A 56,287-nucleotide genomic window follows, 5' to 3' on the forward strand; every position below is an offset into this window, starting at 1 on the left:
CTCCGAAGAAGTGCGCCGCGGCATGTCCGAAGTGCAGCAGGTCGGCGAGCAACTGTCGCAGATCATCCACCAGGTTCAGGCGCTGGCGCCGCGGGTGTTGATGGTCAACGAAGGCATGCAGGCGCAAGCCACCGGCGCCGAACAGATCAACCACGCGCTGGTGCAGTTGGGCGATGCCAGCAGCCAGACCGTCGAGTCCCTGCGCCAAGCCAGTTTTGCCATTGACGAGCTGAGCCAGGTGGCCGTAGGGCTGCGGGGCGGCGTCTCGCGATTCAAAGTCTGATGAGCGAACTTGTGGTCAAACGCGGCGCGGTGGTGCCGGCAAAACACGCGTTGTTTCTGCTGTTTCGCATCGGCAACGAACGTTATGCCTTGCAGGCGCGCGAAGTGGCCGAGGTGCTGCCGCGCCTGCCGTTGAAGCCGATTGCCAAGGCACCGGCCTGGGTTGCCGGGGTGTTCGCCTATCGCGGCACGGTGGTGCCGGTGATCGACCTCAGCGCGCTGACGTTTGGCGAGCCGGCGCAAGCCCGCAACAGCACGCGGTTGGTGCTGGTGCACTATTGGCCGGATGAGGAAACCCCTGCACAGTTGCTCGGACTGATTCTGGAGCAGGCCACCGACACCTTGCGCTGCAACCCGGCGGACTTTAAACCCTATGGCCTGGACAATCGCCAGGCGCCTTACCTGGGGCCGGTCCGAGAAGATGCCCAGGGTTTGCTTCAATGGGTGCGGGTGGCCGATCTGCTCGATGATCAGGTGCGCGCACTGCTGTTTCCTTCGCCACCGCTGGACCCGGCGCTGCTTGAGGAGCGGCCATGAGCAGCGATCAGCGTTTTTTCGACTTCCTCAAGGAACGCATCGGCCTCGACGTGACGTCGGTGGGCCCGGCGATCATCGAACGCGCGGTGCGCCAGCGCAGCACCGCTTCCAGGGCGCTGACGGCCGATGAGTATTGGCACACGCTGCAAGGTTCGCGAGACGAACAGCAGGCGTTGATCGAAGCAGTGATCGTTCCCGAGACCTGGTTTTTCCGCTACCCGGAATCCTTCGCGACTTTGGCGAAACTGGCGATCCAGCGCTTGGCCGAGATCAACAACATGCGCGCGTTACGGATTCTCAGCCTGCCGTGCTCCACGGGCGAGGAGCCGTACTCCATCGCCATGGCCTTGCTCGATGCCGGACTCAAGCCGCATCAGTTCAAGGTCGAAGGCATGGACGTCAGCCCGCTGTCGGTGGAAAAAGCCAAGCGCGCGCTGTACGGCAAGAATTCGTTTCGTGGCCAGGACATCGAGTTTCGCGAGCGGCATTTCAGTGCCGAAGAAGAGGGCTACCGCCTCGACGAGCGTGTGCTGGAACAGGTGCGTTTGCAGGTCGGCAATCTGCTCGATCCGGCATTGTTGGCCAGCGAGCCGCCTTACGATTTTGTGTTCTGCCGCAACCTGCTGATCTATTTCGATCTGCCCACCCAGCAGCAAGTCTTCGAAGTGCTCAAACGCCTGACGCATGTCGACGGTGTGCTGTTTATCGGCCCGGCCGAAGGCAATTTGCTCGGCCGTTTCGGCATGCGCTCGATTGGCATCCCGCAGTCTTTTGCGTTCAGCCGCCAGAGCGCGCCGGCGCCCCAGCCTGTGCCGGTCTTTGTACCGGCGCCGCTGCCCGTGCGCCAACCGGTGCGCAGCGTGACACCGCCGCCCGTGCGTAATCGTCCGTTCACCACCGTCGCGCCGCTGGCCAACACGCCGAAAACGGCTATCGCGGACGCTGCCGCGCTGCTGGCGAACATTGCCGCACTCGCCAACGAAGGCAAAAGTGCCGACGCCCGCGCGGCCTGCGAAACGTATTTGCGCAGTCACGAACCGGTGGCCCAGGTGTTTTACTGGCTGGGACTGCTCAGTGATGTCGGCGGCAGAGTCCTCGAAGCCCAGGGTTTTTATCGCAAGGCGTTGTACCTCGAACCGCAACACCCCGACGCGTTGATGCACCTGGCTGCCTTGCTGCAATCCCAGGGCGACTCGGCGGGTGCCAAAAGATTGCAGGACCGCGCCGCCCGCAGCGAGCGCGCCGCCGACAGTGAGCGTAAACGATGAACGCCTCCGACACCTTGAGCGTCACCCATGAAGATGCCCAGGCCATCGATGACTGCTGGAACCGCATAGGGATCCACGGCGACAAATCCTGCCCGCTGCTGATCGAACACATTCACTGCCGCAACTGCGCGGTGTATTCAGCCGCTGCCACGCGCTTGCTCGACCGCTACGCCTTGCAACAGGTCGATCGCGAGCAGGTCTCGGTGGCGGTCGAAATCGACGTGAAAACCCGCTCGCTGCTGATGTTTCGTCTCGGCGAAGAATGGCTGGGCCTGGCCACCCGCAGCCTGGTGGAAGTCGCGCCGCTGCAAGCGATTCACTCGTTGCCGCATCAGCGCTCCCGGGCGTTGCTCGGCGTGGCGAACGTGCGCGGTGCGTTGGTGGCGTGCCTGTCGCTGGTGGAGCTGCTCGGTCTGGATGGCTCCGGCAGCGTGGCCTCTGGCGCGCGGGTGATGCCGAGGATGCTGATCATTGCCGCTCACGGCGGGCCAGTAGTGGTGCCGGTGGACGAAGTGGACGGGATTCACGCCATCGACGAGCGCATCCTTGAGGCCGCTTCGCAGTCCGGCACCCAGGCCAGCGCCAGATACACCCGGGGTGTGTTGCAATTCAAGGGTCGCAGCCTGCGTTGGCTGGATGAAGAACAGCTGTTGTCCGCCGTGACCCGGAGCCTCACATGACCCCCGAGCAAATGCGCGACGCCTCGTTGCTGGAGCTGTTCAGCCTCGAAGCCGAAGCCCAGACCCAGGTGCTGAGCGCGGGTCTTTTGGCGCTCGAACGCGATCCGACCCAGGCCGATCACCTTGAATCGTGCATGCGCGCGGCTCACTCGCTCAAAGGTGCGGCGCGGATTGTCGGCGTCGATGCCGGCGTCAGCGTCGCGCATGTGATGGAAGATTGCCTGGTCAGCGCGCAGGAAGGGCGCTTGTACCTGCGGCCCGAGCACATCGACGCCTTGTTGCAAGGCACCGATTTGCTGATGCGCATTGCGACGCCGAATAACAACCCGGGGCCGACGGATATCGAAGCCTATGTGGCGTTGATGGCGCGGCTGCTGGATCCGCTGGCGTTGGCCGCACCGATCAGCACGCCGATCGCACCGTTCATCACCGAGTCCGAACCTGAAGCGCTCGCGCCAACGGTCGAAGTCCTGATTCCGGTCGCCGAGCCGCCACCCGCAGATCCACCGAAAAGGACCCGGCGCACCACCGATACTGGCGAACGGGTGTTGCGCGTCACGGCCGAACGCTTGAACAGCCTGCTCGACCTGTCGAGCAAATCCCTGGTGGAAACCCAGCGACTCAAGCCGCACCTGGCCACGATGCAGCGCCTCAAGCGCATGCAGAACAATGGCCTGCGGGCGCTGGAAAACCTCAATGTGCACCTCAAGGAACACGCCTTGAGCCTCGAAGCCCAGGAAGCCTTGCGCGATGCCCGACGGCTGCTGGCCGAGGCGCAGCAAGTGCTGGTGGAAAAAAACGCCGAGCTGGATGAGTTTGCCTGGCAGGCCAGTCAACGGGCGCAGGTTTTGTACGACACCGCGCTGGCCTGTCGCATGCGGCCGTTTGCCGACGTGTTGGGCGGGCAAGTGCGCATGGTTCGCGACCTCGGACGCAGTCTTGGTAAACAGGTGCGGCTGGAGATCGAGGGTGAGAAAACCCAGGTGGATCGTGACGTCCTGGAAAAACTCGAAGCGCCGCTGACGCACTTGCTGCGCAACGCCGTCGATCACGGCATCGAGTCCCCCGAGCAACGTTTGCTTGCGGGTAAACCTGAAGAAGGTCTGATTCGTCTGCGCGCCTCCCATCAAGCTGGCTTGTTGGTGCTGGAACTCAGCGATGACGGCAACGGCGTCGATCTGGAAAAGGTCCGCCGCAGCATCATCGCGCGGCAGTTATCCCCCGCTGAAACGGCTGCCCAGTTGAGCGAAGAAGAGCTGCTGACGTTCCTGTTCCTGCCGGGTTTCAGCCTGCGCGACACGGTCACCGAAGTGTCCGGGCGCGGCGTCGGCCTCGATGCGGTTCAGCACATGGTCCGCCAGTTGCGTGGCGCAGTGGTGCTGGAGCAAACGGCGGGCGAGGGCAGCCGTTTTCACCTCGAAGTGCCGCTGACGCTGTCGGTGGTGCGCAGTCTGGTGGTGGAGGTCGGTGACGAGGCGTACGCGTTTCCGCTGGCGCACATCGAGCGCATGTGCGACCTGGAGCCGGCGGACATTGTTCAGGTCGAAGGGCGTCAGCACTTCTGGTACGAAGGCCGGCACGTCGGGCTGGTTGCCGCCAGTCAGCTGTTGCAGCGCCCGGCGAGCGCGAGCAGCCAGCAAACCCTGAAAGTCGTGGTGATCCGCGAGCGCGAGGCGATTTACGGCGTGGCGGTCGAGCGCTTTATCGGCGAGCGGACACTGGTGGTATTGCCGCTGGACGAACGTCTGGGCAAGGTGCAGGACATTTCCGCCGGGGCTTTGCTCGACGACGGGTCGGTGGTGCTGATCGTCGACGTCGAAGACATGCTGCGCTCTGTGGACAAACTGCTCAACACTGGGCGTCTTGAGCGAATTGCCCGTCAAGGCAGCCAAGTCGTCGAGGCGGCTCGCAAACGGATCCTGGTGGTCGACGATTCGTTGACCGTTCGCGAGTTGCAGCGCAAGTTGCTGCTCAATCGCGGTTACGACGTGGCCGTGGCGGTCGACGGTATGGATGGCTGGAACGCGCTGCGTTCGGAGGATTTCGATCTGCTGATCACCGACATTGATATGCCGCGCATGGACGGCATCGAACTGGTGTCTTTGTTGCGCCAGGACAATCGCCTGCAATCGCTGCCGGTTATGGTGGTGTCCTATAAGGATCGCGAAGAAGACCGTCGTCGTGGACTGGACGCCGGAGCCGACTATTATCTAGCCAAAGCCAGTTTTCATGACGACGCCCTGCTTGACGCAGTGGTTGAGCTCATCGGAGGAGCGCGGGCATGAAAATAGCGATCGTCAACGACATGCCCATGGCCGTGGAGGCCCTGCGCCGCGCCCTGGCATTCGAACCGGCGCATGAAGTGGTCTGGGTCGCCGGCAATGGCGCCGAGGCGGTGCAGCGTTGCGCCGAATATACCCCGGACCTGATCCTGATGGACCTGATCATGCCGGTAATGGACGGCGTGGAGGCTACCCGGCGGATCATGGCCGACACGCCTTGTGCCATCGTCATTGTTACGGTCGACCGTCAGCAGAACGTGCACCGGGTGTTCGAGGCCATGGGGCACGGCGCGCTGGACGTGGTCGACACCCCGGCTCTCGGTGCCGGCAATGCCCAAGAGGCCGCGGCGCCGTTGTTGCGCAAGATCATGAACATTGGCTGGCTGATTGGTGACAAGGGCAATCGCGAACGACCGGCCCCCAGCCCGCTGCGCAGTTCGGCCTCGCGCCAGCGCCTGATCGCGATCGGCTCGTCCGCCGGCGGTCCGGCGGCGCTGGAAGTCTTGCTCAAGGGCCTGCCACAGGACTTTTCGACCGCGATCGTGTTGGTGCAACATGTGGACCAAGTATTCGCCGCTGGCATGGCCGAATGGCTCAGCAGCGCCAGCGGCTTGAACGTACGACTGGCCCAGGAAGGCGAGCCGCCGCAGGCCGGCACGGTGTTGCTGGCGGGCACCAACCATCATATTCGCTTGCTGAAAAACGGCACGCTGGCCTACACCGCCGAACCGGTCAACGAGATCTATCGGCCCTCGATCGATGTGTTTTTCGAGAGCGTGGCCAGTTACTGGAACGGCGATGCCGTGGGCGTTTTGCTCACCGGCATGGGGCGCGACGGCGCGCAGGGGCTTAAACTCATGCGCCAACAGGGCTACCTGACCATCGCGCAGGACCAACAAAGCAGTGCGGTTTACGGAATGCCGAAAGCGGCAGCGGCCATCGATGCCGCCGTGGAAGTTCGCCCACTGGACAAGATAGCGCCACGATTGCTGGAGATTTTCCCCAAATGAAGACTTTCGCAGCAATCCTGGCCCAAGCAGTATTCAGGTGACCGCACATGACTGACTTACAGCTCGACGACTTCAAGACCGACGAAAACGCCGCCATGGTGTTATTGGTGGACGATCAGGCGATGATCGGCGAAGCGGTGCGCCGCGGGTTGTCGAACGAAGACAATATCGACTTCCACTTCTGCGCCGACCCGCACCAGGCCATTGCGCAGGCGATCCGTATCAAACCGACGGTGATCCTGCAGGATCTGGTGATGCCCGGCCTGGACGGCCTGAGCCTGGTGCGTGAATACCGCAACCATCCGGCGACCAAGAACATCCCGATCATTGTTCTCTCGACCAAGGAAGACCCGCTGATCAAGAGCGCGGCGTTTGCGGCCGGGGCCAATGATTACCTGGTCAAGCTGCCGGACAACATCGAACTGGTGGCGCGCATTCGCTATCACTCGCGTTCCTACATGACGCTGTTGCAGCGCGATGCGGCCTACCGCGCGTTGCGGGTCAGCCAGCAGCAATTGCTCGACACCAACCTGGTGTTGCAGCGGCTGATGAATTCCGACGGCTTGACCGGGCTGTCGAACCGCCGGCACTTCGACGAATACCTGGAACTGGAATGGCGCCGTTCGCTGCGCGATCAGAGCCAGTTGTCGCTGTTGATGATCGATGTCGACTACTTCAAGTCCTACAATGACAGTTTTGGCCACCTCGAAGGCGATGAAGCTCTGCGTAAGGTTGCCACCGCGATTCGCGACGCCAGCGCCCGGCCGTCGGACCTGCCGGCCCGTTACGGGGGGGAGGAGTTTGTGCTGGTGCTGCCCAATACCACGCCGGGTGGTGCCCGACTGGTGGCGGAAAAACTTCGCATGACTGTGGAAGCGCTGAAGATTCCGCACATTGTCCCCAGCGAAGGCTCAAGCCTGACCATCAGCATCGGCCTGTCGACCATGATCCCGCAGCCGGGCAGCGATTGCCGGCAACTGATCTCGGCGGCGGACAAGGGGCTGTACCTGGCGAAGAACAATGGGCGCAATCAGGTTGGCATCGAATAGCGGGCGACAGTGTTTGTAAATATAGAATCTCTTGGCTAGCAAAAAACCTGTGGCGAGGGGATTTATCCCCGTTGGGTCGCGAGGCGGCCCCAGCGTCCTGCCAAACAGACTGATTTGTCCGGATTTGCGACTGCTTCGCAGCCGAACGGGGATAAATCCCCTCGCCACAAGATTACTCGGTGTTCGCTTTAATCATTCGCCCCTAAAGCCGCCAGGCGGGCTGCCGTGACAGCTTGATTACGTTATACTCGCCGGCTTTCAAAAGTTCGCCAACGAGTGCTGCCCGCCATGGAAATCAACCCGATCCTTAACAGTATCAAGGACCTGTCCGAGCGCTCCGAAACTATTCGGGGGTATCTTTGACTACGATCAAAAGCATGAGCGTCTGACTGAAGTCAATCGCGAGCTTGAAGATCCGGCTGTCTGGAACAACCCGTCGTACGCTCAGGAACTGGGCCGCGAGCGGTCGCTGCTGGCTCAGATCGTCGAAACCCTCGACGAAATGCACAGCGGTCTGGCCGATGCCAAAGATTTGCTGCTGATGTCCGCCGAAGAAGAAGACCAGGCCGCCGTCGATGACGTCGTTGCCGAAGTCGAGCGCCTGCGCGAGTCGCTGGAAAAACTCGAATTCCGTCGCATGTTCAGCGGTGAGATGGACGCCAACAACGCCTACCTGGACATCCAGGCCGGCTCCGGCGGTACCGAAGCCCAGGACTGGGCCAACATCCTGCTGCGCATGTACCTGCGCTGGGCTGACAAACGCGGTTTCGACGCGACCATCATGGAGCTGTCGGCCGGTGAAGTCGCCGGGATCAAGGGCGCCACGGTCCACATCAAGGGCGAATACGCCTTTGGCTGGCTGCGCACCGAGATCGGCGTGCACCGTCTGGTGCGCAAGAGTCCGTTCGACTCCGGCAACCGTCGCCACACCTCGTTCTCGGCCGTATTCGTGTCGCCGGAAATCGATGACAACATCGAAATCGACATCAACCCGTCGGACCTGCGCATCGACACCTACCGCTCCTCGGGTGCCGGTGGTCAGCACGTAAACACCACCGACTCGGCCGTACGGATTACTCACGTACCGACCAACACCGTGGTCAGCTGCCAGAACGAACGCTCCCAGCACGCCAACAAAGACACCGCGATGAAAATGTTGCGGGCGCGCTTGTACGAGCAGGAAGTGCAGAAACGCAACGCCGCCTCCCAGGCCCTGGAAGACACCAAGTCGGACATCGGCTGGGGTCACCAGATTCGCTCTTACGTGCTCGATGCGTCGCGAATCAAGGATTTGCGCACTAACATCGAACGCAGTGACTGCGACAAGGTACTCGACGGCGATATCGACGAATACCTGGTGGCGAGCCTGAAACAAGGGCTGTAAACCGTCAGTCAAGACCTTAAGTCCCCTGCCCTCGGTGGGGGCAACGAACCTGTGATGGAATTTTTAAAGACATGAGCGACCTACAACTCGACCCGCAAGCCCTGCAACAGGAAGAAAACTCCCTGATCGCCCTGCGCAAGGAAAAGCTTGCTGCCGAGCGCGCCAAGGGCAATGCCTTCCCCAACGACTTCCGCCGCGACAACTACTGCGAAGACTTGCAGAAACAGTACGCGGACAAGACCAAGGAAGAGCTGGCAGAGGCTGCGATCCCGGTCAAGGTTGCCGGTCGCATCATGCTCAACCGTGGCTCGTTCATGGTGATCCAGGACATGACCGGGCGCATCCAGGTCTACGTCAACCGCAAGACCCTGTCCGAAGACACCCTGGCCGCGGTGAAAACCTGGGACATGGGCGACATCATTGCAGCCGTTGGCACCCTGGCCCGTTCCGGCAAGGGCGACCTGTACGTTGAAATGACCGAAGTGCGCCTGCTGACCAAGTCGCTGCGCCCGCTGCCGGACAAGCACCACGGCCTGACCGACACCGAACAGCGCTACCGTCAGCGCTACGTTGACCTGATCGTCAACGAAGAGGTGCGCCAGACCTTCCGCGTGCGTTCGCAAGTGATTGCGCACATCCGCAGCTTCCTGATGAAGCGCGACTTCCTCGAAGTCGAAACGCCGATGCTGCAAACCATCCCGGGCGGCGCTGCGGCCAAGCCGTTCGAGACTCACCACAACGCGCTGGACATGGAAATGTTCCTGCGTATCGCGCCTGAGCTGTACTTGAAGCGCCTGGTTGTCGGCGGCTTCGAGAAAGTGTTCGAGATCAACCGCAACTTCCGTAACGAAGGCGTTTCGACCCGTCACAATCCTGAATTCACCATGCTGGAGTTCTACCAGGCGTACGCCGACTACGAAGACAACATGGACCTGACCGAAGAGCTGTTCCGCGAACTGGCGCAACTGGTTCTGGGCAGCACCGACGTGCCATATGGCGACAAAGTGTTCCACTTCGGCGAACCGTTCGTGCGTCTGTCGGTGTTCGACTCGATCCTCAAGTACAACCCCGAGCTGACCGCTGACGACCTGAACGACATCGAGAAGGCTCGCGCCATCGCCAAGAAGGCCGGCGCCAAGGTGCTGGGCTTCGAAGGTCTGGGCAAGTTGCAGGTAATGATTTTCGAAGAACTGGTCGAGCACAAGCTGGAGCAGCCGCACTTCATCACCCAGTACCCGTTCGAAGTGTCGCCGCTGGCCCGTCGCAACGACGAGAACCCAAGCGTTACCGACCGTTTTGAACTGTTCATCGGTGGCCGCGAAATCGCCAACGCCTATTCCGAGTTGAATGACGCGGAAGACCAGGCCGAGCGCTTCATGGCTCAGGTGGCCGACAAGGACGCGGGCGACGACGAAGCCATGCACTACGACGCCGACTTCGTTCGCGCGCTGGAGTACGGCATGCCGCCAACGGCGGGTGAAGGGATCGGCATCGACCGCCTGGTGATGTTGCTGACCAACTCACCGTCGATCCGCGACGTGATCCTGTTCCCGCACATGCGGCCGCAAGCGTAAGTGTTTCGATAAAAAAGCCGCCTGAAATGGGCGGCTTTTTATTGCCTGTCTGGTACAAACGTATCAAATGGTTACTTTTGAAGTAAGAGAGGAATACCTGTCGTGAACCGTGCAATGGCTCAAGAGGGTGCAGCGGATGTCGCCACTGCAGTCGCTGAAAGTGTTCAGTACCAAGGCCGAAAGGCCAGCCGACAGGGCAGCGAGCAGCGTCGACAGGAGATTCTCGATGCGGCGATGCGCATTGTCGTGCGTGATGGCGTGCGGGCCGTGCGTCACCGTGCGGTTGCCGCAGAGGCCGGTGTGCCGCTGTCGGCCACCACTTATTACTTCAAGGATATCGATGACTTGCTCACCGATACCTTCGCCCAATACGTCGAACGCAGCGCCGCGTTCATGGCCAAGCTGTGGGTGAACAACGAGGGCCTGCTGCGCGAGATGGTGGTCAGCGGCGACGGCAGCCCCGAGTCGCGCTCGCAACTGGCGGACGACATTGCGCGGTTGATGGCGGACTATGTGCACCGGCAACTGATCAACCGCCGCGAACACTTGATGGCCGAACAGGCGTTCCGCCAGGAAGCGCTGCTGAACCCGCGCCTGGCGCTGTTGGTGCGTTCACATCAGCAAATTCTGCTACAGGGCACGTGCCAGCTTTTCCAGGTATTGGGTTCGCGCGAACCGCAACAGGATGCCAAGGTGTTGACGGCGATTATCGGACGGATGGAATATCAGGGCCTGCTCAACGACGCCGAGCCTGTCGCCGAGGCTGAAATGCTCGGTATCCTGACTCGCTACATGCACCTGGTATTGGCCTCGGTGTAATTCCGGGGTGCACCGCGACCCTGTAGGAGCGAGGCTTGCCCGCGAAGGCGGCTTAACATTCAACATCTATGTTGACTGACATATCGCCTTCGCGGGCAAGCCTCGCTCCTACAGGTTCGATGACCATCCGGGATCGCGTGTGTTCATAGGGAGTGTTAAATGAAAGCCTGGCGTGTGGTTGTGATCGCCTTGTCGTTCCTGCTGCTCAGTGGCTGTCTGGTGACCTTCAAGGACCCACTGCCCGCCAGCGACCCCGCGCCCAAAGGTTTGCTGGGTAAATGGACCAGCACCAACGCCTGGGGCGAGCCTATGAATCTGGAACTGACGCGCCTGGGCGACAATCGCTATCAGGCGGTCGGCTACTTCAAGGCCACACCCAAGGAGCGCGAAGCCTACCCGTTTACGGTGTCGCGTCATGGCAGCCGCTGGTACTTGTCGGCGAAGGTGCCGGCACAGTTCGGCGGGCATTTCATCATCGCCGGGTTTGAACTCACCGATAAACACGAATTGGTGATCTACAACCTCGACCTCGAGCAAATCAATCAAGCCCTCGGACAAGAAGCCCTGAGCGGTGAAGGCTTCCAGACCGATGATGGCGACGGCGTCTTGATCAACAACAGCATGGATCAGGTCTTCGCTTACCTCGATGATCCGGCCAATTCCGATGTCTTCGTTGAGGCGGTGCGTTATCAGCGCCTGGCCAAAGCCAAATAGATCCAGCACGTAACGGTTTTTCTACAGGAGTTTCGGGTGGACGATTACCAGCAGACGATACGCATTTTGTCCGATCGCATTGTGCTGGCGCAGACGCCGATTCGCGTCCTCGATGCGGTCAAGTGGGACGACAGCATCCGCAAGGGTTTCCTCAAGGCCAAGGGCAAGGAAATGCCGGCGGTGGACCGCGACTATTACCTCAATCGGCCACTGTCTTTCGATTCCAGCAAAGTGAAGCTGGAATTCCAGAACATCGAGCGTGACATCACCCGTCAGCTCGGCCAGTTCAACCCGGTCGGCCAGATCATGCGGCGCATGTGCAAGGAATACCGGATGGTGGTGCGCATGCTCGAAGCGCGCGGCACCGAGGATTTCGGGCTGATTTCCCAGGAGTTGTACGGCGCCGCGTCCGACGCGTTCCACGCCGGCGACCCGACGCTGTCCGACCTCGGCCTGATGCTCTCCGATTACCTGAACAACATCGATGGTCGGGGTGACCTGAAGGACGAGCCGAAAACCCTCACCGCCAAGGATGCCGTGCATCTGCTGCAAACCCGGCTGAGCAAAGTGTTTGGCGAAGCCGAGGAAACCATTCGGGTGTTCGAGTCCGACGGCATCGTGGCCGATGCGGCGGCCGGTGCCGACTACATCAAGATTCGCACCGACGCGATGTTCAACGAACGTGACGTGCGCGCCCTGGAGGTGCATGAGGGGCTGGTCCACGTCGGCACCACGCTCAACGGGCTAAACCAGCCGATCTGCACTTTCCTCTCCAAAGGTCCGCCGTCGTCGACAGTGACCCAGGAAGGCCTGGCGATCCTGATGGAAATCATCACCTTCGCTTCCTACCCGAGCCGCCTGCGCAAACTGACCAACCGCACCCGAGCCATTCACATGGTGGAGGAGGGCGCGGACTTCTTGCAGGTCTTCGAGTTCTTCCGCGAGCAAGGTTTTGAAATGGCTGAAAGCTACGGCAACGCCAGTCGGGTGTTCCGTGGTTCGATACCGACCGGCCTGCCCTTTACCAAAGACTTGTCCTACCTCAAGGGCTTTATCATGGTTTACAACTACATTCAGTTGGCCGTGCGTAAAGGCAAGCTTGAGCAGATTCCGCTGCTGTTTTGCGGCAAGACCACGCTGGAAGACATGCGCACCCTGCGTCAGTTGGTGGACGAAGGACTGGTGGTGCCACCCAAGTATTTGCCGGATCAGTTCCGCGACCTGAACGCACTGTCGGCGTGGATGTGCTTCTCCAACTTCCTCAACCACCTGAGCCTGGACCGGATCGAAGCGGATTACTCCAATATTTTGTGATCACCACAAGACCTGTAGGAGCGAGGCTTGCCCGCGAAGTCGATATGTCAGTCAACATAGATGTTGAATGTTAAACCGCCTTCGCGGGCAAGCCTCGCTCCTACAGGGTCGCGGTGCTTTCCCACTCCATCTCTGCGAGGTTTCAACGGATGAGAATCCTCGGCATCGTCTGCCTTCTCCTGACCCTGAACGGTTGCAGCTCCCTGCTGTTCTACCCTGAACCCGGCCAGATATTCACCCCGGAAAAGGCCAAGCTCGAATACCGCGAAGTGACCCTCACCACCGCCGATGGCCTCAGGCTGAACGCTTGGTGGCTGCCGGCGAAAAAAGGTGTCGAGGTCAAGGGCACGGTGCTGCATCTGCACGGCAACGGCGGCAATCTGCCGATGCATCTGGGCGGCAGTTGGTGGTTGCCGGAGGAAGGCTATCAAGTGCTGCTGATCGACTATCGCGGATACGGTTTGTCTGAAGGCGAACCGAGTTTGCCGGCGATCTATCAGGACATCGACGCTGCCTTCAAGTGGCTCGACCAGGCGCCGGAAGTCAAAGGCAAACCGCTGATCCTGCTCGGCCAGAGCCTCGGCGGTTCGATGGCCGTGCATTACCTGGTTCAACACCCCGAACGTCAGAAACAACTCAAGGCCTTCGTTCTTGATGGCGTGCCCGCCAGCTACCGCAGCATCGGCCGCTTTGCCCTGAGCAATTCCTGGCTGACCTGGGCGTTCCAGGTGCCGCTGTCGTGGCTGGTGCCGGACGGCGACAGCGCGATCAATTCCATGGCGCAGCTCAACGGCGTGCCGAAACTGATCTATCACAGCATCGACGATCCGATCGTGCCCCTTTCCAACGGCATCCGTCTGTATCAAGCTGCGCCGCCGCCGCGCGTGCTGCAATTGACCCGTGGCGGTCATGTGCAGACCTTTGCCGACCCGGTCTGGCGAAAAGTCATGCTGCGTTATCTCGACGACCCGCAGCACTTCAACGGCCTGCGCCGCCTGGGTGAAATCCCCAATTACCCGGCACCCCCGAATTCAGAAGATGAACCCTCAGAGAGTCCGCAATGAGTGAAGAACGTAACGCCATCCCGATGATCATCACCGGTATCTGCAGCATCCTCGGCACTGTTGGCGCCTTGTGGTACTACGGCTACCTGCACTTCGCCAAACCCGAAGATGCGCTGCTGCTCAGCGACTTCACCATGATCAAGACCGTGCCGGGGGAGGACTACAAAGTCTCCCTGGAGCCCGCGGCGCAAGTGGCCCAATGCATCGATGGCGTACTGGTGATGTTCGACACCGAACAGAAAGGCCTGACCGGTGTACTGGTCAACAGCAAGAAAAAGGCTGTGCGCTGCATGGGCGAGGAAACCCCGCAGAAGCTGGAGCAGTAACCAGTCCGGAGCTCACTAAAGATCCTCTGTGGGAGCGAGCCTCTGTGGCGAGGGGATTTATCCCCGTTCGGCTGCGAAGCAGTCGTAAAAACGTTGCATGCGGTGTATCTGATCCAACGTAGTTGTTGGTCTCGGGGCTGCTTCGCAGCCCAACGGGGATAAATCCCCTCGCCACAGAGGCTCGCTCCCACAGGAGGTTGTGTGATCTGCAGACATAAAAAGCCCCGCCTGATCGACTCAGGCGGGGCTTTTGTGTTTCAGCAGGCGAAGCTTAGTTCGAGCTGATGGCCGAACGCGGGATCACGGGCTGGTTGTCGTTGGAAATGGTCACTTCCACACGACGGTTCATTGCACGACCCGAGGTGCTGGTGTTTTCAGCAACCGGGTATTCCTTGCCATAACCCTGCGCAACGACGCGCGCTGGATCAACGCCCATCTTCACCAGCGCCATGCGCACGGAACCGGCGCGACGCTCGGACAGCGACTGGTTGTGGCTCGCGGTGCCGGTGCTGTCGGTGTAACCCTCGACGATCACTTTGCGATCAGGGTTTTCCTGAAGGAACTGCGCCAGTTTGTTGATGTTCACCAGACCGCTGGATTTCAGGTCAGCACGGTCGGTCGCAAACAGCACGTCACCGAAGGTCACCAGCGTACCGCGATCGGTCTGCTTGGCGTTGAGGCTGTCCTGCAATTGCTTGATCTGCTGATCGCGAGCATCGAGACGTGCCTGGGCACGTTGCGCAGAAGCGTTTTTCAGGTTGGCTTCAGCGGTGCGCAGGGCGATGGTCTGCTTCGCCACTTCAACGCGCTGATTGGTCAGATACGCCAGTTGATCGACCTCGTTCTGATCTTTCTTGTCCAGGTAAGCCTTGTCGGCCTTGTCCAGGTAATCGCTGGCGTCTTTGGTTTCCAGTGCCGCCACTTTGCTGGCTTGCGGGTTGGCTTGCAGGCCGCTGTAGTTGGTGCGGGCCTGTTCCAGGTTCGCGTTAGGCGGGGTGGAGCAGGCAGCCAGTGCAACGCTTGCGGCCAGGAGAGCGGGGATCATCAATTGTTTACGCATAATAATTCGTCCTTTCTATCGATAAGAGCTTCAGAGGTCTGGATGCGCGCTTACTGCACGGTGCGCTGGCTTTCCTGACGCAGTTCCTGAACCCCTTTCTGAGAGTCCTTCACAGCTTGTTCGGCTTTCATCGCCTGAGCTTTGCGTTCAGCTACGCGAGCGTCCCACTCAGCCTGCTCGGCCAACACTTTGGCTTCGGCATACTTTTTGTCATGCATGGCGATTTCGGCTTGTTTGAGCTTGTCTTGCGCGGACTTCATTTCCACGGCAGCAAATTCGGTACCGCCGGCGCTGACGGCGCCATTCACTGCGGATTGGGTCACGGCGAATTGCTCGGTCGGCGGGTTGCCGGCACAACCGGCCAGTACGAAGCTGCTGCCGATTGCAAGGGCCGCCAGTTTCAAACCGCGCAGTTGATTGAACGAGGTCTTGGCAGTGCTGATCTTCATGGTCTTCAACTCCATTGGTATAACTCCTGAAAAACTTAAAAATCCATGCTGGGCAAGGAGCCGTAACCGTCAATTTCCGGGGGTGTTTTGAAACGGCCGTCCCAGGCGTGGTTACTGGCTGTGACCCGAGGGTTTTTTCAAAAGTTCAGAGAAGATGGCCTATCGCCCGAAAATACTTTGACCGAACGGAAAAGGCTCTAGATCGGGAACTTTGGCAATGTGCAGCGGTATGCCCGACCTGTTGAAGGCTTGGGGTACGCAATTTTTGAAGGGGGTACGCAGGTCAATGTGGGAGCGAGCCTGCTCGCGATTGCGGTTGAACATTCAACATTTCTGTTGGCTGACACACCGCTATCGCGAGCAGGCTCGCTCCCACAGGTATTGGGGGAAATCAGTGTTTTTGCTTGTCGTCAACGGATGACAAATCATGCAAGTGACGACGGGACAACGCGAGGAAGCGCGGGGTAGGGCCGACGTCTTCGTACAGCGGATCACCTTCTTCATCGGTGGCCACCACAGTCGATCCTTTCACGTACGGAAAGCTCTTTTCGAGCTCTTCCAGCGCGGCACCGATCAGCTCGCCAAGCAGTTCCTCGGGTTGGCGTTTGGGGTACATCTCGATAATCGCCGCCAGCCGTGCGGCCGCTTCCATGTCCAGATGAATCCTGTAACCGGTGTCGGTCAGGCGACCTTTTGCGTTTTCTTCCCAGTGCTGGGCAAGTTCGCGGATTTTCATAAAAACCTCAATTCGCTCCTGCTCGTGGCAGGCGGTGTGAGAGCCCGCCAATGGTCGGCGGCAAGCCGTTGTACGGCTTACTCTTCAGACTAGCTCGAACCCGCAAGGTTTAATGTCCCTTCGTCGTCTGCTTGTAAGAAGCGCTTTAGAGCGGCACTCTCTGTGATCAGAGCATGGCATTCAAAGACACCCGGATTTTCGCTGGAGAACTGCTGATGACCGATATTGATGCACGCTTGCGCGAGGACGTTCACCTGTTGGGTGAGCTGTTGGGCAACACCATTCGTGAACAGTACGGGGACGGCTTTCTCGACAAGATCGAGCAGATCCGCAAGGGCGCCAAGGCCGACCGTCGCGGTTCGATGGACGCTGAACTGAGCGCCAGCCTCAACCAATTGAGCGAAGCAGAGTTGCTGCCGGTGGCGCGGGCGTTCAACCAGTTTCTCAACCTGGCCAATATCGCCGAGCAATATCAGCTGATTCACCGCCGCGAAGAGTCGCAGCCAGCCCCGTTTGAAGCGCGAGTGCTGCCGGAACTGCTCGCGCGCCTGCGCGCCGAAGGCCATAGCGCCGAATCCCTGGCCCGGCAACTGGGGCGACTGGAGATCGAACTGGTCCTCACCGCGCACCCGACCGAAGTCGCGCGCCGCACGCTGATCCAGAAATACGACGCCATCGCCGCGCAACTGGCCGCCCAGGATCATCGCGACCTGACCACCGCCGAGCGCGAGCAGATTCAGGCAAAGTTGCAGCGCCTGATCGCCGAAGCCTGGCACACTGAAGAAATCCGCCGCACCCGCCCGACGCCGGTCGACGAAGCCAAATGGGGTTTCGCGGTGATCGAGCATTCGCTGTGGCAAGCGATCCCCAACTACATGCGCAAGGCCGATAAAGCCCTGCACGCCGCCACCGGCCTGCATTTGCCATTGGAAGGCGCGCCGATCCGCTTCGCCTCGTGGATGGGCGGCGATCGCGACGGCAACCCGAATGTGACGGCTGCCGTGACCCGCGAAGTGTTGCTGCTGGCACGCTGGATGGCCGCTGATTTGTACCTGCGCGATATCGATCACCTCGCCGCTGAACTGTCGATGCAACAGGCCAGCGATGCGCTGAAAGCCAAGGCCGGGGACAGCGCCGAACCTTATCGCGCGGTGCTTAAACAGTTGCGTGAACGTCTGCGCGCGACGCGTAACTGGGCGCATGCCTCGTTGACGGCCACCACCCCGGCAACCGCCGATGTGCTGCACAACAACCGCGACCTGCTGGATCCGCTGGAGCTGTGCTACCAGTCTTTGCACGAGTGCGGCATGGGCGTGATCGCGGATGGTCCGTTGCTCGACTGCTTGCGTCGGGCGGTGACCTTCGGCCTGTTCCTCGTGCGGCTCGATGTGCGTCAGGACTCGTCCCGTCACACGGCGGCGATGACCGAAATCACCGACTACCTCGGCCTCGGTCGCTACGAAGACTGGAGCGAGGAGGAGCGCATCGCCTTCCTGGTGCGTGAACAGAACAACCGTCGGCCGTTGCTGCCGGCGTATTTCAAACCCTCGGCCGACACCGCCGAAGTGCTGGCGACATGCCGGGAAATTGCCGCCGCCCCGGGGGCGTCGCTCGGCTCTTATGTGATCTCCATGGCCGGCGCCGCTTCCGACGTGCTCGCCGTGCAATTGTTGCTCAAGGAATCCGGCGTGTTGCGGCCAATGCGCGTGGTGCCGCTGTTCGAAACCCTTGCCGACCTCGACAACGCCGGTCCGGTGATTGAAAAGCTGTTGCTGCTGCCGGGCTATCGCTCGCGCCTGCAAGGGCCGCAGGAAGTGATGATCGGTTATTCCGATTCGGCCAAGGACGCCGGCACAACAGCAGCGGCCTGGGCGCAATATCGGGCACAGGAACGTTTGGTCGATATCTGCCGCGAGCAGCAAGTCGAGCTGTTGTTGTTCCACGGTCGCGGCGGCACCGTGGGGCGCGGCGGTGGTCCGGCGCACGCGGCGATTCTGTCGCAGCCACCCGGTTCGGTAGCGGGACGTTTCCGCACCACCGAGCAGGGCGAAATGATTCGTTTCAAATTCGGCCTGCCGGACATCGCCGAGCAGAACCTCAATCTGTACCTGGCGGCGGTGCTGGAAGCGACCTTGCTGCCGCCCCCGGCACCGGAACCGGCCTGGCGCCATCTGATGGACGAATTGGCCGCCGACGGGGTCAAGGCTTACCGCGCCGTGGTGCGGGAAAATCCGCAGTTCGTCGAGTATTTCCGTCAGTCCACCCCGGAACAGGAACTGGGCCGTTTGCCGTTGGGTAGCCGCCCGGCCAAGCGCCGTGCTGGCGGGATCGAAAGCCTGCGCGCCATTCCATGGATCTTCGGCTGGACCCAGACGCGACTGATGCTGCCGGCCTGGCTCGGCTGGGAAGCAGCGCTGAGCAAGGCGCTGGAACGCGGCGAAGGTGAACTGCTGGGGCAGATGCGTGAACAGTGGCCGTTCTTCCGTACGCGCATCGACATGCTGGAAATGGTCTTGGCCAAAGCCGATGCCGACATCGCCCGATCCTACGATGAGCGTCTGGTCGAGCCGGATTTGCTACCTTTGGGGGCGCATTTACGCGACCTATTGTCGCAGGCGTGCGCCGTGGTCCTCGGGCTGACCGGTCAGTCTCAGCTACTGGCACATAGCCCAGCCACCCTCGAATTCATCCGCCTGCGCAACACCTACCTCGACCCGCTTCATCTATTGCAGGCCGAACTGTTGGCCCGTTCGCGGCAACAGGAAGTGGCGCAGGGCAGCCCGGTAGAACAGGCGCTGCTGGTGTCTGTGGCGGGGATTGCTGCCGGATTGCGAAATACCGGCTAAGGTTTTCGTCGTGGGGGAAGGCGCCCGACGCGAGGTTCGGGTGCCGGCGGGCGAGGGGCGGAAAAGGTCTGCCAGGCGACAGTTAATGATGGGGTTGCGACTTGGGGTACCCCGTCGCAAGGTCACGCAAGGCGCGGGTTTCTCCGACTTTCGGCGGCTTGTGTGGTCCGGGCCTGCTGTGTATCTTGATCAGCCTTTGACCGTTTGGGCGGTCACGACCCTGTTTTTGAGATTGGCCCCACGAGGCGAATCCGTTGTTATCTATATAAAAAATTGAGGAGCACATCGATGCGCGTCATTCTGCTGGGAGCTCCCGGGGCCGGTAAAGGTACTCAGGCAAAGTTCATCACCGAAAAGTTCGGCATCCCGCAAATCTCCACCGGCGACATGCTGCGTGCAGCGGTCAAGGCTGGCACCGAGCTGGGCCTGATCGCCAAGAGCGTCATGGACAGCGGTGGCCTGGTTTCCGATGACCTGATCATCAATCTGGTCAAGGAACGCATCAGCCAGGCCGATTGCGCCAACGGTTTCCTGTTCGACGGTTTCCCGCGCACCATTCCCCAGGCTGAAGCCCTGGTGAAAGCCGGCGTCGAGCTGGATCACGTATTGGAAATCGACGTTAAAGACGAAGACATCGTCCAGCGTATCGCTGGCCGTCGTGTTCACGAGGCCAGCGGCCGCGTGTACCACATCGTCTACAACCCGCCGAAAATTGCCGGTAAAGACGACATCACCGGTGAAGAGCTGGTACAGCGCAAAGACGACACCGAAGAAACCGTGCGTCATCGCCTGTCGGTCTACCACGCCCAGACCGAGCCTCTGGTGAAGTTTTACCAGGAGCTGTCCGTCGCTCAAGGCAAACCGAAGTACAGCCACGTCGAAGGTATTGGCTCGGTTGAAGCGATCACCGGCAAGGTGCTTGAAGCGCTGAACTGAAAAGACTGATCCGCTTCATCTTCTACGGCCCGCTTGCGGGCCGTAGTTGTTTATACTGGCGCACTTTTTCTGACCTCTCTTACGGAAACATCGATGAGCACCTTGCTGGCCCTGGACACCGCGACTGAAGCTTGCTCCGTTGCCTTGCTGCATGACGGCAAGGTCACGAGCCATTACGAGGTGATCCCGCGCCTGCATGCGCAGAAACTGTTGCCGATGATCCAGCAGTTGCTCGCCGATGCCGGGACCACCCTGCAAGCGGTCGATGCCATCGCATTCGGTCGCGGGCCGGGCGCATTCACCGGCGTGCGGATCGCCATTGGCGTGGTGCAAGGCCTGGCGTTTGCACTGGATCGCCCGGTGCTGCCGGTGTCCAACCTGGCGGTGCTGGCGCAGCGGGCGTATCGCGAACACGGCGTGAGCCAGGTTGCGGCCGCCATCGATGCGCGCATGGATGAAGTGTATTGGGGTTGCTACCGCGAAACGGCGGGCGAGATGCGCTTGGTGGGTAATGAGGCGGTGCTGCCTCCGGAAGTGGCCGCATTGCCGGCCGATGCCAGTGGTGAATGGTTCGGCGCCGGCACGGGTTGGGGATATGCCGAGCGCATCGCCGTCAACCTGAGCGGGCAGGACGCGGGCATGTTGCCCCATGCTGAAGACCTGCTGACGCTGGCGCGGTTTGCCTGGGAACGCGGTGAGGCGATTGTGGCGGATGAGGCTCAGCCGGTTTATCTGCGCGATAAAGTGGCGACGCCGAAAGCGCGTTGATCCGAGACCGAGTTGAACCCTTCGCGGGCAAGCCTCGCTCCTACAGGTTTGAGCCGATCGCAAAATGCGTGAACGACACAAACCCTGTAGGAGCGAGGCTTGCCCGCGAAAGCGATCTAACAGAAGTAGCCAATCGTCGATTTATCCCGCCGCTTTTAAACCTTTTCGTATTTCTGTGTTCTAGTTATCACTCGGCGGTTTGCGAAGTGGGTTATGTGCCACTAGACTGCCACTACTGATACCGGACATGTACTCCATGCGTATAGACGGCGTTTCCTCCCAGTCCTACCCCATCAAGCGCAAGCCCCGCAAAGGCTCGGTGGCGGATGACGACTACGTCGATATCGACGGCGAGCTGGAAATCCCGACCGAAGAGCAAATGGCCGCCCGTGCCGCCAAAGCCTCCGCGCAACGCCTGAGCAACCTTCCGGCCCGTCAGCAAGACATGATCTACCACCGCGCCATGAGCAAAAGCGTCGCCACGGCACTCGCCAGCTACCTGAGCACTGCCGGTTTTGTCGATTGGGATACCGATGTAATGGGCCTCGACCTGTACATCTGATGTTGCTGCCTTACTACCTCGGCTGCCCGTCCTGGAGTGAAAACGCCTGGCGCGATTATCTGTATCCGCCGGACGCCAAATCCGCCGACTTTCTGAATCTCTATTCCCAAGTATTCAACGCCGTAGAAGGCAATACGACCTTCTACGCGAGCCCGGCTGCCAGCACGGTGCAGCGCTGGGCCGAGACCATGCCCGAACACTTTCGCTTCACCGCCAAGTTTCCCGGCGACATCAGCCACGGCGGTGACCTGCGCGAACAACTGACCGCCGCCGACACCTTCCTGCAGTTGCTCAGCCCACTCGGTGAGCGGGTTTCGCCGCTGTGGCTGCAACTGTCCAAAAGCTTCACCCCGCACCGATTGCCCGAACTGGCCGGCTTCATCGATGCACTTGAGCGACCGCTGGCGGTTGAAGTGCGGCATGACGAGTTCTTCGCCAAAGGTGATAGCGAGCGAGTGCTCAATCGTCTGCTGCTGGACCGTGGCGTCGAGCGCATTTGCCTTGATCCACGAGCGCTGTTCAGCTGCACGTCGACCGATCCTTCGGTGCTTCACGCCCAATCGAAAAAGCCCAGGGTGCCGACGCGTCCGGCAGCGTTTACCCAATTCCCGCAGGTGCGTTTCATCGGCCATCCACAGCTTGAGGCGAACGATCCGTTCCTGGAGCCCTGGGTCGAGAAAATCGCCGTGTGGATCGAAGAGGGCCGTACACCCTACATCTTCCTGCACACCGCCGATAACCTGCTGGCCGCCAGACTGGCGCAACGTTTCCACGCAAAACTGATGCTGCGTTTGCCTGGCTTGCCGCCGTTGCCTGAGCTATACAGAGAGCCCGCCGCCGAGCAACTTGGCCTGCTCTGAGGCGGACTCGTCCCCCATTCAGGAGCCTGCCAATGGATGCGCAAACCCTTCGAGCCCAAGCGTTCAAAGCACTGCACGAACGCGAGGGCGCTTTTGTCATTCCCAATCCGTGGGACGCCGGCTCGGCGAAGATGCTCGCCAGCCTGGGGTTCGAGGCGCTGGCGACCACCAGTGCCGGTTATGCCTTTTCCAACGCGCGGCCCGATGGCGGGTTGACGCTGGACGATACGCTGGCGAACGTCCGGGCGATTGTCGCGGCAACCGACTTGCCGGTGGCAGTGGACCTGGAAAACGGTTTTGCGGACGACCCGGCCGAATGCGCGCAAAGCATTTTGCAGGCTGCGGCGGCGGGCGCTGTTGGTGGCTCGATCGAAGATGCCACGGGCCGTGAAGACGCGCCAATCTACTGCTTCGAACATGCCGTGGCGCGCATTGAAGCCGCCGTCGCAGCGGCGCGCAGCTTGCCTTTCCCTTTTGTCCTGACCGCCCGTGCCGAGAATTTTCTGCACGGCAATCCTGACCTGGCCGATACCATTCGCCGTTTGCAGGCATTCGCTGAGGCGGGGGCCGACGTTTTGTATGCGCCGGGTCTGCGCAGCGCTGACGACGTGTTGGCGGTGGTCCGCGCCGTGGCGCCGAAACCGGTCAACGTGTTGATGTCCGGCGGACTCAAATTGACGGTCGGGCAGTTGAGCGAGATGGGCGTCAAACGCATCAGCGTCGGTTCGGCCCTGGCCTTGGCGGCGTATGGCGAGTTTTTCCGTGCGGCCGAAGAGATCAAGACGTCGGGCACCTTCGGGTTCACGTCGCGGTCCATGCCCTATGCGCAGGCCAATCAATTGTTCAAAGGCTGACGATGCGGTTTCGGTGGTGGCTGTTGTTGATGCTGTTGATCATCGGTGCGGCGGGCGTGAGCGTCTGGCGCGGCTGGATTTCGCTGCCGCCCCAATGGAACCCTTGGGCACCGCTGGACGTGAAGGCCAAGCCGAACGTTCTGACGCGCTACAAACTGATGCGCCTGCGTGATGATCCGCAATTGTGTGATCAGGCCTTGAGCAGTTCCGGGTTGCGGGTCACGCATCAGGCCGACAGTCCCGGCGCGACGTGTCCATTGATCAACACCTTGCGTGTGCAGGGCGGTGATGTCGCGCTAAGCAGCAGCTTTCTCGCCAGTTGCCGCCTGGCGGTTTCGTTTGCCCTGTTCGAACACCATGCCCTGCAACCCGCCGCACAAGCGGTGTACGGGCAGTCCGTCAGCCGGGTCGATCACCTCGGCAGCTTTGCCTGCCGCAACGTCTACGGCCGCGAAAACGGCAGACGAAGCCAGCACGCCAGCGCCGATGCGCTGGACATTGCCGGTTTCCGCCTGGCGGACGGTCGAGCCATCAGCGTGCTCAAGGATTGGCCGAAGGATAATCAGGACGCACGGTTTCTGCGCCAGGTTCGCGATGGCGCCTGTGGCTTGTTCAGTGTGGTATTGAGCCCGGACTACAACGCCGCCCATCGCAATCACTTTCATGTCGATGTCGGGCCGTGGTGGGTGTGTCGCTGACTGCCTGTTATTAACGATCAGGCGGCGATGCGCAGGTTCTGCAGGACGATCGGGCGAGCCCAGCCGTTATCGAAGTCGAGTTGTTTCTGTTGCTCCACCAGTTCTTCGGGGGAGAACGGCGGGAACGGTTTGTCCAGCAGGTCCATTTCGAATTCAGCGATCGGCAAACGCAGCGGGCGCGGTTGTGGCGCTGGGCCGGCTTCTGGCAGGGGCTGGCCGGCGGTGAGCACGATCGGACGCACCCAGCCACTTTCGAAGTCTTGTTGTTTCTGTTGCGCGACGATTTCTTCGGCCGGGAACGGCGGGAAAGGTTTGTCGGCCAGGTCCATTTCGAACTCGGCAATCGGCAGGAACAGCGGCTCGGGTGGCTTGACTTCGGTTTCTTTCACATCGCATTCGCGCTGGCTGACGATGTGCGCCAACAGCTCACTGCCGACGGTAGGCTCGACCGGGCTTTCAAGATCAACCGGTGGAAAAGTCCCACACGCCGGCACCACATCGGTCGACTGTTCGGCCAGGGCCTGGGCAAAAAAATCTTGCCACAGGTGACTGACGCCGCTCAGTGCTTGCGAGTTTCGCAGGCCATAATCGCCATGACGCGATAGGTAGCCTACGGATGTGGATTGAATGCCTGACATTTTTCTCGGTCGACGCTCAGCTCTGGCAAAATGCTCGTTAGTTTTGTTATCGGCCGTTTTTGCCGATCATTAATTTTTTGAGCGTGTTTTCCCATGATTGAGCAACCTGCGGCTTGCCGCATCCACGTCGAGGCCTCGGCCCCGGCGTTTCAGCCACAAGCGGAGCAATGGGCCGAACGCCTGGGCTTGCCTTTGCATGTGGATGACGGCGAGTTTGCCTTGCAGGTGGGCGAACAGGGTTTGCAGCTGCAACAGCTCGGGCCGGACGCACCGGGGCCGGTGCGGGTGGACTTCGTCGAAGGTGGTGCGGCGCATCGCCGGTTGTTCGGTGGTGGCACCGGGCAGATGATCGCCAAGGCGGTTGGCATTGCCCAGGGCGTACGTCCGCGGGTGCTGGATGCCACGGCGGGGCTGGGCAAGGATGCGTTCGTGTTGGCGAGCCTGGGCTGCGAGATGAGCCTGATCGAGCGCCAGCCGCTGATTGGGGCGTTGCTTGAGGATGGGCTTGCCCGTGGCGCGGAAGATTTCGACGTGGCACCGATTGTGGCGCGGATGAAGTTGCTCAAGGGCAATTCGATCGAGGTCATGCGCAACTGGGAAGGCGAGCCGCCACAGGTGATCTACCTCGACCCGATGTTTCCCCATCGTGAGAAAACGGCGTTGGTGAAAAAGGAAATGCGCCTGTTCCGGCCGTTGGTCGGCGATGATCCGGATGCGCCGGCATTGCTCGAAGCCGCGTTGGCACTGGCCAGCCATCGGGTAGTAGTCAAGCGCCCGCGCAAGGCGCCTTGTATTGCGGGGCCCAAGCCGAGTCATGCGCTGGACGGGAAATCCAGTCGGTATGATATTTATCCGAAGAAAGCGCTTAAGCCATAAGACCGTGTCGCGCCCTTCGCGGGCAAGCCTCGCTCCTACAGAATCTGTGCTAAACCCTGTAGGAGCGAGGCTTGCCCGCGAAGGCGTCAGTCCAGACAACCAGAACCCATCAGTCTGTCCCAGGCCTGTAAGCCCGCATAAACAACCCCACCACTTCCCGCACATGCTCCTCGGCCGCATCGCCGGTCACCGGCTCGCCGCAGCCATACAGCAAGCGGAAATTCCCGGCGCCCTTGAGCAGGCAGAAGAAATGCTCGGCTGCATTGCGCGGTTTATCGATGCTCAACGCGCCGCACTGATCAACCTTGGTCAGCAACCGCTCCATGCCGTGCAGCATGCGTTGCGGTCCGGCCTCGAAGAAGATCAGCGAGAGTTTCGGGTCCTGGCTGCCCAGGGCCATCATCAGCCGATGCAGGTTCACCGATTCATCGCTGTTGATCAGCTGATGAAAGCCGCGCGCGATGTTCAGCAGTACCGTTTCTACCGAAATGCCGTCCGGCAATTCGAAAAACAGCGTGGGCAACTGCTCTTCGCACTTGGCCATCACGGCGGCGGAGAACAGCGTCTCTTTGTCGTTGAAATGGCTATAGACCGTGAGCTTCGACACACCGGCTTCCGCCGCCACTGCATCCATGCTGGTGCTGGCGTAACCATTACTCAGAAACAGAATTTTCGCCGCATCGAGGATGGCCTGGCGCTTGGCCAGATCCTTTGGACGGCCCGGACCGTTGGGTGCTGAAAGATTGTTCGACATTCTTCGCTTTAATACTGGACTGGTGAGTTTGCTATTAATAACATACTCACCAGTATAATTATTCCAAGCACCATTAGCGAAAGGTCCTTCACCATGTTCCGCTATGCCTTGCCCCTCGCGTTGCCAGTCTGTCTGGCGTTTTTATTGTCTGCGTGTGGCCACGAAGAGGCGCCTAAAGCCACTGTCCGCCCGGCGATGGTTGTGCAGCCAGAGCCTTCGGCCCAGGCAATGGAAAGTTTTCCCGGTGAAGTACGGGCTCGTTATGAGCCGGACCTGGCGTTTCGCATTGGCGGCAAAGTCAGCCGACGACTGGTTGAAGAAGGGCAGCGGGTCAAGGCCGATCAGCCACTGGCCGAACTCGATCCTCAGGACGTACGCCTGCAACTGGAGGCCACCCGTGCCCAAGTGGCCGCCGCCGAGGCCAATCTGAGCCTGGTGCGCGCCGAGCGTGATCGCTACAAGACCCTGATGGACCGTCAGATGGTCAGCCGTTCGCAGTACGACAATGCCGAAAACCTTTACCGATCCGGTGAAGCGCGCCTCAAGCAAATCAAAGCCGAGTTTAACGTGTCGACCAATCAGGCCAGCTACGCGGTGCTGCGTGCACCCCAGGATGGTGTGGTTGCTAAACGCGCAGTTGAAGTCGGACAAGTGGTGGCGGCCGGGCAAACCGTGTTTACCCTGGCCACCGATGGCGAGCGGGAAGTGTTGATCAGCCTGCCGGAGCAGAGTTTCGGCCGCTTCAAGGTCGGTCAGCCAGTGTCGGTAGAGCTCTGGACCCAACCCGATCAGCGTTTCGCCGGGCGCATCCGTGAGCTGTCGCCCGCTGCCGATCCCAAGTCGCGCACCTTCGCGGCCCGGATTTCGTTCACTGGCGGCAAGGTCCCGGCCGAACTCGGCCAGAGCGCCCGGGTGTTCGTCCAGACCGCTGACGTGATACCGCTGTCTGTGCCGCTGTCGGCACTGACGGCGGAAAACGGCGCGACCTACGTCTGGGTCGTCAGTGCCAACAATACCTTGAAGAAAACCCCGGTCCGGGTCGGTGCCTTCGGCGAGAAAACCGTCCCAGTGCTCGAGGGCCTGAATGCCAGCGACTGGGTGGTGGCCGCTGGCGTCCATGTCCTGCTCGAAGGGCAGCAAGTGCGCCCGGTGGATCGCTCCAACCGCGTGGTCAATCTGGCGGACAAGGAGTAATCCCCGATGGGTTTCAATCTTTCCGAATGGGCGCTGCGCAATCGCCAGATCGTACTGTTCCTGATGCTCTTGCTGGCCGTCGTCGGCGCGCTTTCCTACACCAAACTCGGCCAAAGCGAAGACCCGCCGTTCACCTTCAAGGCCATGGTGATCCGCACCAACTGGCCGGGCGCCACGGCGCAGGAAGTCTCGCGCCAGGTCACCGAGCGCATTGAAAAGAAGCTGATGGAAACCGGCGAATACGAGCGCATTGTCTCTTTCTCGCGCCCCGGCGAATCCCAGGTGACCTTCATTGCCCGTGACTCCATGCATTCGGTGCAGATTCCGGACCTGTGGTATCAGGTCCGCAAAAAGGTCAGTGACATTCGGCACACTTTGCCGCCGGGCATTCAGGGGCCGTTTTTCAACGATGAGTTTGGCACCACCTTCGGCAATATCTACGCGCTGACCGGCGACGGTTTTGATTACGCAGTGCTCAAGGATTACGCCGACCGCATCCAGATCCAGCTGCAACGGGTCAAGGATGTGGGCAAGGTCGATCTGCTCGGGCTGCAGGACGAGAAGATCTGGATCGAGCTCTCCAACGTCAAACTCGCCACACTCGGTTTGCCATTGGCCGCCGTGCAGCAAGCACTTGAAGAGCAGAACGCGGTGTCCACGGCCGGGTTCTTTGAAACCACCAGCGAGCGATTGCAGCTACGGGTTTCGGGGAATTTTCAGACCGTCGACGAGATCAAGAACTTCCCGATCCGCGTCGGTGACCGTACCTTCCGCATCTCCGATGTGGCGGACGTGCGCCGTGGATTCAACGACCCACCGGCACCGCGCATGCGTTTCATGGCGGAAAACGCCATCGGTCTGGCCGTGGCGATGAAGGACGGTGGCGATATTCTGGTGTTGGGCAAGGCGCTGGAAATCGAGTTCGACCGCATTCAGAAAAACCTCCCGGCCGGCATGCAACTGCGCAAGGTTTCCGATCAGCCTGCCGCAGTGAAAACCGGCGTTGGCGAGTTCGTTCAAGTGCTGGTGGAAGCCCTGGCGATTGTGTTGCTGGTGAGTTTTTTCTCCCTCGGCGTGCGCACCGGCATGGTGGTGGCGCTGGCGATTCCGTTGGTGCTGGCGATGACCTTCGCCTGCATGTATTACCTCGGCATCGGCCTGCACAAGATTTCCCTCGGCGCGTTGGTTCTGGCACTGGGCTTGTTGGTGGACGACGCAATCATCGCCGTAGAAATGATGGCGATCAAAATGGAGCAGGGCTTCGACCGCATCAAGGCGGCCAGTTACGCCTGGACCAGCACCGCGTTCCCGATGCTCACCGGCACCCTGATTACCGCTGCCGGGTTTCTGCCGATCGCCACTGCGCAGTCGGGCACCGGCGAATACACGCGCTCGATCTTCCAAGTGGTGACCATCGCGTTGTTGGCCTCATGGATTGTCGCGGTGGTTTTCGTGCCGTACTTGGGGGAAAAACTTCTGCCGGACCTGGCGAAAATTCATGCCGCCAAACATGGCACCGGTCAGCCCGACCCTTACGGCACGCCGTTCTATCAGCGGGTCAGGCGTTTGGTGGAGTGGTGCGTGCGCTGGCGTAAAACCGTCATCGTGCTGACCGTGGTGTTGTTCATCGGCTCCATCGTGCTGTTCCGCTTTGTGCCGCAACAGTTCTTCCCGGCTTCGGGGCGGCTCGAGTTGATGGTCGATCTGAAACTCGCTGAAGGCGCGTCCCTGAGCAACACCGCCGACGAGGTCAAACGCCTTGAAGCGCTTCTGAAGGATCACGCCGGCATCGACAACTACGTGGCCTACGTCGGCACCGGTTCGCCGCGTTTCTACCTGCCGCTGGATCAGCAACTGCCGGCGGCGAGCTTCGCCCAGTTTGTCGTCCTGGCCAAGACCATCGAGGAGCGCGAAACCCTGCGCACCTGGCTGATCGAAACTCTCAACGAACAATTCCCGACCCTGCGCTCGCGGGTTACACGCCTTGAAAATGGTCCGCCGGTTGGCTATCCGGTGCAGTTCCGGGTGACCGGCGAGCACATCGAGGAAGTCCGCGCGCTGGCCCGCAAAGTGGCGGCCAAGGTTCGCGAAAATCCGCATGTGGTGAACGTCCATCTGGACTGGGAAGAGCCGAGCAAAGTCGTCTACCTTAACGTTGATCAGGACCGCGCCCGGGCGCTGGGTGTGAGCACGGCCAACCTGTCGAAGTTCTTGCAAAGCTCCCTGACCGGTTCCAGCGTCAGCCAGTACCGCGAAGACAACGAGTTGATCGAGATCCTGCTGCGCGGCACGTTGCATGAACGGACCGAACTGTCGTTGCTGCCGAGTCTGGCGGTGCCGACCGACAACGGCCGCAGCGTGGCGCTGTCGCAAATCGCGACGCTGGAATACGGCTTCGAAGAAGGCATCATCTGGCACCGCAACCGCCTGCCGAACGTGACGATCCGCGCCGACATCTATGGCAAGGAACAACCGGCGACGCTGGTGCAGCAGATCATGCCGACCCTCGACCCGATTCGCGCCGAACTGCCGGACGGTTACTTGCTGGACGTCGGCGGTACGGTGGAAGACTCGGCCCGTGGCCAGAACTCGGTGAAGGCCGGCGTGCCGCTGTTCATCGTGGTGGTGCTGACTTTGCTGATGCTGCAATTGCGCAGTTTCTCACGCACGGTGATGGTGTTCCTGACCGCGCCGCTGGGCTTGATCGGGGTGACGCTGTTCCTGATGGTGTTCCGCCAGCCGTTCGGCTTTGTGGCAATGCTCGGGACCATCGCGCTGTCCGGGATGATCATGCGTAACTCGGTGATCCTGGTGGACCAGATCGAGCAGGACATCGCCGCCGGGCTCAAGCCGTGGCAAGCAATTATCGAAGCCACGGTGCGGCGTTTCCGGCCGATCGTGTTGACGGCACTTGCGGCAGTGCTGGCGATGATCCCGTTGTCCCGCAGCGTGTTCTTCGGGCCGATGGCGGTGGCGATCATGGGCGGGTTGATCGTGGCGACGGCGCTGACGCTGCTGTTTTTGCCGGCGTTGTATGCGGCGTGGTTCAGGATCAAGAAAGAGTCGGTGTAATCTCGGCGGCCTTCGGGCCGCCCGCTCTCTTGCTGACGTTCACCGCTCTAAATTGTGGGAGCGAGCCTGCTCGCGATGGCGTCGTGTCAGGCAATACATTTCGCAAATGGACGACCGCTTTCGCGAGCAGGCTCGCTCCCACAGTTAATCTTCTGAATACAAATACCGTGTACGACACAAAACCCTGTGGGAGCGGGCTTGCCCGCGATGGCGATCTGGCAGGCGACTATGTTTAAAGATCTGCCAAAACATCAGAACCTTCCCACGAAATTTTCAGGTTGTCTGTCGGAAGCGCGATCTCTAGGCTTTTGGGTGTCGCTGCAAAAAGCAGCGACCGGGTTTCGCAGCCCGGTTAAACTTCAGACGCACAGCGTCCACCATCCGAAAGCGGGCGTTTTTTTATGCCTGTGTTATGGCGGCTGTGCGCGGGAGATCTTCGGGTCTGCCGGGTTCCTGAAGTCCCGGTCTGCGAACCTGCGTACAGCTGTCACCTTATGTTCGTTTCGCAGCGAACGGTGACAGCTCCACTACTTCAGGAGTTACACGATGATTAAAGACAGCCCAAATCCTCCATACACGGAAGCAGAACTGGAAAAAGAAACCGACCCGGTTTCCCCCTACGCCTTTCTCGATTCCAAAAAACTCCACGACGCGGCAATTCGCGCTCTTGATCACTATTTGGCGCCACCACCCGAAAAAAGGCTAAAGCTGACCGTCGTCCCAGCTCGGTTTTCGTCATCGCCCCCAACGTTGATTCCGAAACCCTTTTGGCTCACGCCTGCGAAACCCTCGCTTCGGCAAATGTGATGGCCAGTGAGTTAGCCTTCGGTTTGAACGGACCGAAATGCAATCTTATGTTGGCGGTTCAACAGATGATTTCGCTGGCGGAGTTATCGGTAAATCGCGTTCTGGATCAGGTTGATCCGCACCAGTAGCGCAAACGGAAAAAGCCCACTGACCTGTAAAGACCAGTGGGCTTTTTTGCGAGTTTCAATTGCTTGGAATTAAAGCGTACCAAAGACCTTCTTCGCCAGACTCGTCGCCGCAGCCGCCGGATTCTGGCGGATGGTTTCTTCCTGTTTACCGATCATCTCGAACAAACCGTTCAACGCCTGCTCGGTCACGTAGCTTTCGATGTTGGCGTTCTTCGCATCCAGCACGCCCATGGTCGCTGCCTGGCCCGCGAAGGTGTTGTATTGCTTGGCCAGGCCGACCTGGTCGGTGGCTTGTTTGACGATAGGGAGGAACTTGACGCGAATCTGTTCGCGGCTGGTTTTGCTCAGGTATTGGGTGGCCGAATCTTTGCCGCCGCTGAGAATCCCTTTGGCGTCCTCGACGCTCATCTTCTTGACCGCGTCCACCAGAATTGGCTGGGCCTGGGTCACGGCGGTTTCCGCCGCTTTGTTCATGCTGGTTTCCAGCTGAGTGACCTGGTCGCCCATGCCGAACTGTTTCATTTTGCTGGCGACTTTGCCCAGTTTGCCCGGCAGTTCGATTTTCACGTCCGGGTTGTTGCTGAAGCCGCCCGGCGTGCCGAGTTGTTTGACGGCCAGCTGCGCGCCTTGGGTCAGGGCGTCTTTGAGGCCGCCGGTAGCGTCCTTTTGCGACAGGTCATTGAGCGACAGCGCCAGCGCGCTGGCGGAGATCATCAAGCCTGCGAAAAGGCCGGCGAAGCGAAGGGTAGGGCGGAGCATGGCGGCTTCCTTGTTCAAAAAGAGAAATTAGCGAACGGCGTCGACGCGGATTTTCAGGGGTTGCGGATCGCGGCCATCAAGCTGTACGGCGTGGTGTTCGGTGGTGATGAACATCAGCTTGCCGTCGACTTCGATGCGCGCGCTGACCGAATAGCGATGACCAGGTTTGACCTGGGCCGGATCGTAACTCAGATGAAACGGCAGTGGCACCTGGCCTTTGACCGGGCCTTTCTGTTCATTGAGGATAACGGCGGGCGCATCCGCGAGGGACACGTCCTGCAGGCTGACGCTCAAGGTGGCGCTCGCCGGCAGGGCGACGCGTTGGAGGTAGAAGACTTCGCCATCGAGGCTGGTTTTCGCGGCAGGTTGCAGGGTCTGGCAGGCGCTGAGCAAAGCAGCCAGTGCCAGAAGCGAGCATTTTTTCATGAATTTGATCCTTGTCCCTGGCGCCCGAAGAAGACCGGCGCCAACGACAATTTAACGGATTTTTTCAGCTCAAGACTTAGAAGTTACTGTCTGGTTTCGTACGAACGTTGCGGACAATAACGTCCTCGGGACGGAGGTGGTCGACACCCAGTTGCACTGCGTGATCCTTCGTGGTCGCGAAGATCACTTGTTCGGTGGTTTCGATCCGCGCACGGATGGCATAGCGGTGATCAGGCAGGACATCGGCAACCTTGTACAGCAAGTTAAAGTCCAAGCCCGTTGTCTCTGCGTTAGGGATGACTTGCCTTGCGAGTTCTTTGGCCGGAACGTCTGTGGAAGTGACATCCAGCAGATTGACGTGAAGTGTCGAGTTGGGCGGTAATTGAATTCTCAGTAGATAGTGCACGGTACCACCGATGCTCTTTTCATATTCGTTGCTCATTTTGATTTCCTTATCAGATTAATCGTCGGGAATGACGAATTGTCAGCATATCGTCGAGAGCCGCGAACGCTATGTAGGGTATTTCCTTACTTGTTGACCGAATAGGCTGCGAAATAGATGGCGCGCGACAAATTACATTTTTCGACTGTCTTTCAAGTCGTGCTGAAGGGCTTCAATACAACGGAGCCCGGATAGACCGCTATTGAATTCAGGTATTCGTTTTCAGTGGCGGTCAGGGTGTAGCGTTTACCGGGGACGACAGTGGCTGGATCGTATTCCAGGTAAAACGCCTGCGCCTGATTTTCGCTGATATGTATCTGAGTGACGAGGGCTTGGGTGTCGTCGTGCTCGTGGGCGGCAACGGTGACGGCGTGTTCGGGTTCGACCGCTCGAGGTGCTTGCGCCTGTATGTAGAGACGGCCTATCGGGCTCAGGTGCAGGATCTGTCGGTGCGGCGCGTGGTGGACGATCACGAAGTAGTCCAGGTCAATCAACAGGGGAACTCCGTTATGGGTCATGTTGATGGTCACAAGGTATTTGACGCTGACATCGGAATAGTTGTGTGGGAACGAAAAGTTCCAGGATCCGCTGTACAGGTTTGGTGTACGCGATTGCGCCACTTTGATGGGGAAGGAGGAGTTGGCAGTTTGCACGCCTATAAAGGTTTCGCCGTTGCCATCGTCTGGGGGCAGAAAGTCTTCAGGCAAACTGAAAGTGAGGGTGACGTAGTTGCTAGTGTTTTCAAGCGGTGTCATCGCGATATCCATATCGGAATTTAAGAGGGCCTCTATTAATTCATAATTGACAGATTATAAGAACATCCGTGTTCTTATAGTCATTGTCAGAAAGTTACAGCCGACTGCAACTAAGCCTGGTCCGCCGCATCTTCACTTCGATGCAAGGCCACCTGGCGGATCGACAACCGGATCTCCGCCGGCAGCACCCGTTTGGCCGCACCTTCCGCCAGTTCACCCAGCAACTCGTGATAGCTCAACTTGCCGGCTTCGTCGCGCTTGAGCACGTCGAGATCCAGCATCGTCTGAATGAAGTGGCGGAACAGACTCTTGTCGAAGAACTCCGGGGCATTCAGGCCATGGAGGATCGACAGGCGCTGAGCCATGACGGTGCACAGGTCTTCCAGTTCTTCGGCGCTGATGCTGTTCTGGCCGCTGTTGAGCAGCAGGGACACGGTCATGTAGAAGCGTTGCAGCGTCTGGGCGATGCTCTTCGACAACAACGTCAGCAACACAAAATGCCGTGAGCTTGGTGCCGGGCGCAGGTAAACGTCGTTCTCGAAACGCAGCAGACCTTGCTCGACGAACGCGTCGAGCCATTGATCGATCACGCCATCCAATTCATCCAGCGTCCAGCGAATGAACAGCTCCGATTGCAGGTACGGATACAGCGCCCGGGTGTAGCGCAGGATCTGTTCGCGGCTCATGCGCGACGCGCTCTGGAAGAAACTCGCGAGCAGCGCCGGCAGGGCGAAGATGTGCAGCACGTTGTTGCGGTAGTAGGTCATCAGGACGGCGTTCTGCTCGTCCAGATACAGAATCTTGCCCAGCGCATCGCTCTGTTCGGACAGCAGATCCATGTCCTTCACATGCTCGATCAGCGCCCGGCCATCACCTTCCGGCAGCGTAGTGTGCGGCGAGTACGGAACCTTGCGCAGCAGCGCCAGATACAAATCCAGCACCCGCGCCATGGCGCGATCATCCAGGGCCAGACGGGTGGTGGACAGCAGCGCCAGGGCCACCAGATTCACCGGGTTGATCGCCGCCGCTTCGTTCAGATGCTGCGCGACTTTCTCGCCGAGACGGTTGGTGGTTTCGTTGAGCCACGCGGGTTTGAACTGCGGGCCGAGTTCCTGTTTACGCCAGTCGGGCTGTTCGCTGTCGAGGAATTCCGCGAGTTTGATCGGCTCGCCGAAGTTCACCGCCACCTGACCAAAACGCTGCTTGAGCGCGCCGATGACTTTGAAGATGTCGAAGATCGATTCTTTCTTCTTGCTCGCGCCGCGCAGTTCGCCGAGGTAGGTCCGGCCTTCCAGCACACGCTCGTAACCGATGTACACCGGAATGAAGACGATGGGCATGCGCGACGAGCGCAGGAAACTGCGCAGGGTAATCGCCAGCATCCCGGTCTTCGGTTGCAGCATGCGCCCGGTGCGCGAACGGCCGCCCTCGACGAAGTATTCGACCGGGAAACCTTTGGTGAACAAGGTGTGCAGGTATTCGTTGAACACCGAGGTGTACAGCGGGTTGCCCTTGAAGGTGCGGCGCATGAAGAACGCGCCGCCACGCCGCAGCAGGCTGCCGATCACCGGCATGTTGAGGTTGATCCCGGCGGCGATGTGCGGCGGGGTCAGGCCGTTTCGGAACAGCAAGTAAGACAGCAGCAGGTAGTCGATGTGGCTGCGATGGCACGGCACATAGATCACTTCGTGACCCTGAGCGACTTTCTGCACGCCTTCGATGTGGTTGACCTTGATCCCGTCGTAGATCTTGTTCCAGAACCAGCTCAGCACCACTTCCAGGAAACGGATTGCGGTGTAGGTGTAGTCCGAGGCGATCTCGTTGCCGTAGCGCAGGGCCTGGGCCTTGGCTTTCTCCGGGGAGATGTTTTCCCGTTCGGCTTCGTCGAGGATCGCTTGCTTGACCAACGGCTGATTGAGCAAGCCTTTGACCAGGTTGCGTCGGTGGGAAATGTCCGGGCCTATCACCGCGGCCTTGAGGTTGCGGAAGTGCACGCGCAGGATCCGCTGGGCCATGCGCACGGTGCGCTCGTGGCCTTTGTTGTGGTCGATCAATTCGCGCAGGTGAATCGGCGCGGAGAACTGCACTCGGGTCTTGCGGCCCAGCACGATGATGCTGAGCAACCGACGCAGGCGACCGGTCACGGCCCAGCTATCGGCAAAAAGTAGTTTCCACGGGCTCGATTCGCTGTCCGGCGACTGCCCCCAGAACACGCTGACCGGAATGATCTGCGCGTCTTCGGCGGCATTCTGGCTCAGGGCGCTGACCAGGCGGGTCAGCGTCGGCGGTGCGCCTCGTTTGTCCTGGCGGCCGAGCCAGTCGGGCTCCGGCGTGAGGTAGAAAAACGCGGCGGGTTCCACCAGGTTGCCTACCGACACGGGCAGCACCGGGCGGGGCAGGCCGGCCTTGCTGCATTCGGTGTCGACCACGGCCAGGTCGGTCAGCGAAGGGTTTTGCAGGACGTAGAACACCGGACGACTGCGGTCGAGGTTGAGGGTGAACGACGACTGATTGATCGTCTCCGAGCGAACCCAGAGATAGAGCAGTCGGCGCAGGGTGCCAAACACAAGACGGCGGAACGGGGAACGGGTCATACGGCATCTGCGTGAGTGAATAAAACCGAGCGTTTGCTCGGGCGGCCGATAGTGTGCCGGATTCGTCGAAAATCGGCAAAAAAGCGGGTAAGTAAAGTTGAGTTGAGAGTTTTGGCGCCTGTCATATACTCGGCGGCTCAACAATAAAAAGAAGGGGGTATCGATTCATGGCTACGCGCGAAACCGGCAATGTGAAGTGGTTCAACGACGCCAAGGGCTACGGCTTCATTCAGCGCGAGGACGGGGTGGACGTGTTCGTGCATTACCGCGCGATCCGCGGCGAGGGGCATCGTTCGCTGGCTGAAGGTCAGCAGGTTGAATACGCCGTGGTGACGGGCGAGAAGGGGTTGCAGGCTGAGGATGTGATAGGTCTGTAAACCCACCTTCCAGTTCACCCAAAACCACTGTGGGAGCGAGCAAGCCCGCTCCCACATGGGGTTGGTGTCGTTCTTACGCGGTTTTCCAGGTGATCTCTTCTTCACCGTCGGCGCTGATGCGCATCCAGCGATCCGCCGTCTCTTCACCTTCTTCCTCGACCCACGTACCCGGCGCACAACGCACTTCGACGTTCAGCGCGGCAAACGCGGCGCGGGCGCAAGCGATGTCGTCTTCCCACGGGGTCTGGTCGCTGTCCAGGAACAGGCTGTTCCATTTGCCGACGGCTTTTGGCAGCCAGGTGACGGGCACGTTGCCGGCCTTGCACTTGTAGGTCTGGCCCTTCTTGACCCATTCACTGCACTGGCCCAACGCTTCGCTAAGCCAGTCTGCGACGGCCTTGTAGTCGACGTCGGCGTCTTTCAGGTAAATCTCGATATCGGGTTGGCGCATGGATGTCCTCACTGCGGGTCTGAAAAATCCATTCGCGGATTTAGCCGGCCTCGAGCCATTGCTCAAGACCAAAAATTATTGAAGTACGAAGTAATCGTAGCGCATCGAAACGGTGACCTCGAACGGCTCAACCTGCTCGATGACCGCCGCTCGGCGTTCGGCACTGGCGCGCCAGCCGTGGGGCGTCATGGCCAGCAGGTTGGCGCGATCCTGACCCTTTGAAAGCGTCAGTTTGAATTCCAGGGTTTCGCTGTGTTGCAGCGCCATGCCTTCCGGCACCAGGGCCAGATGCTTGTCGTCGGTGTATTCACGGACTTCGTCGTACAGCCGCTCGCGCAATTCCATCAGATGGCCGCTGGTCGGCCCGACTTTCATCAAGCCGCCGCCGGGGCTGAGCAAGCGCTTGGCTTCCTCCCAATCCAGCGGACTGAAGACGCTGGCGAGAAACTGGCAGCTCCCCGAGGCCAACGGCACCCGCGCCATGCTGGCGATCAACCAGGTCAGCTGCGGGTTGCGTTTGCAGGCGCGTTTCACCGCTTCCCGGGAGATGTCCAGGGCGTACCCGTCAGCGTTGGGCAAGGCCTCGGCGATTTGCGCGGTGTAATAACCCTCGCCACACCCGATGTCCAGCCAGCGCTGCGGCGCGTATTGCGCAGCCAGCTCTGCCAGGCGCTTTGCCACCGGTGCGTAATGGCCGGCGTTCAGGAAGTCGCGACGGGCTTCGACCATGGCGAGGTTATCCCCTGGGTCGCGGCTGTTCTTGTGCTGCACCGGCAGCAGGTTCAGGTAACCCTGCCGCGCACGGTCGAAACGATGCCCGGCGGGGCAGGCCACGCCGTTGTCCACCGCGTTCAGCGGTTCGCTGCAGATCGGGCAGGCGAGCATCAGGCGAGCAACTTGATCAGGGTCTGGTAGTAGATTTCGGTCAGCACGTCGAGGTCGGCAGCCAGTACGCGCTCGTTGACCTGGTGGATCGTCGCGTTGACCGGGCCCAGTTCAACCACCTGAGTGCCCATGGTCGCAATAAAGCGTCCATCGGAGGTGCCACCGCTGGTGGAGGCTTTGGTGTCGCGACCGGTTACGTCCTTGATGCTTGAAGCGACGGCATCCAGCAACGCGCCCGGTTCGGTCAGGAACGGCAGACCGGACAGCGCCCAGTCGATGTGCCAGTCCAGGCCATGTTTGTCGAGGATGTCGGCGACGCGCTTTTGCAAGCCTTCAACGGTGGATTCGGTGGAGAAACGGAAGTTGAACACCGCCATCAGGTCGCCCGGAATCACGTTGGTCGCGCCGGTGCCGGAATTGACGTTGGAGATCTGGAAACTGGTCGGCGGGAAGAAATCGTTGCCGTGGTCCCAATGCTCGGCGGCCAGTTCGGCCAGGGCCGGGGCGGCGAGGTGGATCGGGTTCTTCGCGAGATGTGGATAGGCCACGTGACCCTGCACACCGCGTACGGTCAGCTTGGCGCCGAGGGAGCCACGACGGCCGTTCTTGACCACGTCACCCACCAGGGTGGTGCTCGACGGTTCGCCGACGATGCACCAGTCCAGACGTTCCTTACGGGCGGCAAGGCGTTCGACCACTGCCTTGGTGCCGTGGTGCGCCGGGCCTTCTTCGTCGCTGGTGATCAGGAAAGCGACCTTGCCCTTGTGGTCCGGGTAGTCGGCGACAAAGCGCTCGGCCGCCACTGTCATCGAGGCGAGGCTGCCTTTCATGTCCGCCGCGCCACGGCCACAGAGCATGCCGTGTTCGTCGATCAGCGCGTTGAACGGGTCGATCTGCCAGGCGGTTACCGGGCCGGTCGGCACCACGTCGGTGTGACCGGCGAAGCACAGCACCGGGCCGTCGTGTTTGCCGTGGGTGGCCCAGAAGTTATCCACATCTTCGATGCGCATCGGTTCCAGGGTGAAGCCGGCATCGCCCAGGCGCTGCATCATCTGCTTCTGGCAATCGGCGTCAACCGGCGTCACGGACGGACGGCGGATCAGGTCGATGGCGAGTTGAAGGGTCGGCGAAAGGTCGGCGTGGGCCGTCATGGAAAACTCCGGAAATCTTGAATATGGGCGCGGACTAAATGTGGGAGCCAGCCTGCTGGCGATGGCGGTGTGTCAGTCAACATAAACGTTGATTGTTACATTGCCATCGCCAGCAGGCTGGCTCCCACAGGGATGGATATCACGCCAAGCCCCGCAAAATGGCGGTTATCTTAAAGCAAAACGGCGACCATTGGCCGCCGTTTAGTGCATCTGTAGAGATTTAGACTGCCGGTGCCGTCTCTGTCGCGACCACCGGTTTCGGCAGCGAAGACAGGAACGCCATGATCAGCGCCGCCAGGTACGGCAGCGACTGAACCAGCAACATGGTCACCCAGAAGCGCATGTCGTTGCTCGGCATGCCGTTCACCAAGTAAATCCCCAGTGCCGCGCCCCACAACAGCAGCATGATGAACACCTCTTCGCGCGCCTCCGAGATCGCCACCCAGAAACCGTGGTTATCGGCGTTCTTCGGTGTGCGGAAAAACGGAATGCTGCTGGTGAAGAAGCCGTACAGCACCGCTTTGGCGATGGTGTGCGACAACGCCAGGCCGGCCAGTGCCGCGCAGAACGCATCCTTGAGGTTGACCCCCACTGCACGACGGTAGAGGAAGATGATCTTGCCGACCTTGAACACGAACAGCGCCAGTGGCGGGATCGCGAAAATCAGCAACGGCGGATCGACCCGCTGCGGCACGATGATCATCGCCGCCGACCACAACAAGGCGCCCACGGTGAAGAAGATGTTCATGCCGTCCGCGACCCACGGCAACCAGCCCGCGAGGAAGTGGTAACGCTGGCCGCGGGTCAGCTCGGTGCCCTTGCCGCGAAGCAAGCTGGTGGTGTGACGCTTGATGATCTGAATCGCGCCATAGGCCCAGCGGAATCGCTGTTTCTTGAAGTCGATAAACGTATCGGGCATCAGGCCTTTGCCATAGCTGGTGTGGTAATACGCCGCCGAGAGGCCTTTCTCGAACACGCGCAGACCCAACTCGGCGTCTTCACAGATGCACCAGTCGGCCCAGCCCAGTTCCTCGAGCACAGAGCGTCGGGTCATCGTCATGGTGCCGTGCTGGATGATCGCGTCACGGTCGTTGCGGGTGACCATGCCGATGTGGAAGAAGCCTTTGTATTCCGCGTAGCACAGCTTTTTGAAGGTGCTTTCGTTCTGGTCGCGGTAATCCTGTGGCGACTGCACCACGGCGATTTTCGGATCGGCGAAGTGCGGCACCATGTGCTTGAGCCAGTTCGGGTCGACGCAGTAGTCCGAATCGATCACCGCAATGACTTCGGCATCCTTGGCGGTGTGCGGAATCAGATAATTCAGCGCGCCGCCCTTGAAACCGGCCAACGGCGCGACGTGGAAGAACTTGAAGCGCGGGCCGAGGGTTTCACAGTAATCGCGCACCGGTTCCCAGACCGCCGGGTCCTTGGTGTTGTTGTCGATGATCAGGACTTCGAAGTCCGGATAGTCGAGGTTGGCCAGGGCGTTGAGGGTCTGTTTGACCATCTCCGGCGGCTCGTTGTAGCAAGGGACGTGGATCGATACCTTCGGTCTGTAGTCCGATTCGCCGACCACCGGCAGGAATTCACGCCGGCGCTTGTGGGTCCAGACCGCCTCGGCCAGTTCATGCGCCTCGGTCAGTAGCACGATAAAGACCCCGAGTGCGCCGAGTGCGAGTAGGCCCCCGACCGTCAGGCTGAACCAGGTGCTGTATTGCAGGCTGTAGTCGTAACCGATCCACACCAGCACCGATCCGCAAAGGAAGGCGATAAAGGTCAGGAAGGTGCGGCCGCGTTGGCGCAGGGCCGAGCCGTCGATCATCAGCAGGGTCAGGGACAGCAGCGCCAGGACCACCGAACCGACCGCCAGCACGCGCCATTGCGGGATCGCAACGACCGGGCCTTCGAAGTTGAATTTCTGCTGGCGTGCGGCGTTGAAAACACCCCAGTAAGCGCCCACCGAACCTTCGTCGCTGGCCTTCCATGGTTGGTCAAACGCTTCGATCACGAAGTAGTTGAAACCCTGGCGGTTGAGCTTGTTGACCAGTGTGCGCAGGTAAATCGCCTGGTCTGCCGGCGATGCATCGGCACCGCCGCGCATACGACCGTTGCTCGGCCAGCCGACTTCCGACAGCAACAGCGGTTTTTTCGGGAACATTTTTTTCAGATCACGGGCACGGTCCAGTACGAACTGCCCGGATTGCTCCATCGGCACATGTTCCCAGTACGGCAGGACGTGGGCAGCGATCAGGTCGACGTGCTTGGCCAGGCTCGGGTTTTCTTCCCAGACGTGCCATTGCTCGGACGTGGTCACCGGCACTTTCACCGCCGCGCGAACGCGATCCAGAATAATGCTGAGATCTGCAGCGGTAATTTCCTTACGGAAGATCGCCTCGTTGCCTACAACCACGCGAACCACGCTGCGGGAGGTGTTGGCGAGTTCGATGGCGCGCAGGATCTCACGCTCGTTGCGCTCCTCGTCCGGGCTGATCCAGATACCGAGGGTGACCCGCAGACCGAATTCTTCCGCCAGTTTGGGGATGTCTTGCAGGGAGCCGTCGACCGAGTAAGTACGGATGTTGTCCGTCAGCTTGCTCATGATCTCCAGGTCGCGACGCATTTCATCGTCGGTCGGATACTGCTCTTTTTGTGGGTACTGACCCTGCTGGAACGGCGAGTACGAAAAGCCGGAGATCTGCTCAGGCCAGTTGGGAGCGGTGACCGGGCGATTGATCAGCGCCCAGAAGCCGGTAAACAAGGCTGCGATGGCGAGCACCACGACCAGGTTGAGTCCAAATTTACGCGATGACATAGTTATTTCAGGTTCCAAAGGCTGTGGAACGAAGGACCGGTCGGCGTGTGCCAAGGGGCGCGCATCCTACACCGGGCATTCCTTGAGCGTATAGCTGGCAGGGAAATGCCCTACGTTTGGCAATCCCGTTTCGCATAAGTTCTTTCACTTGTCGCGGTAACTTAGAACTTGTTGCAGTACTAGCCCTATAATGCGCGCCGGTTTTTGGGGTAATGGTCATGAGTACAGAAGATCCGCGGTTTGCAGGCATCGCCCGTTTGTATGGCATCGACGGACTTGAGCGCCTGCGCGCAGCCCATGTGGCGATCGTCGGCGTCGGTGGCGTCGGTTCCTGGGCGGCGGAAGCCATCGCCCGGTGTGGCGTGGGCGAGATTTCGCTGTTCGACCTCGATGACGTCTGCGTCAGCAACGCCAACCGTCAGTTGCACGCGCTGGACAGCACTGTCGGCAAACCCAAGGTCGAGGTGATGGCCGAGCGTTTACGCGGTATCAACCCGGACTGCACGGTGCACGCGGTGGCGGATTTCGTCACGCGCGAGACCATGGCCGAGTACATCACGCCGAACATCGACTGCGTGATCGACTGCATCGACAGCGTGAATGCGAAAGCGGCGCTGATTGCATGGTGCAAACGCCGCAAGATCCAGATCATCACCACCGGCGGGGCGGGCGGACAGATCGACCCGACGTTGATCCAGGTCTGCGACCTGAACCGGACTTTCAATGATCCACTGGCGTCGAAAGTGCGCTCGACCCTGCGCCGGGATTACGGCTTTTCACGCACCGTGACCCGTCATTACAGCGTGCCGTGCGTGTTCTCGACCGAACAACTGCGCTACCCGAAACCGGATGGGAGCATTTGCTTGCAGAAGAGTTTTGTCGGCGATGGCGTGAAGCTCGACTGCGCCGGCGGGTTTGGCGCGGTGATGATGGTGACGGCGACGTTCGGCATGGTCGCGGCGACCAAGGCTGTGGATAAGATTGTGGCGGGTGTGCGGCGGCCGGCGGATCGGGTCAAACCTCAAGTTTGATGGCGTGGTTGATGACCTCTTCGCGAGCAAGCCCGCTCCCACGCTGGAATGCATTCCCCTGTGGGAGCGGGCTTGCTCGCGAAGGCGATTAGCCTGCCAACTCATTCATTCGCTGTAACACGGCATTAAGGCCATTACTGCGCGAAGGCGACAGTTGCCGACTCAGCCCAAGCTGATTGAACCACTCCGGCAAATCCACCTGCCGCAACTCATCCGCCGACAACCCGTTGACCCGCGCCAGCAGCAAGGCCACCAACCCGCGAATCAACCGTGCATCGCTGCTCGCCGCAAACTGCCAGTGACCGTCATCCAGCGAACCCACCAACCACACCTGGCTTTCACAGCCATGCACGCGGTTGGCGTCGATTTTATCCACATCACTCAACGCAGGCAGGCGGTCGCCCCATTGCATCAACAGCCGCGCCCGCTGTTCCCAGCCGGGCGCATTCTGAAAGGTTTCGAGGGCGGTAACGGCATCGGCCGGCAAGCTCATCGCAACAACTCCAGGGCCTGATCCAGCGCTTCAAAGAACCGCTCGAGGTCTTCGGAATCGTTGTACAGCGCCAACGACACCCGGATCGCCCCAGCCAGTTCAAAGCTTTTGAGCAACGGCATCGCACAGTGATGTCCGGCGCGCACCGCGATGCCCTGTTCGGTCAGCAAATGCGCCAGATCAGAGTTATGCACACCCTCGACGACAAAACTGGCCAAGGCCAGTTGCGGCTTGCCCAGCAGCCGAATGCCATTGCGCGCTTCAAGACCTTTCAACAAATAGTCATGCAGCGCCGCTTCATGGGCAGACACGGCGTCCTGATCAAGCCCCGCCAGATAATCCAGCGTTGCCCCAAGGCCGATCACACTGGCAATCGGCGGTGTGCCCGCCTCGAAACCCAATGGGGCAGGGCGAAAGCGTGAACTGTGGTAATCCGCATCCAGCACCATCTCGCCGCCAAACTGCCAATGGCGCAGTTGTTTGAGCGCTTCATGGCGACCGAACAACACGCCCAGACCGTCGGGGCCATAGAGCTTGTGGCTGGAGAACACATAAAAGTCGCAACCTAGCGCCTGCACGTCATGCCGGCCATGAACCACGCCTTGTGCGCCATCGACCACGGTCAATGCGTCGTGCGCCTTGGCCATCGCCAGCAAGGCGGGCAAGGGCTGCCAGGCGCCGAGCACGTTCGATAGCTGACTGACCGCCAGCAAACGGGTGTGCGGACTGATCAATTGCGCGGCGGCATCAAGGTCGATCAAACCGTCAGCGTCCAGCGGCAGAATCACCAGTTTCAAGTCGCGACGCAGAGCCAGTTGCTGCCACGGCAGCAGGTTGGCGTGGTGCTCCAGGGCGCTGATGACAATTTCATCGCCCGGGTTGAATAAGTGCTCCAGGCCATACGCCAGGAGGTTCAGCGCGGAAGTCGCGCCGTGGGTAAAGATGATTTGCCCGCAATCGCCGGCATTCAGCCATTGGGCGACTTTGCTGCGGCTGGCCTCGAACGCCTGGGTGGCATGGGCGCCGGGCAAGTGTTGCGCCCGATGCACGTTGGCCGCGCCATTGGCGTAGTAATGCGCCAAAGCGTCCAGCAGGGCTTGAGGTTTTTGCGTGGTAGCGGCGTTGTCCAGATAGGTCTGGTCCTGCCGTTGCAGCGCGGCGATGGCCGGGAAGTCGGCGCGCCAGGGGGAGGGAATCATCATGTTATGCGGCCCTGGTCAACATGGGCGGGTGTACGCCTGACCTGATGGTCGGGCCTACGCCGAACCTGTAGGAGCGAAGCTTGCACGCGAAGCTTTTTGGCGGCCTCAAGGGCCCTTTCGCGAGCAAGCTTCGCTCCTACAGGGTAATCCGTGTGGCGCTGCTTAGTTGTGAGCGTGCAGCGCTTCGTTCAGTTCGATCGCCGATTTGTGGGTTTTGCATTCCACGGCACCGGTTTCCGAATTGCGGCGGAACAGCAGGTCAGGCTGACCCGCCAGTTCACGCGCTTTCACGACTTTGACCAGTTTGTTGTTTTCGTCCAGCAGCGCCACTTTGGTCCCCGCGGTCACGTACAGGCCGGACTCAACGGTGTTGCGATCGCCCAACGGAATGCCGATACCGGCGTTCGCGCCGATCAGGCAGCCTTCGCCGACCTTGATCACGATGTTGCCGCCACCCGACAGGGTGCCCATGGTCGAGCAACCGCCGCCCAGATCCGAGCCCTTGCCGACGAAGACGCCAGCCGACACACGGCCTTCGATCATGCCCGGGCCTTCGGTGCCGGCGTTGAAGTTGACGAAACCTTCGTGCATCACGGTGGTGCCTTCGCCGACGTAAGCACCCAGACGAATACGCGCCGCGTCAGCGATACGCACACCGGCCGGAACCACGTAGTCGGTCATTTTCGGGAACTTGTCTACCGAGAACACTTCCAGCAACTCGCCGCGCAGACGGGCTTCCAGCTGATGCTCGGCCAGTTCGGCCAGGTCGATGGCGCCCTGGCTGGTCCAGGCCACGTTCGGCAACAGCGGGAACACGCCCGCCAGGTTCAGGCCGTGCGGCTTGACCAGACGATGGGACAGCAGGTGCAGCTTGAGGTAAGCCTCAGGCGTGGAGGTCAGTTGAGCGTCTTCGGCCAGAATGGTCGCGACCAGCGGCTTGTGGCTTTCGGCCAGACGGGTCAGCAAAGCAGCTTGTGCAGCGTCGACGCCTTTCAGCGCTTCAGCCAGTTGCGAGGCCTGGGCAGTGCTGAATGCGATGGCCTGGTTGCCTTCGGTGTAGCCCAGAACCGGCGCGATGGCCGCGACCAGTTCGGCAGACGGGTTGAGCAGCGGCTGTGCGTAAAACACTTCCAGCCATGCGCCTTGACGGTTTTGAGTGCCGACACCAAAGGCCAGGCTGAACAGAGTAGTGGACATGTTGATACCTCTAACAAAATGGAACGGGCAGGCTTACTTGAGCGCCGCCGCGTAGATATCTGGCTTGAAGCCAATCAGGGTTCGTTCACCGAGATCAAGCACCGGGCGCTTGATCATCGAGGGTTGTGCGAGCATCAGTTCGATCGCTTTCGCTTGGTCGAGATCGGCTTTGCGTTCGTCGTCGAGTTTGCGAAAGGTCGTGCCTGCACGGTTCAACACCACTTGCCAGCCGTGCTCGTCGCACCATTGGTTCAGGTGTTCACGGTCGATTCCGGCCGTCTTGTAATCATGGAAGTCATAGCTGACAGCGTGTTCATCGAGCCAGGTGCGCGCCTTTTTCATGGTGTCGCAGGCTTTGATGCCGAAAAGGTGCAACGTTTTGCTTGAAACGGTCAAGGAATTGCCCCCTTTGCAGGTGCTGGAAATTAAAGGTGACGGATTATGCCATGACCGAGCGGTTTCGCGTCGGCCGTGGTTGTCATGCCACCGCAAAACCTGTGGGAGCGGTGTGTCAGGACGATGCGACATGGGCTCAACGGCCAGCCCGCAGTCTAAGTGGCTAATATGGCACTTCAATGCTGTCGATTGCCTGGGCGCCGCGTTTTATGCAAACCGCCTGCAACGTCCGGGTTCGCTTTGGTTGGCAATAACAGGCGTGTATCACTGGCCAACGCCGATGTGGCGTTCGTAAAAGGCGCCGCGGGCGCAGCGCCTGGAGTTGTATAGTCTCTGTCGTCATCGCCAGATGGGTGATGACGTATTACAAGAGGTGTCGTGTGGGCCGGATTTGAGTGAGACCAATCCCGGATCGGTCAAATAGGCCTCCAAGGCCAATAGCGAGGTGACACAGGCTGCTGGGCCTGAATCAGACGGCGTCGATCGATCGAAACTTCGGATAGGCTTTGCGCATGACTCGCCTGTCCAGCATGCTGATTTTTGTGTTGATACCCACCTCCCAATCCTCAGTCGTCAACTCGTTCGGAACCGGGTAGTGCATGATCGAATCCTTATCGTAGGGGCCCGATAAATAGTCGCTGCCTTGAAGGGGCGTCAGGACATTAAGGTCCGTGTCTTCATCGGTCCACCCATAGTTGGTTTTATAAAATTCGTAGACTTTCGGTTTGTCCCAGGGAATGTTTGCCTTTGGGTGTTGCTGCTCGTGCTTTAGCCCCAGTGCGTGACCGAACTCGTGCAGCACGGTTGCTTCGAATTCTGGATGGTCCATTTCAATGTTCAGATTCAGCGTCGGCTGGTGTTGTTCGTACAACAGCGCATCGGTTCCCACTGCGGAGTCGTTGGTTGCGCTGGATGTGGAAATCCTGATCTCGCTTTCACCGTCATCAACAAATTCGAAGTGCAAGTTGACTGAGGGTTGCCATTGTTTGATCAACGCTTCGATGGCTAGCCGTTTCGTTTGAGTTGGAGTATCCACGAACGCGATTCTTAACGTCCGGCCGTTACCCCAGAATTTGCTCCAGATGCCGATGGCGCGCTTGGTACGTCGACCCGCAGAAGAGGGTTGGGCGTTGCGGGGGTTTTCCAGGATGGCTGCATCGTAAGAGGCGAGTTCATCACAGGGGTGGATTGTTTTGCATGGAGTAATAGAGTGCATGATTAACTTACTTGTCGTTCGCTTGCTGAGGTTTTGTCCGTTGGCGTAAGAACGGGGACTTTGTTTTCGATGGCCATGACAAATTAACTGCGTTCTGTGAAAGCCGGCGACTTACTCATTGTCGGGATACGGATAAGCCTTCGCCATGAAAGCCTTGTCTTTTTCGCTGAGATCAAAATTGAGAAAAACCTGGAAGTCGCCTTCGGTCCAGGATTGCTGGATGACGTAGTGCATGATTGACTTTCGGTCGTACTCTGAATAAACGCTTGCGTCGGGGGCTGCGCGATCCAGGTACCATTGGTGCAGTCTTTCTCGCGTCACTCTGGCGCGGTAGTTGTCTTCTTCAGGGTTGTCGGTTATTCCATGTTGCGCATAAAGGGCTGACGTGTTCCAGGGGATGTTTGCCGTCGGGTGGGTCTGCTCATGTTCTGCCCCCAGCATATGTCCGAATTCATGCATCACATTGGCTGCAAAATAACGAGCGTGGATGGGTGAGTGTGGCCAGAGCCTCATTGTCGGCTCATCTGCAGATAACAGTGCATCTGTGCCGACTTTAGACGAGAACGTTCCTTCCTCGCTCAGTATGCGGATGTCGCCTTCTTTACCTTCGACGAATTCGAATTTCAAGTTGATGTGCGGTAGCCAATGGCTGGCTGCAGAGATGGTCGCGGCTTTACATTCTTCGGTGCCATTGAGAAAGGCGATGCGAAGAGTGCGGCCGGGAGTCCAGAACTTGGAAGGTTTTTTCTTGGCCCACATTATTTTGCAACTCCTGGGGAAACCTGAGTTGGCGTGTGCGCTGTATTTGCAAAGTGACAGAGGGCGTCGAAGTCTTCGGGCGCTATTATAGAAAAAGTTACGCTGTAATCCATGGTCTAACTTCCTTGTTTGATTAATAGGGGTGCGGCTTTTTACGGAAGTAGAATTTAGTGTTGGTGACAGGTTTAGTAAAGTGGAAAACTTGCGGGGTGTGTTACTTGGTGTTGTTAGAATTGTCGGGTATTGCACTCGACAAACAATATGGCTTTGTAAACGCTGTAGTGTCTTGTGATGGAGTAGGGCTTGTTGTATTGAAGTCGGATCTGGTCATACAAGTTGCCGTGCCAGATTGACTGGCACGGCTTCATGGATTACTGCTTGCGGGTAATAAACGCGCGAATACGTTCGGCGGCTTCCACGCATTCCGCCAGAGGCGCGACCAGCGCCATCCGCACTCGACCGGCACCTGGGTTGACGCCATCCACCTCACGGGACAGGTAAGAACCCGGCACCACCGTCACATGTTCTTCAACAAACAGATCACGGCAAAACGCTTCGTCGTCGCCCTCAACATTCGGCCACAAATAAAAACCGCCGTCTGGACGCTGCACGTCCATCACTGGACCGAGGATCTCCAGCACCGCATCGTACTTCTCGCGGTACAGCGCTCGGTTGGCGCGTACATGCACTTCGTCATTCCACGCGGCGACGCTGGCCAGTTGGGTCTGAACCGGCATGGCGCAGCCGTGGTAGGTGCGATAGAGCAGGAAACCTTTGAGGATGTCGGCATCACCGGCGACAAATCCTGAGCGCAGGCCTGGCAGATTGGAGCGCTTGGACAAGCTGTGGAACACCACGCAGCGCTTGAAGTCCTTGCGGCCCAGTTCCACGCAGGCACTGAGCAGACCGGCCGGCGGGGTTTGTTCGTCGAAGTACAGTTCGCTGTAGCACTCGTCGGCGGCAATCACGAAGTCGTATTCGTCAGCCAAGGCGATCAGCTTCTTCAGGGTGTCGACTGGAATCAGCGCGCCGGTCGGGTTGCCTGGTGAGCACAGGAACAGGATCTGGCAGCGTTTCCAGATGTCTGACGAGACCGCGTCGAAATCGGGGTTGAAGCCGTTCTCGTCCAGGCACGGCAGGTAATGTGGCTTGGCCCCGGCGAGGAATGCCGCGCCTTCGTAGATCTGATAGAACGGGTTCGGGCTGACCACCAGGGCGTCTTCGCCACGGTTGACCACGGTCTGGGTGAAGGCAAACAACGCTTCACGGGTGCCGTTGACCGGCAGCACGTTGCGCGCCGGGTCAAGCCAGCCGGTCGGAACGTTGAAGCGGCGTTCGCACCATGCAGCGATGGCTTCACGCAAAGCCGGGATGCCGAGCGTGGTCGGGTACACGGCCATCTGATCCAGATTGCTTGCCAGGGCTTCGGCGACGAAGCTTGGCGAACGGTGCTTCGGCTCGCCAATGGACAGCGCGATGGCGCGCTTGTCCGGGTTTGGCGTGACGCTGCCGAGCAGGGCGCGGAGCTTCTCGAACGGGTAGGGCTGCAACTGGTTCAGAGCGTTGTTCATGGGGGCCTCTTCTAATGTGGGATCGAGCTTTTGTGGTGAGGGGATAAATTCCCTCACCACAAAAGCTCGATCCCACAGGGAAAGTTGGTTAGTTCAAATACTCAAGCGTGACAATTTGATATCGGGTTCATTACTGACAGTCAGCTGTTCAACGATCGCATCCTGCAAGCGGGTGCACAGCAACGGGTCGGACAGCGGATGGTTGTTCGCGTCGGTGATGAAGAACACGTCTTCCACGCGTTCGCCGAGGGTCGCAATCTTGGCGTTCTGCAGCGACAGGTCGAACTCGAGGAAGATCGTGCCGATTCGCGCCAGCAGCCCCGGGCGATCCGGCGCGCTGAGTTCCAGCACTGTCACCGGGCGCTGCGCGTCATTGTGGATCGTCACCTGTGGCGCAAAGGCGAAATGCTTGAGCTGGCGCGGCACGCGGCGCTGGATGATGGTCGGGTAGTCGTCCGGATTGCGCAACGCTTCGGTCAGGCCTTCGCGGATCTGTTTGACCCGTGCCGGGTTATCGCCGATCGAGTCGCCGTCAGTGTCGAGCACGATGTAGGTGTCGAGGGTGAACTGGCTGCTGGAGGTGATGACCCGGGCGTCGTGAATGTTCAGGTTGAGCTGGTCCATCGCGGCCACGGTCACGGCGAAGAAGTCGTGCTGGTCGGGCGCATAGATGAAGATCTGCGTGCCGCCCTCGAATTCGCGCTGGGTGGTTTCCTTGATCAATACCAGCGGCCCGCCATCGGCTGGTTGCTGGAGGATCGCGTCACTGTGCCAGGCGACGTCGCCGGCGGTGTGACGCAGGAAATAGTCATCGCCCAATTGCGACCACAGCTGTTCGACATCGTCCGGATCGGTACCGCCGCGCACAAGAATGTCCAGGGCTGCACTTTGGGTCTGGCGGATCTGCATTTCGCGATCCACCGGGTTTTCCAGGCCGCGGCGCAAGGCGCGCTTGGTCTCGGTGTAGAGCTGGCGCAAGAGGCTGGCACGCCAGGAGTTCCACAGCGTCGGGTTGGTGGCGTTGATGTCGGCGACGGTCAGCACATACAGATAGTCGAGACGGGTTTCGTCGGCGACGGCTTGTGCGAAGTCGTGGATCACCTGCGGGTCGGACAAGTCCTTGCGCTGGGCGGTGGTCGACATCACCAGGTGGTTCTGCACCAGCCAGACGATCAGGCGGCTGTCCCACACCGGGAGCTGGTGGCGCTGGCAAAAGGCTTCGGCATCCACCGCACCGATTTCCGAGTGATCGCCATGCCGGCCCTTGCCGATGTCGTGGTACAGGCCGGCCAGATAAATCAGCTCGGGTTTGGGTAGCTTGGCCATGAGCTTGCTGGCCAGCGGGAATTTTTCCGACACTTGCGTGTACTGCAACTTGCGCAGGTGCTTGATCAGATTCAGTGTGTGGGCGTCGACTGTATAAATGTGAAACAGGTCATGCTGCATCTGCCCGACAATGAAGCCGAACTCCGGCAGATAGCGCCCAAGAATGCCGTAGCGGTTCATCCGGCGCAGGTTGCGGTGGATGCCGATCCTGCACTTGAACAGCTCGATGAACAGGCTGGTGTTGCGAATGTCATTGCGGAAATCGTCATCGATCAGGTGACGGTGCTCGCGCAGCAGGCGAATGGTATCGGCGCGCACGCCTTTGATTTCAGGCTGCTGGGCCATCAGCACGAAGATCTCGAGCATGGCGAACGGCGTGCGGCGGAACACGTTGTCGTTGCGCGCCTCGATGTAACCGTCGTGCAGCTGGAACCTCGAGTTGATCGGCTGCGGCGGCGCTTCGTCCTCCGGGGCGAGGATGACTTCTTCGAAGTGCTGGATAATCAAGTCGCTGAGCTGGGCAATGCTCATGACCACCCGGTAATACTGCTGCATGAAGTTTTCGATGGCTTGCTTGGCGTCATCGCCCTCGAAACCCAGCAGCCCGGCAATCGAGCGCTGGTGGTCGAACAGCAGGCGGTCTTCGGAGCGCCCGGCGAGCATGTGCAGCGCGTACCGGACCTTCCACAAAAACTCTTGGGACGAGGCCAGCAGGGCGTTTTCGCTTTCGACCAGGAAGCCTTCACCGGCCAGGGCCCGCAGGTTCAGGGTGCCGTATTCGCGGCGGGCCACCCACAGAATCGTCTGAATATCCCGCAGGCCGCCAGGCGAGCCTTTGACGTTGGGTTCCAGGTTGTATTCGGTATCGTTGTATTTGTGGTGACGGGCCTTTTGCTCGGCGCGCTTGGCCAGGAAAAAGTCCTTGCTCGGCCACATGTGCGCGGTACTGGTGACGTCGAGCATGCGCTGGCGCAAACGCTCGGGGCCGCAGATGGTACGGCTCTCCATAAGGTTGGTGACGACTGTCAGGTCGGCGCGGGCCTCGACGGCGCATTCGTCGACCGAGCGAACGCTCTGACCGACTTCCAGGCCGATGTCCCACAACAACGTCAGAAAACGCTCGATGGAGTCACGGAAAACTTCGTGATCGGCGCTGTCCAGCAGGATCAGCAGGTCGATGTCGGAATAAGGGTGTAACTCGCCGCGACCGTAGCCGCCGACCGCGACCAGCGCGATGTCGGCATCTTCGCTCCAGTTGAATTGCTCCCAGGCCTTTTGCAGGATGTTATCGACGAACCAGGCGCGATCCTCGATCAGCCGGCGAATGTCGCGGCCGCTGCGAAAGCGCCCGTCGAGCACCTCGCGGGCCTGGCGGATCGCCTTCTTGAAGGCCGCGATCGGGCTTGCCTTCAGGGCCAGTTCTGCCTGGAACTGGCCGCGGTCGAAGAGTTCGGGATCCACCTGCGGCATCGATTGGCTTTCCTATCTATCTATAAGGCTGGGAGCTGCCTGGGGGCGGATCAGGCCGAAACGCGCGGGATGGTGTCATCGGCGCGCAAGGTGAAGATCTCGTAACCGGTTTCTGTCACCAGCAGGGTGTGTTCCCACTGGGCCGACAATTTGCGGTCCTTGGTGATCGCGGTCCAACCGTCGCCCAAGACCTTGGTGTCAGCCTTGCCCTGGTTGATCATCGGCTCGATGGTGAAAGTCATGCCTGCTTTCAGTTCCATGCCGGTGCCGGCGCGGCCGTAGTGCAGGATCTGCGGCTCTTCGTGGAATACCTTGCCGATACCGTGACCGCAGAACTCACGAACCACCGAGAAACCGTTCTTTTCAGCGTGTTTCTGGATGATTTCACCGATGTCGCCCAAGCGGCAGCCGGGTTTGACGATCTCGATGGCCTTGTACATGCATTCCTGAGTCACCTGCGACAGGCGCTCGGCCCAGACCGGTACAGTGCCGACGTGGAACATGCGGCTGGTGTCGCCGTGGAAACCGTCCTTGATGACGGTGACGTCGATGTTCAGGGTGTCGCCATCCTTCAGCGGCTTCTCGTTCGGGATGCCGTGGCAGACCACGTGGTTGATCGAGGTGCAGATCGACTTCGGGTAGCCTTTGTAGTTGAGCGGGGCGGGGATGGCTTTCTGCTCGTTGACGATGTAGTCGTGGCAGATGCGGTCCAGTTCTTCGGTGGTGATCCCCGGCTTGACATGTTCGGCAATCATTTCCAGCACATCGGCGGCCAGTTTGCCGGCGACACGCATCTTTGCGATGTCCTCGGAGGTTTTGAGGGTGACGGTCATACAGGCTCTCTCTGCGCTCGATGGCGCTTGCTAAAACGAAATGGGCATTGCGCGTTCGATCTTCGCGGCCCTGAAAAACGCGATTCTAACAGACGATCAGCGCAAATCTGAGCCTCTGTGCATCGCTTCTCTCTATAGATTGGCGCATTCTTGGGCGATTCCAAGGGCCCTGTTGAAGTCACGGACCAGGAATCGAGAATCCGGGTTCCGTTTTTGCAAGCCTTGTGATATAAAATGCGCCGCTTTCCGGGGATACCCCGAAAGGCTTAAATCCACACACGTGTCGACACGATGACCTGGGTGCCTTCAGCTGATGCTGCTGGTTGGTCATTGGGATACGTGGAGGCCAAACCCGACTTATTAAGGAACTATCATGTCCCAAGTCAACATGCGCGATATGCTGAAGGCCGGTGTGCACTTCGGTCACCAGACCCGTTACTGGAACCCGAAAATGGGTAAATACATTTTCGGCGCGCGTAACAAGATCCACATTATCAACCTTGAAAAAACCCTGCCAATGTTCAACGAAGCTCTGACTTTCGTAGAGCGTCTGGCCCAGGGCAAAAACAAGATTCTGTTCGTCGGCACCAAGCGTTCCGCTGGCAAGATCGTTGCTGAAGAAGCAGCACGTTGCGGTTCGCCGTACGTCGATCACCGCTGGTTGGGCGGCATGCTGACCAACTTCAAAACCATCCGTGCTTCCATCAAGCGTCTGCGTGACCTTGAAGTGCAAGCCGAAGACGGTACTTTCGCCAAGCTGACCAAGAAAGAAGCGCTGATGCGCACTCGCGATCTTGAGAAGCTCGATCGTTCCCTGGGTGGTATCAAGGACATGGGCGGTCTGCCAGACGCTCTGTTCGTTATCGACGTTGATCACGAGCGCATCGCGATCACCGAAGCCAACAAGCTGGGTATCCCGGTTATCGGCGTAGTCGATACCAACAGCAGCCCGGAAGGCGTTGACTACATCATCCCAGGCAACGATGACGCAATCCGCGCTATCCAGTTGTACATGGGTTCGATGGCTGACGCAGTCATCCGCGGTCGCAACCACGTTGCTGGCGGCACCGAGCAGTTCGTTGAAGAAGCTCCGGCAGCTGCAGCTGAGTAATTGACGCCCTGGCGTTGACTCAGTAAGCAAAAAGGGGGCTTGGCCCCCTTTTTGCCACCTCGAAAACCGTTTGTGAGCAGCGCAGCTACAGCCTTTGTAACGTGCAGCCGCTAACAAGTGGGGTCGGGAAGAATTGATCGCCCGTTCGATCGGGTGGAATGGTTGAAAACCTATCCAAGAGGAATTTTAAAATGGCAGAGATTACTGCAGCGTTGGTTAAAGAACTGCGTGAGCGTACTGGCGAAGGCATGATGGACTGCAAAAAGGCCTTGACCAAGGCCGGCGGCGACATCGAAAAAGCCATTGATGATATGCGTGCTTCGGGCGCCATCAAGGCTGCCAAGAAAGCAGGCAACGTAGCTGCTGAAGGCGCGATCGCTCTGAAAGAAGACGGTAAATCCGCCGTTCTGCTGGAAGTGAACTCGCAGACCGACTTCCTGGCTCTGCAGGACGACTTCAAGGCATTCGTTGCTTCCAGCGTTGAAAAAGCATTCGCTGACAAGCTGACTGATGTTGCTCCGCTGATCGAAGCACAAGAAGCTGATCGCCTGGTTCTGGTCGGCAAGGTTGGCGAAAACGTCAACATCCGTCGCCTGGCTCGCGTTGAAGGTGATGTTGTTGGTGGTTACCTGCACGGCAACAAGATCGGTGTTGCAGTTGTTCTGAAAGGCGGCAACGTTGAGCTGGCCAAGGACATCGCTATGCACGTAGCGGCCACCAACCCTGAATTCCTGCTGCCATCGGAAGTTTCCGCTGAAGCGGTCGAGCGCGAGAAAGGCGTGTTCCTGACCCTCAACGCTGACAAGATCGCCGGCAAGCCGGAAAACATCGTTGAAAACATGGTCAAAGGCCGTATCAGCAAGTTCCTGGCTGAAGCGAGCCTGGTTGAGCAGGCGTTCGTCAAGAACCCTGAAATCAAGGTTGGCGAACTGGCCAAGAAAGCCGGTGCAGAAATCGTTTCTTTCACCTACTTCAAGGTAGGTGAAGGCATCGAGAAGCCGGTCGACAACTTCGCTGAAGAAGTTGCTGCCCAGCTGGCTGCCGCCAAGCAATAAGACGGTTTTTAACTGTCGCCCTGAAGAGGCTGCCCGCTAACGCGCGCAGCCTCTTTTCAGATGGGGCACCAATTTTTATTGGTTTCCCTTTGGAACTGGCTTACAAAGCCATGTTCCGATGGCGCTGAAGCAGCGCCAAGCTAGAGTGAACGCCAGCTGTAAACAGCTCGCAAAGAATTTTTAAAATACGCCGCAGGAGAGATTCGCAATGGCTCAGCAGGGCAGTGGTTATCAGGCTCGCTATAAACGCATTCTACTCAAGCTTAGCGGCGAGGCCCTGATGGGCTCGGAAGAGTTCGGGATCGATCCGAAAGTTCTGGATCGCATGGCGCTTGAAGTCGGCCAACTGGTCGGCATCGGTGTTCAGGTCGGTCTGGTGATCGGCGGTGGCAACCTGTTCCGCGGTGCAGCGCTGAGCGCGGCCGGCATGGATC

Annotated in this window: 52 protein-coding genes and 1 pseudogene (2 of these 53 only partly in view); 30 read left to right on the forward strand and 23 right to left on the reverse strand. The window is 59.7% G+C overall.

Annotated features, from left to right (window positions below):
- From ACA053_RS05275 to ACA053_RS05340, 14 genes are all read left to right on the forward strand, one after another.
- Positions 1 to 283, forward strand: the end of a protein-coding gene (locus tag ACA053_RS05275) for a methyl-accepting chemotaxis protein (RefSeq protein ID WP_497394678.1). The gene continues 1,340 nt to the left of window position 1, outside the view; only the last 283 of its 1,623 coding nucleotides appear in the window; its start codon lies off the left edge, out of view; it ends in the stop codon at positions 281 to 283.
- Positions 283 to 819: a chemotaxis protein CheW gene (locus tag ACA053_RS05280; RefSeq protein WP_497315832.1), complete on the forward strand. Its 537-nt coding sequence runs from the start codon at positions 283 to 285 to the stop codon at positions 817 to 819. Before ACA053_RS05275 ends, ACA053_RS05280 begins: the two co-directional genes overlap by 1 nt.
- Entirely contained in the window at positions 816 to 2,087 is a 1,272-nt protein-coding gene (locus ACA053_RS05285) for a CheR family methyltransferase (RefSeq protein ID WP_497394679.1), read from the forward strand. Before ACA053_RS05280 ends, ACA053_RS05285 begins: the two co-directional genes overlap by 4 nt.
- Positions 2,084 to 2,767, forward strand: a complete 684-nt coding sequence (locus tag ACA053_RS05290) for a chemotaxis protein CheW (protein ID WP_497394680.1) — start codon at positions 2,084 to 2,086, stop codon at positions 2,765 to 2,767. Before ACA053_RS05285 ends, ACA053_RS05290 begins: the two co-directional genes overlap by 4 nt.
- Complete coding sequence (locus tag ACA053_RS05295; protein WP_497394681.1) at positions 2,764 to 5,052, forward strand: hybrid sensor histidine kinase/response regulator; 2,289 nt, start codon at positions 2,764 to 2,766, stop codon at positions 5,050 to 5,052. The genes ACA053_RS05290 and ACA053_RS05295 overlap by 4 nt, the downstream gene beginning before the upstream one ends.
- Positions 5,049 to 6,059: a chemotaxis response regulator protein-glutamate methylesterase gene (locus ACA053_RS05300; RefSeq protein WP_497394682.1), complete on the forward strand. Its 1,011-nt coding sequence runs from the start codon at positions 5,049 to 5,051 to the stop codon at positions 6,057 to 6,059. Before ACA053_RS05295 ends, ACA053_RS05300 begins: the two co-directional genes overlap by 4 nt.
- Positions 6,060 to 6,106: 47 nt before the next feature.
- Entirely contained in the window at positions 6,107 to 7,108 is a 1,002-nt protein-coding gene (locus ACA053_RS05305) for a diguanylate cyclase domain-containing protein (protein WP_109628167.1), read from the forward strand.
- A gap of 288 nt (positions 7,109 to 7,396) precedes the next feature.
- A protein-coding gene (gene prfB, locus ACA053_RS05310) for a peptide chain release factor 2 (RefSeq protein WP_497394683.1) occupies positions 7,397 to 8,492 on the forward strand; the annotation gives its coding sequence in 2 pieces (ribosomal slippage) (positions 7,397 to 7,468 and positions 7,470 to 8,492; 1,095 coding nt in all).
- Positions 8,493 to 8,563: 71 nt separating this feature from the next.
- A complete protein-coding gene (gene lysS, locus ACA053_RS05315; RefSeq protein ID WP_497315842.1) occupies positions 8,564 to 10,066 on the forward strand; it encodes a lysine--tRNA ligase in 1,503 nt (500 codons plus the stop codon).
- 102 nt (positions 10,067 to 10,168) lie between these two features.
- The gene (locus ACA053_RS05320; RefSeq protein ID WP_497315844.1) at positions 10,169 to 10,885 is read left to right on the forward strand and encodes a TetR/AcrR family transcriptional regulator; all 717 of its coding nucleotides are present in this window, start codon (positions 10,169 to 10,171) and stop codon (positions 10,883 to 10,885) included.
- Between the two features lie 159 nt (positions 10,886 to 11,044).
- A complete protein-coding gene (locus ACA053_RS05325) occupies positions 11,045 to 11,599 on the forward strand; it encodes a hypothetical protein (RefSeq protein ID WP_109628171.1) in 555 nt (184 codons plus the stop codon).
- Between the two features lie 36 nt (positions 11,600 to 11,635).
- A complete protein-coding gene (locus ACA053_RS05330; RefSeq protein ID WP_109628172.1) occupies positions 11,636 to 12,913 on the forward strand; it encodes a flavohemoglobin expression-modulating QEGLA motif protein in 1,278 nt (425 codons plus the stop codon).
- 149 nt (positions 12,914 to 13,062) lie between these two features.
- Positions 13,063 to 13,977 carry an alpha/beta hydrolase gene (locus tag ACA053_RS05335; protein ID WP_497394684.1) on the forward strand — a complete coding sequence of 305 codons (915 nt, stop codon included), beginning with the start codon at positions 13,063 to 13,065 and terminating at the stop codon, positions 13,975 to 13,977.
- A complete protein-coding gene (locus ACA053_RS05340) occupies positions 13,974 to 14,303 on the forward strand; it encodes a PA3694 family proteiin (RefSeq protein WP_497315849.1) in 330 nt (109 codons plus the stop codon). Before ACA053_RS05335 ends, ACA053_RS05340 begins: the two co-directional genes overlap by 4 nt.
- 271 nt (positions 14,304 to 14,574) lie before the next feature.
- On the opposite strand, the gene lptF is transcribed toward ACA053_RS05340, so the two are convergent.
- From lptF to ACA053_RS05355, 3 genes are all read right to left on the reverse strand, one after another.
- A complete protein-coding gene (gene lptF / locus ACA053_RS05345) occupies positions 14,575 to 15,363 on the reverse strand; it encodes a lipotoxin F family OmpA-related lipoprotein LptF (protein ID WP_497394685.1) in 789 nt (262 codons plus the stop codon).
- Between the two features lie 50 nt (positions 15,364 to 15,413).
- On the reverse strand, positions 15,414 to 15,827 hold the full coding sequence (locus ACA053_RS05350; protein ID WP_497394686.1) for a DUF4398 domain-containing protein: 414 nt from the start codon (positions 15,825 to 15,827) through the stop codon (positions 15,414 to 15,416).
- 376 nt (positions 15,828 to 16,203) lie between these two features.
- Positions 16,204 to 16,548 (reverse strand): pilin assembly protein, encoded by a 345-nt coding sequence (locus ACA053_RS05355; protein WP_497315851.1) that lies wholly within the window; start codon positions 16,546 to 16,548, stop codon positions 16,204 to 16,206.
- 215 nt (positions 16,549 to 16,763) lie between these two features.
- On the opposite strand from ACA053_RS05355, the gene ppc reads away from it, so the two are divergent.
- The 7 genes from ppc to ACA053_RS05390 all read left to right on the forward strand — a co-directional run bounded on the left by ppc (position 16,764) and on the right by ACA053_RS05390 (position 24,072).
- Complete coding sequence (ppc, locus tag ACA053_RS05360) at positions 16,764 to 19,394, forward strand: phosphoenolpyruvate carboxylase (protein ID WP_497394687.1); 2,631 nt, start codon at positions 16,764 to 16,766, stop codon at positions 19,392 to 19,394.
- A gap of 288 nt (positions 19,395 to 19,682) precedes the next feature.
- The gene (gene adk / locus ACA053_RS05365) at positions 19,683 to 20,330 is read left to right on the forward strand and encodes an adenylate kinase (RefSeq protein ID WP_109628179.1); all 648 of its coding nucleotides are present in this window, start codon (positions 19,683 to 19,685) and stop codon (positions 20,328 to 20,330) included.
- Between the two features lie 93 nt (positions 20,331 to 20,423).
- Positions 20,424 to 21,098 (forward strand): tRNA (adenosine(37)-N6)-threonylcarbamoyltransferase complex dimerization subunit type 1 TsaB, encoded by a 675-nt coding sequence (gene tsaB, locus ACA053_RS05370; RefSeq protein ID WP_123719874.1) that lies wholly within the window; start codon positions 20,424 to 20,426, stop codon positions 21,096 to 21,098.
- Positions 21,099 to 21,354: 256 nt separating this feature from the next.
- Positions 21,355 to 21,660: a hypothetical protein gene (locus tag ACA053_RS05375; RefSeq protein ID WP_497394688.1), complete on the forward strand. Its 306-nt coding sequence runs from the start codon at positions 21,355 to 21,357 to the stop codon at positions 21,658 to 21,660.
- Complete coding sequence (locus tag ACA053_RS05380) at positions 21,660 to 22,520, forward strand: DUF72 domain-containing protein (RefSeq protein ID WP_497394689.1); 861 nt, start codon at positions 21,660 to 21,662, stop codon at positions 22,518 to 22,520. The genes ACA053_RS05375 and ACA053_RS05380 overlap by 1 nt, the downstream gene beginning before the upstream one ends.
- Before the next feature lie 32 nt (positions 22,521 to 22,552).
- Positions 22,553 to 23,374, forward strand: coding sequence for an isocitrate lyase/PEP mutase family protein (locus ACA053_RS05385; protein WP_497394690.1), 822 nt, complete (start codon positions 22,553 to 22,555; stop codon positions 23,372 to 23,374).
- A gap of 2 nt (positions 23,375 to 23,376) precedes the next feature.
- A complete protein-coding gene (locus ACA053_RS05390; RefSeq protein WP_109628183.1) occupies positions 23,377 to 24,072 on the forward strand; it encodes an extensin-like domain-containing protein in 696 nt (231 codons plus the stop codon).
- Positions 24,073 to 24,089: 17 nt separating this feature from the next.
- On the opposite strand, the gene ACA053_RS05395 is transcribed toward ACA053_RS05390, so the two are convergent.
- Positions 24,090 to 24,710 carry an energy transducer TonB gene (locus tag ACA053_RS05395; RefSeq protein WP_109628184.1) on the reverse strand — a complete coding sequence of 207 codons (621 nt, stop codon included), beginning with the start codon at positions 24,708 to 24,710 and terminating at the stop codon, positions 24,090 to 24,092.
- 93 nt (positions 24,711 to 24,803) lie between these two features.
- Between ACA053_RS05395 and ACA053_RS05400 the strand changes: the two genes are divergently transcribed.
- Entirely contained in the window at positions 24,804 to 25,586 is a 783-nt protein-coding gene (locus tag ACA053_RS05400; RefSeq protein ID WP_010462878.1) for a class I SAM-dependent methyltransferase, read from the forward strand.
- A 109-nt stretch (positions 25,587 to 25,695) separates the two neighbouring features.
- Here ACA053_RS05400 and ACA053_RS05405 read toward each other — a convergent pair whose 3' ends face one another.
- Positions 25,696 to 26,340, reverse strand: coding sequence for a TetR/AcrR family transcriptional regulator (locus ACA053_RS05405; protein WP_497315865.1), 645 nt, complete (start codon positions 26,338 to 26,340; stop codon positions 25,696 to 25,698).
- Between the two features lie 93 nt (positions 26,341 to 26,433).
- Here ACA053_RS05405 and ACA053_RS05410 point away from each other — a divergent pair, with 93 nt between their 5' ends.
- The 3 genes and pseudogenes from ACA053_RS05410 (at position 26,434) to ACA053_RS05420 (ending at position 31,541) form a co-directional block, all read left to right on the forward strand.
- On the forward strand, positions 26,434 to 27,534 hold the full coding sequence (locus ACA053_RS05410) for an efflux RND transporter periplasmic adaptor subunit (protein ID WP_497315867.1): 1,101 nt from the start codon (positions 26,434 to 26,436) through the stop codon (positions 27,532 to 27,534).
- A gap of 6 nt (positions 27,535 to 27,540) precedes the next feature.
- Entirely contained in the window at positions 27,541 to 30,606 is a 3,066-nt protein-coding gene (locus tag ACA053_RS05415) for an efflux RND transporter permease subunit (protein WP_109628187.1), read from the forward strand.
- Positions 30,607 to 31,152: 546 nt separating this feature from the next.
- Positions 31,153 to 31,541: pseudogene (locus ACA053_RS05420) on the forward strand (DUF6124 family protein).
- A 69-nt stretch (positions 31,542 to 31,610) separates the two neighbouring features.
- Here the strand turns inward: ACA053_RS05420 and ACA053_RS05425 are convergent.
- The 5 genes from ACA053_RS05425 to plsB all read right to left on the reverse strand — a co-directional run bounded on the left by ACA053_RS05425 (position 31,611) and on the right by plsB (position 36,517).
- Positions 31,611 to 32,300, reverse strand: a complete 690-nt coding sequence (locus ACA053_RS05425) for a DUF4197 domain-containing protein (RefSeq protein WP_497394691.1) — start codon at positions 32,298 to 32,300, stop codon at positions 31,611 to 31,613.
- Positions 32,301 to 32,327: 27 nt separating this feature from the next.
- Positions 32,328 to 32,726 (reverse strand): YbaY family lipoprotein, encoded by a 399-nt coding sequence (locus ACA053_RS05430; protein ID WP_497394692.1) that lies wholly within the window; start codon positions 32,724 to 32,726, stop codon positions 32,328 to 32,330.
- Positions 32,727 to 32,802: 76 nt separating this feature from the next.
- Positions 32,803 to 33,168 carry a YbaY family lipoprotein gene (locus ACA053_RS05435; RefSeq protein WP_109628190.1) on the reverse strand — a complete coding sequence of 122 codons (366 nt, stop codon included), beginning with the start codon at positions 33,166 to 33,168 and terminating at the stop codon, positions 32,803 to 32,805.
- Between the two features lie 152 nt (positions 33,169 to 33,320).
- Positions 33,321 to 33,923, reverse strand: coding sequence for a hypothetical protein (locus tag ACA053_RS05440; RefSeq protein WP_497394693.1), 603 nt, complete (start codon positions 33,921 to 33,923; stop codon positions 33,321 to 33,323).
- A 110-nt stretch (positions 33,924 to 34,033) separates the two neighbouring features.
- Positions 34,034 to 36,517, reverse strand: coding sequence for a glycerol-3-phosphate 1-O-acyltransferase PlsB (plsB, locus tag ACA053_RS05445; protein WP_497315877.1), 2,484 nt, complete (start codon positions 36,515 to 36,517; stop codon positions 34,034 to 34,036).
- Between the two features lie 167 nt (positions 36,518 to 36,684).
- Here plsB and ACA053_RS05450 point away from each other — a divergent pair, with 167 nt between their 5' ends.
- A complete protein-coding gene (locus ACA053_RS05450) occupies positions 36,685 to 36,894 on the forward strand; it encodes a cold-shock protein (RefSeq protein ID WP_497315879.1) in 210 nt (69 codons plus the stop codon).
- Between the two features lie 73 nt (positions 36,895 to 36,967).
- On the opposite strand, the gene ACA053_RS05455 is transcribed toward ACA053_RS05450, so the two are convergent.
- The 4 genes from ACA053_RS05455 to ACA053_RS05470 all read right to left on the reverse strand — a co-directional run bounded on the left by ACA053_RS05455 (position 36,968) and on the right by ACA053_RS05470 (position 42,193).
- A complete protein-coding gene (locus tag ACA053_RS05455) occupies positions 36,968 to 37,345 on the reverse strand; it encodes a hypothetical protein (protein WP_128872768.1) in 378 nt (125 codons plus the stop codon).
- Between the two features lie 75 nt (positions 37,346 to 37,420).
- Positions 37,421 to 38,230, reverse strand: coding sequence for a putative RNA methyltransferase (locus ACA053_RS05460; RefSeq protein ID WP_497315881.1), 810 nt, complete (start codon positions 38,228 to 38,230; stop codon positions 37,421 to 37,423).
- A complete protein-coding gene (dapE, locus tag ACA053_RS05465; RefSeq protein ID WP_497394694.1) occupies positions 38,230 to 39,381 on the reverse strand; it encodes a succinyl-diaminopimelate desuccinylase in 1,152 nt (383 codons plus the stop codon). Before dapE ends, ACA053_RS05460 begins: the two co-directional genes overlap by 1 nt.
- Positions 39,382 to 39,601: 220 nt before the next feature.
- Positions 39,602 to 42,193, reverse strand: coding sequence for a glycosyltransferase (locus tag ACA053_RS05470; RefSeq protein WP_497394695.1), 2,592 nt, complete (start codon positions 42,191 to 42,193; stop codon positions 39,602 to 39,604).
- A gap of 218 nt (positions 42,194 to 42,411) precedes the next feature.
- Between ACA053_RS05470 and tcdA the strand changes: the two genes are divergently transcribed.
- Positions 42,412 to 43,224, forward strand: coding sequence for a tRNA cyclic N6-threonylcarbamoyladenosine(37) synthase TcdA (tcdA, locus tag ACA053_RS05475; protein WP_371922057.1), 813 nt, complete (start codon positions 42,412 to 42,414; stop codon positions 43,222 to 43,224).
- A gap of 88 nt (positions 43,225 to 43,312) precedes the next feature.
- Here tcdA and ACA053_RS05480 read toward each other — a convergent pair whose 3' ends face one another.
- From ACA053_RS05480 to map, 9 genes are all read right to left on the reverse strand, one after another.
- Entirely contained in the window at positions 43,313 to 43,717 is a 405-nt protein-coding gene (locus ACA053_RS05480) for a SufE family protein (RefSeq protein ID WP_497394696.1), read from the reverse strand.
- Positions 43,714 to 44,919 (reverse strand): aminotransferase class V-fold PLP-dependent enzyme, encoded by a 1,206-nt coding sequence (locus ACA053_RS05485; protein ID WP_497315887.1) that lies wholly within the window; start codon positions 44,917 to 44,919, stop codon positions 43,714 to 43,716. The genes ACA053_RS05480 and ACA053_RS05485 overlap by 4 nt, the downstream gene beginning before the upstream one ends.
- A 162-nt stretch (positions 44,920 to 45,081) precedes the next feature.
- Positions 45,082 to 46,116: a 2,3,4,5-tetrahydropyridine-2,6-dicarboxylate N-succinyltransferase gene (gene dapD / locus ACA053_RS05490; RefSeq protein ID WP_497394697.1), complete on the reverse strand. Its 1,035-nt coding sequence runs from the start codon at positions 46,114 to 46,116 to the stop codon at positions 45,082 to 45,084.
- A gap of 33 nt (positions 46,117 to 46,149) precedes the next feature.
- Complete coding sequence (locus tag ACA053_RS05495; protein WP_497315891.1) at positions 46,150 to 46,512, reverse strand: ArsC family reductase; 363 nt, start codon at positions 46,510 to 46,512, stop codon at positions 46,150 to 46,152.
- 469 nt (positions 46,513 to 46,981) lie between these two features.
- On the reverse strand, positions 46,982 to 47,728 hold the full coding sequence (locus ACA053_RS05500) for a M12 family metallopeptidase (RefSeq protein ID WP_497394698.1): 747 nt from the start codon (positions 47,726 to 47,728) through the stop codon (positions 46,982 to 46,984).
- Positions 47,729 to 47,839: 111 nt separating this feature from the next.
- The gene (locus tag ACA053_RS05505) at positions 47,840 to 48,487 is read right to left on the reverse strand and encodes a zinc metalloprotease (RefSeq protein WP_497394699.1); all 648 of its coding nucleotides are present in this window, start codon (positions 48,485 to 48,487) and stop codon (positions 47,840 to 47,842) included.
- A 371-nt stretch (positions 48,488 to 48,858) separates the two neighbouring features.
- Complete coding sequence (dapC, locus tag ACA053_RS05510) at positions 48,859 to 50,058, reverse strand: succinyldiaminopimelate transaminase (RefSeq protein ID WP_497315897.1); 1,200 nt, start codon at positions 50,056 to 50,058, stop codon at positions 48,859 to 48,861.
- 93 nt (positions 50,059 to 50,151) lie between these two features.
- Positions 50,152 to 52,854, reverse strand: a complete 2,703-nt coding sequence (locus tag ACA053_RS05515) for a [protein-PII] uridylyltransferase (protein WP_109628205.1) — start codon at positions 52,852 to 52,854, stop codon at positions 50,152 to 50,154.
- A gap of 50 nt (positions 52,855 to 52,904) precedes the next feature.
- Positions 52,905 to 53,687, reverse strand: a complete 783-nt coding sequence (gene map / locus ACA053_RS05520; protein ID WP_497394700.1) for a type I methionyl aminopeptidase — start codon at positions 53,685 to 53,687, stop codon at positions 52,905 to 52,907.
- Positions 53,688 to 54,060: 373 nt separating this feature from the next.
- On the opposite strand from map, the gene rpsB reads away from it, so the two are divergent.
- The 3 genes from rpsB to pyrH all read left to right on the forward strand — a co-directional run.
- A complete protein-coding gene (gene rpsB, locus ACA053_RS05525) occupies positions 54,061 to 54,798 on the forward strand; it encodes a 30S ribosomal protein S2 (RefSeq protein WP_007907989.1) in 738 nt (245 codons plus the stop codon).
- A 191-nt stretch (positions 54,799 to 54,989) separates the two neighbouring features.
- The gene (tsf, locus tag ACA053_RS05530; RefSeq protein ID WP_063342635.1) at positions 54,990 to 55,853 is read left to right on the forward strand and encodes a translation elongation factor Ts; all 864 of its coding nucleotides are present in this window, start codon (positions 54,990 to 54,992) and stop codon (positions 55,851 to 55,853) included.
- Between the two features lie 208 nt (positions 55,854 to 56,061).
- On the forward strand, positions 56,062 to 56,287 hold the beginning of the coding sequence (pyrH, locus tag ACA053_RS05535) for a UMP kinase (protein WP_003172271.1). The gene runs 518 nt beyond the window's last position; 226 of the gene's 744 nt are visible here — the first part of the coding sequence; its start codon is at positions 56,062 to 56,064; its stop codon lies beyond the right edge, outside the window.

The sequence above is a fragment of the Pseudomonas sp. LBUM1672 genome (genome assembly GCF_059695655.1).

What these genes read in the sequence shown, in the direction of transcription:
- ACA053_RS05430 (WP_497394692.1), bottom strand. Translation starts at nt 32,726, where the DNA reads ATGAAAAAATGCTCGCTTCTGGCACTGGCTGCTTTGCTCAGCGCCTGC.
- ACA053_RS05425 (WP_497394691.1), bottom strand. Translation starts at nt 32,300, where the DNA reads ATGCTCCGCCCTACCCTTCGCTTCGCCGGCCTTTTCGCAGGCTTGATG.
- ACA053_RS05325 (WP_109628171.1), top strand. Translation starts at nt 11,045, where the DNA reads ATGAAAGCCTGGCGTGTGGTTGTGATCGCCTTGTCGTTCCTGCTGCTC.
- ACA053_RS05505 (WP_497394699.1), bottom strand. Translation starts at nt 48,487, where the DNA reads ATGTGGGCCAAGAAAAAACCTTCCAAGTTCTGGACTCCCGGCCGCACT.
- ACA053_RS05290 (WP_497394680.1), top strand. Translation starts at nt 2,084, where the DNA reads ATGAACGCCTCCGACACCTTGAGCGTCACCCATGAAGATGCCCAGGCC.
- ACA053_RS05485 (WP_497315887.1), bottom strand. Translation starts at nt 44,919, where the DNA reads ATGATGATTCCCTCCCCCTGGCGCGCCGACTTCCCGGCCATCGCCGCG.
- dapE (WP_497394694.1), bottom strand. Translation starts at nt 39,381, where the DNA reads ATGACGGCCCACGCCGACCTTTCGCCGACCCTTCAACTCGCCATCGAC.
- ACA053_RS05350 (WP_497394686.1), bottom strand. Translation starts at nt 15,827, where the DNA reads ATGGAGTTGAAGACCATGAAGATCAGCACTGCCAAGACCTCGTTCAAT.
- ACA053_RS05515 (WP_109628205.1), bottom strand. Translation starts at nt 52,854, where the DNA reads ATGCCGCAGGTGGATCCCGAACTCTTCGACCGCGGCCAGTTCCAGGCA.
- ACA053_RS05285 (WP_497394679.1), top strand. Translation starts at nt 816, where the DNA reads ATGAGCAGCGATCAGCGTTTTTTCGACTTCCTCAAGGAACGCATCGGC.
- ACA053_RS05450 (WP_497315879.1), top strand. Translation starts at nt 36,685, where the DNA reads ATGGCTACGCGCGAAACCGGCAATGTGAAGTGGTTCAACGACGCCAAG.
- ACA053_RS05500 (WP_497394698.1), bottom strand. Translation starts at nt 47,728, where the DNA reads ATGCACTCTATTACTCCATGCAAAACAATCCACCCCTGTGATGAACTC.
- ACA053_RS05470 (WP_497394695.1), bottom strand. Translation starts at nt 42,193, where the DNA reads ATGTCATCGCGTAAATTTGGACTCAACCTGGTCGTGGTGCTCGCCATC.
- rpsB (WP_007907989.1), top strand. Translation starts at nt 54,061, where the DNA reads ATGTCCCAAGTCAACATGCGCGATATGCTGAAGGCCGGTGTGCACTTC.
- tcdA (WP_371922057.1), top strand. Translation starts at nt 42,412, where the DNA reads ATGAGTACAGAAGATCCGCGGTTTGCAGGCATCGCCCGTTTGTATGGC.
- ACA053_RS05300 (WP_497394682.1), top strand. Translation starts at nt 5,049, where the DNA reads ATGAAAATAGCGATCGTCAACGACATGCCCATGGCCGTGGAGGCCCTG.
- ACA053_RS05390 (WP_109628183.1), top strand. Translation starts at nt 23,377, where the DNA reads ATGCGGTTTCGGTGGTGGCTGTTGTTGATGCTGTTGATCATCGGTGCG.
- dapD (WP_497394697.1), bottom strand. Translation starts at nt 46,116, where the DNA reads ATGTCCACTACTCTGTTCAGCCTGGCCTTTGGTGTCGGCACTCAAAAC.
- adk (WP_109628179.1), top strand. Translation starts at nt 19,683, where the DNA reads ATGCGCGTCATTCTGCTGGGAGCTCCCGGGGCCGGTAAAGGTACTCAG.
- ACA053_RS05340 (WP_497315849.1), top strand. Translation starts at nt 13,974, where the DNA reads ATGAGTGAAGAACGTAACGCCATCCCGATGATCATCACCGGTATCTGC.
- ACA053_RS05380 (WP_497394689.1), top strand. Translation starts at nt 21,660, where the DNA reads ATGTTGCTGCCTTACTACCTCGGCTGCCCGTCCTGGAGTGAAAACGCC.
- ACA053_RS05400 (WP_010462878.1), top strand. Translation starts at nt 24,804, where the DNA reads ATGATTGAGCAACCTGCGGCTTGCCGCATCCACGTCGAGGCCTCGGCC.
- ACA053_RS05355 (WP_497315851.1), bottom strand. Translation starts at nt 16,548, where the DNA reads ATGAAAATCCGCGAACTTGCCCAGCACTGGGAAGAAAACGCAAAAGGT.
- ACA053_RS05395 (WP_109628184.1), bottom strand. Translation starts at nt 24,710, where the DNA reads ATGTCAGGCATTCAATCCACATCCGTAGGCTACCTATCGCGTCATGGC.
- ACA053_RS05435 (WP_109628190.1), bottom strand. Translation starts at nt 33,168, where the DNA reads ATGAGCAACGAATATGAAAAGAGCATCGGTGGTACCGTGCACTATCTA.
- ACA053_RS05335 (WP_497394684.1), top strand. Translation starts at nt 13,063, where the DNA reads ATGAGAATCCTCGGCATCGTCTGCCTTCTCCTGACCCTGAACGGTTGC.
- ACA053_RS05460 (WP_497315881.1), bottom strand. Translation starts at nt 38,230, where the DNA reads ATGCTCGCCTGCCCGATCTGCAGCGAACCGCTGAACGCGGTGGACAAC.
- dapC (WP_497315897.1), bottom strand. Translation starts at nt 50,058, where the DNA reads ATGAACAACGCTCTGAACCAGTTGCAGCCCTACCCGTTCGAGAAGCTC.
- ACA053_RS05455 (WP_128872768.1), bottom strand. Translation starts at nt 37,345, where the DNA reads ATGCGCCAACCCGATATCGAGATTTACCTGAAAGACGCCGACGTCGAC.
- ACA053_RS05480 (WP_497394696.1), bottom strand. Translation starts at nt 43,717, where the DNA reads ATGAGCTTGCCGGCCGATGCCGTTACCGCCCTCGAAACCTTTCAGAAT.
- ACA053_RS05295 (WP_497394681.1), top strand. Translation starts at nt 2,764, where the DNA reads ATGACCCCCGAGCAAATGCGCGACGCCTCGTTGCTGGAGCTGTTCAGC.
- ACA053_RS05440 (WP_497394693.1), bottom strand. Translation starts at nt 33,923, where the DNA reads ATGACACCGCTTGAAAACACTAGCAACTACGTCACCCTCACTTTCAGT.
- ACA053_RS05405 (WP_497315865.1), bottom strand. Translation starts at nt 26,340, where the DNA reads ATGTCGAACAATCTTTCAGCACCCAACGGTCCGGGCCGTCCAAAGGAT.
- ACA053_RS05280 (WP_497315832.1), top strand. Translation starts at nt 283, where the DNA reads ATGAGCGAACTTGTGGTCAAACGCGGCGCGGTGGTGCCGGCAAAACAC.
- ACA053_RS05385 (WP_497394690.1), top strand. Translation starts at nt 22,553, where the DNA reads ATGGATGCGCAAACCCTTCGAGCCCAAGCGTTCAAAGCACTGCACGAA.
- ACA053_RS05305 (WP_109628167.1), top strand. Translation starts at nt 6,107, where the DNA reads ATGACTGACTTACAGCTCGACGACTTCAAGACCGACGAAAACGCCGCC.
- ACA053_RS05375 (WP_497394688.1), top strand. Translation starts at nt 21,355, where the DNA reads ATGCGTATAGACGGCGTTTCCTCCCAGTCCTACCCCATCAAGCGCAAG.
- tsaB (WP_123719874.1), top strand. Translation starts at nt 20,424, where the DNA reads ATGAGCACCTTGCTGGCCCTGGACACCGCGACTGAAGCTTGCTCCGTT.
- ACA053_RS05410 (WP_497315867.1), top strand. Translation starts at nt 26,434, where the DNA reads ATGTTCCGCTATGCCTTGCCCCTCGCGTTGCCAGTCTGTCTGGCGTTT.
- map (WP_497394700.1), bottom strand. Translation starts at nt 53,687, where the DNA reads ATGACCGTCACCCTCAAAACCTCCGAGGACATCGCAAAGATGCGTGTC.
- plsB (WP_497315877.1), bottom strand. Translation starts at nt 36,517, where the DNA reads ATGACCCGTTCCCCGTTCCGCCGTCTTGTGTTTGGCACCCTGCGCCGA.
- ACA053_RS05415 (WP_109628187.1), top strand. Translation starts at nt 27,541, where the DNA reads ATGGGTTTCAATCTTTCCGAATGGGCGCTGCGCAATCGCCAGATCGTA.
- lptF (WP_497394685.1), bottom strand. Translation starts at nt 15,363, where the DNA reads ATGCGTAAACAATTGATGATCCCCGCTCTCCTGGCCGCAAGCGTTGCA.
- ppc (WP_497394687.1), top strand. Translation starts at nt 16,764, where the DNA reads ATGACCGATATTGATGCACGCTTGCGCGAGGACGTTCACCTGTTGGGT.
- tsf (WP_063342635.1), top strand. Translation starts at nt 54,990, where the DNA reads ATGGCAGAGATTACTGCAGCGTTGGTTAAAGAACTGCGTGAGCGTACT.
- lysS (WP_497315842.1), top strand. Translation starts at nt 8,564, where the DNA reads ATGAGCGACCTACAACTCGACCCGCAAGCCCTGCAACAGGAAGAAAAC.